The sequence below is a fragment of the Roseburia sp. AF12-17LB genome, from assembly GCF_003479605.1.
Taxonomy (GTDB): Bacteria; Bacillota; Clostridia; order Lachnospirales; family Lachnospiraceae; genus Roseburia_C; species Roseburia_C amylophila.
Genome location: NZ_QUHR01000009.1, coordinates 1 through 57,671, shown reverse-complemented (window position 1 = coordinate 57,671; position 57,671 = coordinate 1). Strand labels below are relative to the sequence as shown.

General features: G+C 42.0%; 52 protein-coding genes, 1 tRNA gene and 1 riboswitch (1 of these 54 running past the window's edge). Of the genes, 11 read left to right on the top strand and 42 right to left on the bottom strand.

Annotated elements, in window-relative coordinates; genetic code table 11:
* Together DWV68_RS11060 and gap are read right to left on the bottom strand one after the other, a co-directional pair.
* On the bottom strand, positions 1-383 hold the 5' portion of the coding sequence (locus tag DWV68_RS11060) for a phosphoglycerate kinase (protein WP_022242404.1). It extends 829 nt beyond the left edge of the window; 383 of the gene's 1,212 nt are visible here — the first part of the coding sequence; its start codon is at positions 381-383; its stop codon lies off the left edge, out of view.
* A 181-nt stretch (positions 384-564) separates the two neighbouring features.
* Positions 565-1,581: a type I glyceraldehyde-3-phosphate dehydrogenase gene (gene gap, locus DWV68_RS11055; protein WP_022242405.1), complete on the bottom strand. Its 1,017-nt coding sequence runs from the start codon at positions 1,579-1,581 to the stop codon at positions 565-567.
* Positions 1,582-2,429: 848 nt separating this feature from the next.
* Here gap and DWV68_RS11050 point away from each other — a divergent pair.
* Complete coding sequence (locus tag DWV68_RS11050) at positions 2,430-3,242, top strand: histidinol-phosphatase HisJ family protein (RefSeq protein ID WP_118056916.1); 813 nt, start codon at positions 2,430-2,432, stop codon at positions 3,240-3,242.
* A gap of 217 nt (positions 3,243-3,459) precedes the next feature.
* Here the strand turns inward: DWV68_RS11050 and DWV68_RS11045 are convergent, their stop codons facing one another.
* The 7 genes from DWV68_RS11045 to DWV68_RS11015 form a co-directional block, all read right to left on the bottom strand.
* On the bottom strand, positions 3,460-4,272 hold the full coding sequence (locus DWV68_RS11045) for an HAD family hydrolase (RefSeq protein ID WP_118056917.1): 813 nt from the start codon (positions 4,270-4,272) through the stop codon (positions 3,460-3,462).
* Positions 4,272-5,885, bottom strand: a complete 1,614-nt coding sequence (ptsP, locus tag DWV68_RS11040; RefSeq protein ID WP_118056952.1) for a phosphoenolpyruvate--protein phosphotransferase — start codon at positions 5,883-5,885, stop codon at positions 4,272-4,274. Before ptsP ends, DWV68_RS11045 begins: the two co-directional genes overlap by 1 nt.
* A 19-nt stretch (positions 5,886-5,904) precedes the next feature.
* Entirely contained in the window at positions 5,905-7,341 is a 1,437-nt protein-coding gene (locus tag DWV68_RS11035) for a glycoside hydrolase family 1 protein (RefSeq protein WP_022242409.1), read from the bottom strand.
* A 173-nt stretch (positions 7,342-7,514) separates the two neighbouring features.
* Complete coding sequence (locus DWV68_RS11030) at positions 7,515-9,455, bottom strand: beta-glucoside-specific PTS transporter subunit IIABC (protein WP_118665799.1); 1,941 nt, start codon at positions 9,453-9,455, stop codon at positions 7,515-7,517.
* 298 nt (positions 9,456-9,753) lie between these two features.
* Positions 9,754-10,590: a BglG family transcription antiterminator LicT gene (gene licT / locus DWV68_RS11025; protein ID WP_118177227.1), complete on the bottom strand. Its 837-nt coding sequence runs from the start codon at positions 10,588-10,590 to the stop codon at positions 9,754-9,756.
* A 230-nt stretch (positions 10,591-10,820) separates the two neighbouring features.
* On the bottom strand, positions 10,821-11,900 hold the full coding sequence (gene mnmA, locus DWV68_RS11020; RefSeq protein WP_118177228.1) for a tRNA 2-thiouridine(34) synthase MnmA: 1,080 nt from the start codon (positions 11,898-11,900) through the stop codon (positions 10,821-10,823).
* Positions 11,901-11,968: 68 nt separating this feature from the next.
* Complete coding sequence (locus tag DWV68_RS11015; protein WP_118177229.1) at positions 11,969-13,135, bottom strand: cysteine desulfurase family protein; 1,167 nt, start codon at positions 13,133-13,135, stop codon at positions 11,969-11,971.
* 84 nt (positions 13,136-13,219) lie between these two features.
* On the opposite strand from DWV68_RS11015, the gene DWV68_RS11010 reads away from it, so the two are divergent.
* Positions 13,220-14,542: a polysaccharide biosynthesis protein gene (locus tag DWV68_RS11010; RefSeq protein ID WP_118665797.1), complete on the top strand. Its 1,323-nt coding sequence runs from the start codon at positions 13,220-13,222 to the stop codon at positions 14,540-14,542.
* Here DWV68_RS11010 and DWV68_RS11005 read toward each other — a convergent pair.
* The 12 genes from DWV68_RS11005 to DWV68_RS10950 all read right to left on the bottom strand — a co-directional run bounded on the left by DWV68_RS11005 (position 14,539) and on the right by DWV68_RS10950 (position 27,224).
* Positions 14,539-17,739 (bottom strand): ABC transporter permease, encoded by a 3,201-nt coding sequence (locus DWV68_RS11005; protein WP_243089540.1) that lies wholly within the window; start codon positions 17,737-17,739, stop codon positions 14,539-14,541. The genes DWV68_RS11010 and DWV68_RS11005 overlap by 4 nt on opposite strands.
* Before the next feature lie 28 nt (positions 17,740-17,767).
* Positions 17,768-18,469, bottom strand: coding sequence for an ABC transporter ATP-binding protein (locus DWV68_RS11000; protein ID WP_117840773.1), 702 nt, complete (start codon positions 18,467-18,469; stop codon positions 17,768-17,770).
* Positions 18,470-19,244: 775 nt separating this feature from the next.
* Positions 19,245-19,643 carry a hypothetical protein gene (locus tag DWV68_RS10995; protein WP_022242417.1) on the bottom strand — a complete coding sequence of 133 codons (399 nt, stop codon included), beginning with the start codon at positions 19,641-19,643 and terminating at the stop codon, positions 19,245-19,247.
* 17 nt (positions 19,644-19,660) lie between these two features.
* On the bottom strand, positions 19,661-19,951 hold the full coding sequence (locus tag DWV68_RS10990) for a hypothetical protein (protein ID WP_118665795.1): 291 nt from the start codon (positions 19,949-19,951) through the stop codon (positions 19,661-19,663).
* 19 nt (positions 19,952-19,970) lie between these two features.
* Entirely contained in the window at positions 19,971-20,204 is a 234-nt protein-coding gene (locus DWV68_RS10985; protein WP_022242419.1) for a helix-turn-helix domain-containing protein, read from the bottom strand.
* A gap of 86 nt (positions 20,205-20,290) precedes the next feature.
* Positions 20,291-21,661 (bottom strand): MATE family efflux transporter, encoded by a 1,371-nt coding sequence (locus tag DWV68_RS10980; protein ID WP_117840772.1) that lies wholly within the window; start codon positions 21,659-21,661, stop codon positions 20,291-20,293.
* A gap of 199 nt (positions 21,662-21,860) precedes the next feature.
* Positions 21,861-21,943 (bottom strand) — tRNA-Leu (locus DWV68_RS10975).
* A gap of 64 nt (positions 21,944-22,007) precedes the next feature.
* Entirely contained in the window at positions 22,008-23,288 is a 1,281-nt protein-coding gene (locus DWV68_RS10970; RefSeq protein ID WP_022242696.1) for a diaminopimelate decarboxylase, read from the bottom strand.
* A gap of 138 nt (positions 23,289-23,426) precedes the next feature.
* Positions 23,427-25,400 carry a sensor histidine kinase gene (locus DWV68_RS10965; RefSeq protein ID WP_118665793.1) on the bottom strand — a complete coding sequence of 658 codons (1,974 nt, stop codon included), beginning with the start codon at positions 25,398-25,400 and terminating at the stop codon, positions 23,427-23,429.
* Positions 25,397-26,095 (bottom strand): response regulator transcription factor, encoded by a 699-nt coding sequence (locus tag DWV68_RS10960; RefSeq protein WP_022242694.1) that lies wholly within the window; start codon positions 26,093-26,095, stop codon positions 25,397-25,399. The genes DWV68_RS10965 and DWV68_RS10960 overlap by 4 nt, the downstream gene beginning before the upstream one ends.
* A gap of 87 nt (positions 26,096-26,182) precedes the next feature.
* Entirely contained in the window at positions 26,183-26,518 is a 336-nt protein-coding gene (locus DWV68_RS10955) for a branched-chain amino acid transporter permease (RefSeq protein WP_118172780.1), read from the bottom strand.
* Positions 26,508-27,224: an AzlC family ABC transporter permease gene (locus tag DWV68_RS10950; protein ID WP_117840770.1), complete on the bottom strand. Its 717-nt coding sequence runs from the start codon at positions 27,222-27,224 to the stop codon at positions 26,508-26,510. Before DWV68_RS10950 ends, DWV68_RS10955 begins: the two co-directional genes overlap by 11 nt.
* 179 nt (positions 27,225-27,403) lie before the next feature.
* Between DWV68_RS10950 and DWV68_RS14905 the strand changes: the two genes are divergently transcribed.
* On the top strand, positions 27,404-28,081 hold the full coding sequence (locus tag DWV68_RS14905; protein ID WP_279222413.1) for a lytic transglycosylase domain-containing protein: 678 nt from the start codon (positions 27,404-27,406) through the stop codon (positions 28,079-28,081).
* Positions 28,082-28,268: 187 nt separating this feature from the next.
* On the opposite strand, the gene DWV68_RS10940 is transcribed toward DWV68_RS14905, so the two are convergent.
* The 7 genes from DWV68_RS10940 to DWV68_RS10910 form a co-directional block, all read right to left on the bottom strand.
* Positions 28,269-28,967 carry a 5'-methylthioadenosine/adenosylhomocysteine nucleosidase gene (locus DWV68_RS10940; RefSeq protein WP_118544492.1) on the bottom strand — a complete coding sequence of 233 codons (699 nt, stop codon included), beginning with the start codon at positions 28,965-28,967 and terminating at the stop codon, positions 28,269-28,271.
* Between the two features lie 90 nt (positions 28,968-29,057).
* Positions 29,058-29,537, bottom strand: a complete 480-nt coding sequence (locus DWV68_RS10935; protein WP_117946762.1) for an S-ribosylhomocysteine lyase — start codon at positions 29,535-29,537, stop codon at positions 29,058-29,060.
* Positions 29,538-29,732: 195 nt separating this feature from the next.
* The gene (locus tag DWV68_RS10930) at positions 29,733-31,190 is read right to left on the bottom strand and encodes a glycoside hydrolase family 1 protein (RefSeq protein WP_118665789.1); all 1,458 of its coding nucleotides are present in this window, start codon (positions 31,188-31,190) and stop codon (positions 29,733-29,735) included.
* A gap of 11 nt (positions 31,191-31,201) precedes the next feature.
* On the bottom strand, positions 31,202-32,053 hold the full coding sequence (locus DWV68_RS10925; protein WP_118665787.1) for an MBL fold metallo-hydrolase: 852 nt from the start codon (positions 32,051-32,053) through the stop codon (positions 31,202-31,204).
* Positions 32,053-33,453: a PTS transporter subunit EIIC gene (locus DWV68_RS10920; RefSeq protein WP_197420853.1), complete on the bottom strand. Its 1,401-nt coding sequence runs from the start codon at positions 33,451-33,453 to the stop codon at positions 32,053-32,055. Before DWV68_RS10920 ends, DWV68_RS10925 begins: the two co-directional genes overlap by 1 nt.
* Positions 33,454-33,565: 112 nt before the next feature.
* Positions 33,566-35,320 (bottom strand): BglG family transcription antiterminator, encoded by a 1,755-nt coding sequence (locus DWV68_RS10915; RefSeq protein WP_118665783.1) that lies wholly within the window; start codon positions 35,318-35,320, stop codon positions 33,566-33,568.
* A gap of 6 nt (positions 35,321-35,326) precedes the next feature.
* Positions 35,327-35,815: a DNA-deoxyinosine glycosylase gene (locus DWV68_RS10910; protein WP_117696752.1), complete on the bottom strand. Its 489-nt coding sequence runs from the start codon at positions 35,813-35,815 to the stop codon at positions 35,327-35,329.
* Between the two features lie 100 nt (positions 35,816-35,915).
* Between DWV68_RS10910 and DWV68_RS10905 the strand changes: the two genes are divergently transcribed.
* Positions 35,916-36,575, top strand: coding sequence for an alpha/beta fold hydrolase (locus DWV68_RS10905; protein ID WP_022242683.1), 660 nt, complete (start codon positions 35,916-35,918; stop codon positions 36,573-36,575).
* A 63-nt stretch (positions 36,576-36,638) separates the two neighbouring features.
* A complete protein-coding gene (gene asnA, locus DWV68_RS10900) occupies positions 36,639-37,649 on the top strand; it encodes an aspartate--ammonia ligase (protein WP_022242682.1) in 1,011 nt (336 codons plus the stop codon).
* A gap of 96 nt (positions 37,650-37,745) precedes the next feature.
* Here asnA and dapB read toward each other — a convergent pair whose 3' ends face one another.
* The 4 genes from dapB to DWV68_RS10880 all read right to left on the bottom strand — a co-directional run bounded on the left by dapB (position 37,746) and on the right by DWV68_RS10880 (position 41,044).
* Positions 37,746-38,507, bottom strand: coding sequence for a 4-hydroxy-tetrahydrodipicolinate reductase (dapB, locus tag DWV68_RS10895; RefSeq protein WP_118665781.1), 762 nt, complete (start codon positions 38,505-38,507; stop codon positions 37,746-37,748).
* 19 nt (positions 38,508-38,526) lie between these two features.
* Entirely contained in the window at positions 38,527-39,417 is an 891-nt protein-coding gene (gene dapA / locus DWV68_RS10890; protein WP_117840761.1) for a 4-hydroxy-tetrahydrodipicolinate synthase, read from the bottom strand.
* Positions 39,418-39,547: 130 nt separating this feature from the next.
* Positions 39,548-39,726, bottom strand: a riboswitch (Lysine riboswitch).
* Between the two features lie 78 nt (positions 39,727-39,804).
* On the bottom strand, positions 39,805-40,290 hold the full coding sequence (locus tag DWV68_RS10885) for a cob(I)yrinic acid a,c-diamide adenosyltransferase (RefSeq protein WP_118172785.1): 486 nt from the start codon (positions 40,288-40,290) through the stop codon (positions 39,805-39,807).
* A gap of 127 nt (positions 40,291-40,417) precedes the next feature.
* A complete protein-coding gene (locus DWV68_RS10880; protein WP_022242678.1) occupies positions 40,418-41,044 on the bottom strand; it encodes a single-stranded DNA-binding protein in 627 nt (208 codons plus the stop codon).
* 387 nt (positions 41,045-41,431) lie between these two features.
* Between DWV68_RS10880 and typA the strand changes: the two genes are divergently transcribed.
* Positions 41,432-43,261: a translational GTPase TypA gene (gene typA, locus DWV68_RS10875; RefSeq protein WP_118665779.1), complete on the top strand. Its 1,830-nt coding sequence runs from the start codon at positions 41,432-41,434 to the stop codon at positions 43,259-43,261.
* Between the two features lie 110 nt (positions 43,262-43,371).
* Here typA and DWV68_RS10870 read toward each other — a convergent pair whose 3' ends face one another.
* Together DWV68_RS10870 and DWV68_RS10865 are read right to left on the bottom strand one after the other, a co-directional pair.
* Positions 43,372-44,277 carry an RsiV family protein gene (locus DWV68_RS10870; protein WP_118665777.1) on the bottom strand — a complete coding sequence of 302 codons (906 nt, stop codon included), beginning with the start codon at positions 44,275-44,277 and terminating at the stop codon, positions 43,372-43,374.
* Positions 44,274-44,759, bottom strand: a complete 486-nt coding sequence (locus tag DWV68_RS10865; protein ID WP_117698937.1) for a sigma-70 family RNA polymerase sigma factor — start codon at positions 44,757-44,759, stop codon at positions 44,274-44,276. Before DWV68_RS10865 ends, DWV68_RS10870 begins: the two co-directional genes overlap by 4 nt.
* A gap of 258 nt (positions 44,760-45,017) precedes the next feature.
* On the opposite strand from DWV68_RS10865, the gene asnB reads away from it, so the two are divergent.
* Positions 45,018-46,871, top strand: a complete 1,854-nt coding sequence (gene asnB, locus DWV68_RS10860) for an asparagine synthase (glutamine-hydrolyzing) (RefSeq protein ID WP_118665775.1) — start codon at positions 45,018-45,020, stop codon at positions 46,869-46,871.
* Here the strand turns inward: asnB and DWV68_RS10855 are convergent.
* The 4 genes from DWV68_RS10855 to DWV68_RS10840 form a co-directional block, all read right to left on the bottom strand.
* Entirely contained in the window at positions 46,862-47,464 is a 603-nt protein-coding gene (locus DWV68_RS10855) for a dipicolinate synthase subunit B (RefSeq protein WP_118541490.1), read from the bottom strand. The two genes, asnB and DWV68_RS10855, sit on opposite strands and share 10 nt — an antisense overlap.
* Positions 47,451-48,254, bottom strand: coding sequence for a hypothetical protein (locus DWV68_RS10850; RefSeq protein WP_158552119.1), 804 nt, complete (start codon positions 48,252-48,254; stop codon positions 47,451-47,453). Before DWV68_RS10850 ends, DWV68_RS10855 begins: the two co-directional genes overlap by 14 nt.
* Positions 48,255-48,392: 138 nt before the next feature.
* Positions 48,393-49,232, bottom strand: a complete 840-nt coding sequence (locus tag DWV68_RS10845; RefSeq protein ID WP_118665772.1) for a DegV family protein — start codon at positions 49,230-49,232, stop codon at positions 48,393-48,395.
* 175 nt (positions 49,233-49,407) lie between these two features.
* Positions 49,408-50,553, bottom strand: a complete 1,146-nt coding sequence (locus DWV68_RS10840) for a transglutaminase domain-containing protein (protein ID WP_197420852.1) — start codon at positions 50,551-50,553, stop codon at positions 49,408-49,410.
* Between the two features lie 101 nt (positions 50,554-50,654).
* Here DWV68_RS10840 and DWV68_RS10835 point away from each other — a divergent pair, with 101 nt between their 5' ends.
* The gene (locus tag DWV68_RS10835; protein WP_118665768.1) at positions 50,655-51,161 is read left to right on the top strand and encodes a DUF5721 family protein; all 507 of its coding nucleotides are present in this window, start codon (positions 50,655-50,657) and stop codon (positions 51,159-51,161) included.
* A gap of 77 nt (positions 51,162-51,238) precedes the next feature.
* On the top strand, positions 51,239-51,439 hold the full coding sequence (locus DWV68_RS10830; protein WP_022242668.1) for a cold-shock protein: 201 nt from the start codon (positions 51,239-51,241) through the stop codon (positions 51,437-51,439).
* Positions 51,440-51,598: 159 nt separating this feature from the next.
* On the opposite strand, the gene DWV68_RS10825 is transcribed toward DWV68_RS10830, so the two are convergent.
* The 4 genes from DWV68_RS10825 to clpX all read right to left on the bottom strand — a co-directional run bounded on the left by DWV68_RS10825 (position 51,599) and on the right by clpX (position 56,310).
* Positions 51,599-52,045: a signal peptidase II gene (locus tag DWV68_RS10825; RefSeq protein WP_117698943.1), complete on the bottom strand. Its 447-nt coding sequence runs from the start codon at positions 52,043-52,045 to the stop codon at positions 51,599-51,601.
* A gap of 72 nt (positions 52,046-52,117) precedes the next feature.
* Positions 52,118-53,077 (bottom strand): L-lactate dehydrogenase, encoded by a 960-nt coding sequence (locus DWV68_RS10820; RefSeq protein WP_022242666.1) that lies wholly within the window; start codon positions 53,075-53,077, stop codon positions 52,118-52,120.
* 72 nt (positions 53,078-53,149) lie between these two features.
* Positions 53,150-54,838 carry a S8 family peptidase gene (locus DWV68_RS10815; RefSeq protein WP_117698945.1) on the bottom strand — a complete coding sequence of 563 codons (1,689 nt, stop codon included), beginning with the start codon at positions 54,836-54,838 and terminating at the stop codon, positions 53,150-53,152.
* Between the two features lie 29 nt (positions 54,839-54,867).
* Positions 54,868-56,310, bottom strand: a complete 1,443-nt coding sequence (clpX, locus tag DWV68_RS10810; protein WP_117698946.1) for an ATP-dependent Clp protease ATP-binding subunit ClpX — start codon at positions 56,308-56,310, stop codon at positions 54,868-54,870.
* Positions 56,311-56,546: 236 nt separating this feature from the next.
* On the opposite strand from clpX, the gene DWV68_RS10805 reads away from it, so the two are divergent.
* Together DWV68_RS10805 and DWV68_RS10800 are read left to right on the top strand one after the other, a co-directional pair.
* On the top strand, positions 56,547-56,798 hold the full coding sequence (locus DWV68_RS10805; protein ID WP_118665766.1) for a hypothetical protein: 252 nt from the start codon (positions 56,547-56,549) through the stop codon (positions 56,796-56,798).
* A gap of 32 nt (positions 56,799-56,830) precedes the next feature.
* The gene (locus DWV68_RS10800; protein WP_118665764.1) at positions 56,831-57,598 is read left to right on the top strand and encodes a prolipoprotein diacylglyceryl transferase; all 768 of its coding nucleotides are present in this window, start codon (positions 56,831-56,833) and stop codon (positions 57,596-57,598) included.
* The last annotated feature ends 73 nt before the right edge of the window (positions 57,599-57,671 follow it).

Genomic DNA, 57,671 nt, shown 5'->3' with positions numbered 1-57,671 from the left:
TCTTCTGGTCTGAAACGTGTATTCTCAAGTAAGATAACATCGCCATCGTTCATAGCTGCTACTGCTGCTCTTACGTTCTCACCAACAACTTCAGGGTCAACAACGAATTTAACTTCCTGTCCTAATAACTCTGTAAGTCTTGCTGCTACTGGTGCAAGAGTTTTGGTCTGTTTGTCTTCTTCTGTTTTTACTTTTCCTAAATGGGAGCAAAGGATAACCTTTCCACCATCAGCGATTAATTTCTTGATTGTAGGAAGCGCTGCAACCAGACGGTTCTCGTCTGTAATCTTTCCTTCTTTTAATGGTACGTTGAAATCACATCTGCAAAGAACGCGAAGTCCTTTTACATTAATATCATCTATAGATTTTTTATTTAATGACATATTAAGTAGTCTCCTTTAAATTTTATTTCTAATAGCAAGAAAGAGCCCGGTCCTAAAAGACCGGACCCTTTTCCTGAGTCTTATCTGCACTCTGGCAGCCTGTCGCTTAAAAAAGTAGTCTACCGTGCAGTGATTGTTCGTTAAACTACGGGAAACACGCTTTGCGGGTTTCTCTCGTAAATTATGCTAACTCGCTGAAGTATTTGATTGTACGAACCATCTGAGATGTGTAGCTGTTCTCGTTATCATACCAAGAAACAACCTGTACTTCGTACAGATCATCAGATACCTGGTTAACCATGGTCTGTGTTGCATCGAACAGAGAACCGAATCTCATTCCAACGATATCAGAAGATACGATTTCGTCTTCGTTGTATCCGAAGGACTCATTAGCTGCTGCTTTCATAGCTGCATTGATATCTTCTTTTGTAACGCCAGCTTTCTTAACAACTGCTGTTAAGATTGTTGTAGATCCTGTAGGGGTTGGAACACGCTGAGCAGATCCGATTAATTTTCCGTTCAGTTCTGGGATAACAAGTCCGATAGCTTTTGCTGCACCAGTGCTGTTTGGAACGATGTTAACTGCTGCTGCACGAGATCTTCTTAAATCACCTTTTCTCTGTGGTCCATCAAGAGTCATCTGATCACCTGTGTAAGCATGGATTGTTACCATGATACCAGACTGGATTGGAGCATATTTATTTAATGCATCAGCCATAGGTGCTAAGCAGTTTGTTGTACAAGAAGCTGCTGAAATGATTGTATCAGATGCTTTTAATGTCTCATGGTTTGTGTTGTATACGATTGTAGGAAGGTCATTACCTGCTGGAGCAGAAATAACAACTTTACGAGCACCTGCATTGATGTGTGCCTGTGCTTTTTCTTTGCTTGTATAGAAACCTGAACACTCTAATACAACGTCAACTTTTAATTCACCCCATGGGCAGTTGTTTGCATCTGGGAATGCATAGATTTTGATTTCTTTTCCACATACGATGATAGAATCATCTGTGCAGGATACTTCATCAGCATGCTCATATTTACCCTGAGAAGAATCATATTTTAACAAGTGTGCTAACATTTTAGGGCTTGTTAAATCGTTGATTGCTACTACTTCGTATCCTTCAGCACCAAACATCTGTCTGAATGCCAGACGACCAATACGGCCGAATCCATTAATTGCTACTCTTACTGCCATTATTAATTCCTCCTAGAAATTTAATATAAAATATCTTTATTTGGGATTGTACCCAATCTGGTATTATTCTAACCAATTTTTGTCGAAAGTTCAAGTAGTTCCCATCACTTTGTTAATTTTTTCACTATTTTTATTTCTTCTTTCTCATTTTCAAACAAATGTTACAATAGCTTTTCCATTTTTCATACTGTCTTTTGACAGATTGTCAAATTTCTATTATAGTATTCTGTGTATTATATACAAAGATTTTACTATACTTGTGAAAATGTAACATTTTTCTTAGTAGAAATGTGTAAACACCGGGTAAGGTTTGTGCAATATGTAGGGGAAAGGAATAGGAAAGCTTCTTCCCGAAAACACTGGAGCGGTTATGATGTGAGAATCCGCAGCACTTCACGGGCAGTATTTTTCTTGAAATCAGGCTGTCTTTCCGGCTGCTTTGACCGGATACTGCTTTTGTCTGCCAGCAGCGGATACCACACTTTGTCTGAAGGGACTCTAAGAATTCCTGCAAAGATATTTGATTTGCGGCAACCGGCACAAATTCATATCCATATTCAGATTGTGCCTCGCTGGTACATCCATGTACCAGCGTTGCCGGGTTGCAAAAGGAATTCTACGAGTCCCTAACAGACGCTGTTCACGGTATCCGCATGCCGGCAGACAAAATGCAGTATACTGTCAAACATTGGAAAGACTGCTTATTATAAAAGAAAGAAAAATACTGCAGGTTGAAGTGCCGGCTTCTTACATACAAACGTTCCGGTGCTTTTGGGAAGAAGCTTTCTCATCCAGTTCCCCACCTGCACAACCTTACCCGCCATACACCCCACAGAAAGGAGTACACTATGCTTTGGGACACACATATGCACACTGCTTTTTCTACCGACAGTGAGACCTCACCAGAATCCATGATTAAAGCCTCTATCGAACTGGGACTTGGCGGAATCTGCATTACCGACCATATGGATTATGATTATCCAAAAGAACATCCGGAGGATGAACCGGAATTTATCTTAGACACTCCGGTCTACTTCCCAACTATCCAGAAGCTGGGCCAGCAATACAAAGATAAAATAAAAGTGCTGACCGGCATTGAGCTTGGATTGCAGCCTCATCTTGCAGCGAAACATCAGGAACTGATAAGCCGATATGACTTTGATTTTGTCATCGGCTCTTCCCATGTAATCCACGGCAAAGACCCTTACTACTCCCGCTTTTTTGAAGGAAAAACCGAACAGCAGGCTTACCAGGAATATTTTGAATCTATCCTGGAAAATCTTGCGGTATTTGATCATTTTGATGTATATGGACATATCGATTATGTGGTACGCTACGGTCCAAACCGGAACCTTGAATATTCTTATCAGAAATATGCCGATGTCATTGATGCGATTTTAGAAAAGCTCATTGATATGGGAAAAGGAATTGAAATCAATACCGGTGGTTTCAAATATGGTCTGGGACATCCGAATCCAACAGAAGATATTATAAAACGTTATCACGAACTAGGCGGTGAAATCATTACCATCGGTGCCGACGCCCACAAACCGGAGCATGTTGCATTTGATTTTGCAAAAGTACCGGACATTTTAAAGGCAGCGGGCTTTCAGTATTTTACTGTATTCGAAAAGAGAAAACCGGCTTTTCTTCCGTTGTAAACTATGGGAATCACGCTTTACGAATTTCTCTTCTTATTGCGGTGTTCACCAAATCTGTATGCAGGCATGCGATTTTTCCTGTGTATGCAAAAGTAACGGCGCGGTTCGTCAACTGCGGAAACAACATAAATACAGTAAAGGGCACTTATCATGTCTCCTAAGTTGACAAACCACGCCGCCTTTTTCTATCATAAGAAAATTGTTTTTACTTCAAATCCTACCCCAGCAGATGCAGCCGTTCGAATGCATGATACAGTCCGTCTTCATCAATCTTATCTGTAACCATATCCGCATACTGTTTTACTGCCGGAATCGCATTTCCCATTGCCACTCCTGTTCCTGCAAATTGCAGCATTTCCACATCATTTGGTCCATCACCAAAAGCAATGGTATCTTCCCTGCCTATCTTTAACTCATCCATAAGCCGCTGCATTCCGGTTGCCTTGTTGACTCCCATCTTCGTCATTTCACCGGACATCTGACGATCCTTGCCAAAGCTTGCTCCGGTTATCTTGATATAATTTCCGACTTCCTTCTGCATCACATCCACCGGAATATCGGCATCAAAATACATTCCACTTTCAAGAGCCGGCATCTGTTCCGGATGTTCAACAAGCGTCAATCCGTTTAGAGCACCGTCAATATCAAGTCCAAGCCGCATACAGCGTTCTCTCATTTTCTTTGCATTCTCTTCATCCACATAACGTCCGTTGATTCCCTGCAGCATAAAGCATGCACCGTGCTCCTTCAGCACCTCTACCATATCCTGCACCTTATCATTTGCCAGAACGCTATGGTAAATCACCTTATCATTTGCAGACACATAAGCACCTGCCGAAGCCACAATGGCATCAAATCCAAACTCTAAAAGCCATGGATACACATTCGTTACAGTTCTTCCGGTACATAACGAAATCAGATGTCCCCGCTTTCTGGCCATGCTTAATGCTTCCCTGGCAGATTCCGGCATGTGCATGGTGAAATCCACCAGGGTTCCGTCTACATCCAAAAAAATCAGTTTACGGCTCATTATTCTGCATCCCGAATCGCTTTTCGAACCGGAAGAACACAGCCAGGAGAAACAGATAATTCATCTACCCCCATCTCTAAGAAACGCTGGGTCAGAGTTGTATCTGCCCCAAGTTCTCCACATATTCCTGCCCAGATGCCCGCCTTGTGTGCATTTTCCACGGTCATCTGAATCAGCCGGAGCACTGCTTCATGATGCGGATTATAGAAGCTGTCAAGCTTTGCATTCTGACGGTCAATTGCCAGTGTATACTGGGTCAGGTCGTTGGTTCCGATACTGAAGAAATCAACCTCTTTTGCCAGTTCATCACTCATTACTGCTGCTGCAGGAGTTTCAATCATGATACCCTGCTCCACATTTCCAAAAGGAATCCCTTCCTTTGTAAGTTCTTCTTTCACTTCTTCTGAAATTGCTTTAATCTTACGCACTTCATCTACCGAAATAATCATCGGATACATAATTGCAATATTTCCGTAATTGCTTGCGCGGAATAAAGCACGAAGCTGGGTCTTAAAAATTTCCGGCTGGGTCAGGCAGATCCGGATGGCACGATATCCCATTGCCGGATTGTCTTCTTTGTCGAGGTTAAAGTAGTCCACCTGCTTATCGGCTCCGATATCCAGGGTACGGATAATAACCTTCTTTCCTGCCATGGTCTCTGCGACCTGCTTATAAGCCGCAAACTGTTCTTCTTCTGTTGGGAAAGTATCTTTTTCAAGATAAAGAAATTCACTACGGAAAAGTCCGATTCCACCGGCATCATTTTTAAGTACTGCCGCTAAGTCAGAGACATTTCCGATGTTGGCATAAAGATTGATTTTCTGACCACTCTTTGTCACATTTTCCTTTCCCTTTAAAGTCAGCAGTAATTCCTTCTGCTTTGCATCCTCTTCTGCTTTTTTCTTATATTCTGCCAAAGCTACTTCATCCGGTTCAATGATAAGAGTTCCGGTATAGCCATCCACAATTGCCTGTTTTCCGTTCCACTCTTCCTTGATTTCCACACCAATCAGTGCCGGGATGCCCATAGTTCTTGCTAAAATTGCAGTATGTGAATTCGTAGAGCCCAGCTGTGTTACAAATGCCAGCAGCTTACTTTTATCCATCTGTACGGTTTCACTCGGAGCTAAATCCTTTGCTACGATAATAACCGGCTCATCTCCAAGGTCGCTTCCCATATCATTTCCACATAATACATTGATGACACGCTCAGAAATATCCTTCATATCAATGGAACGGGCTTTGAAATACTCGTCATCCATATTTGCAAATACTTCTGCAAAGTTATCTCCGGTAACACCTACCGCATACTCTGCATTTACGCTCTGGCTCTCAATAAGATTGTGAACGGAATCATTATAATCTCCATCCTCTAACATCATGGCATGCACATCAAAAATCTGTGCATTTACTTCACCCACTTCTTTTAATGCTTTCTTGTAAAGCTTGTGGAGCTGTTCAATTGCAGTCTGCTTTGCTGCTTCATAGCGGGCAATCTCTGCTGCCGGGTCTTCTATTCTCTTTCTTACCACCTGATTTTCAGCTTTTAAAAGGAGTTTTACCTTTCCAATTGCAATACCGCTGAATACCTTTTTTCCATTAAACTTTTCCATAGTCCATACCTTCTTTCTTTTATAAGTTTTCTCCATTTGAAGCAATTACTTCTTTATACCAGTCGAAGGATTTTTTCTTTCTTCTTGCAAGAGTTCCGGTTCCATCATCATATTTTTCTACATAGATGAAGCCATATCTCTTTGCCATTTCTCCGGTGGATGCACTTACTAAATCAATGCAGCCCCATGGTGTATATCCCATCAGGTCAACGCCATCTTTTACCGCTTCTTTCATCTCTTTGATATGATCCCGCAGATAATCGATACGGTAATCATCCTGAATGCTTCCATCTTCTTCTAATTTGTCATAAGCGCCAAGGCCATTTTCTACTACCATAACCGGAATCTGATAACGGTCATAAATTTCATTTAAGGAATAATGTAAGCCCTGTGGGTCAATCTGCCAGCCCCAGTCGCTTGCCTTAAGATATGGATTCTTAAGACCGGCAATCAGGTTTCCATCCGTCTGCTCGCCATTTGGATCTTTTGATACACAACTGCTCATATAATAGCTGAGGGTATAGAAATCCACACAGCCTTCCCGCAGAATTTCTTCATCGCCCGGTTCCATTTTAACATGAATATTATTTTCTTCAAAATACCGCTCCATATACGCCGGATATTCTCCTCTTACCTGCACATCGGAACAGAACCAGTTCATAATCCGCATTTCCTTCTGTGTTGCTAACACATCCTCCGGATTGCAGGTAAATGGATACTTGGTCATAAAGACATTCATATCACCGATAAGATATTCCGGATATTTTTCATGTGCTAATTTTACTGCTTTTGCGCTGGCAACAAACTGATGATGCAATGCCTGGAAACGAACCTTCGGGTCATCCGGAATCTCAGTAATTTTTCCCTCATAGCCTTTTACAGTTCCAAGGGAAAGCAGGTTGCCAAGCGGTGTGGTTCCACCATTGATTTCATTGAAGGTCAGCCAGTATTTTACTTTGCCCTGATATCTTTCGAAAATTGCCTTGCAGTAATTCAAGAAATAATCAATACATTCTCTGGCTTCCCAGCCATTGTATTTTTCAATCAGTGCATATGGCATTTCATAATGGGAAATGGTTACCAGCGGCTCAATGCCATATTTTAAACATTCATCAAATACTTTATCGTAGAATGCCAGTCCTGCTTCGTTTGGTTCATTCTCCATTCCGGTCGGGAAAATTCTTGTCCATGCAATGGATAAACGGAATACTTTAAATCCCATTTCTGCAAATAATGCAATATCCTCTTTGTAATGATGATAGAAATCAATTGCTTCGTGGCTCGGATAGAGATATTCCGGATGAATGGTTCTTGTTACCTTTTTCGGCTCGGTATGGGAACCATTCGTACACATATCAGAAACAGATGCTCCTTTTCCATCTACATCCCATGCTCCCTCAAACTGATTGGCTGCGGTTGCACCGCCCCAGAGAAAATCTTTACGAAATGTCTTCATTGCTTTTTCCTCCTGCTTCTTATTATTTTTATTTGTAAAAATTTATAATTTCTGTTTTTATATTTTTCTTTTCTCATTCTGCCCTGCAATAAGGCTTCTGATTTTGTTGGATAGAGCACGAGCCCTTTATCAGAGCCCGCACCCTTAGGTATAAAAAACTATGGAAAACTAATTTATAAAACGGTAATCAATGCGTCCAACGCTGCAACTTTCTTTGCATCTGTCGGAACTACATCTGCGTAATCTGCTGTGTTGCTGATGATAACCGGAGTCAGAACAGAATATCCTGCTCCTGTAATCTTTGCAATATCAAATTCCAATAAAAGGTCACCTTTCTTTACTTTGGCTCCCTGCGCTACCTTCGGTGCAAATCCTTCTCCATCTAATTTCACGGTATCCATGCCCACATGAATCAGGATTTCTGCTCCGCCATCGGATACTATTCCAATGGCATGACCGGTTGGGAAGAAGGTTACTACTTCGCCATCACATGGTGCATATAATTTGCCTTCGGACGGGAGAATAGCAACACCCTGACCTAATGCTCCGCTTGAAAATGCTTCATCTTCTACTTCTTCCAAGGCTTTTACTTCTCCGGTAAGAGGAGATGCAATTACCTGGTTTGCTGCGGTTTTTGTGCCTTTCTTTTCTATTTTTGCTTCATCATTCTGTGGAGCATCATCATGATAGGTAATGTAAGTTGCTACGAATGCAACTACCATAGCTACTGCCATACCGATTAATACCCAGATCAAACTGTAAACGCTCTTTGACTCACCATCGATGAATGCCGGAAGTCCGAAGAATCCAAGACCACCCATCATATAAGTTTTAACTCCGGCAAATCCTATGATTCCACCACCAATAGCGGATGCAATACAGGAAATTACGAATGGTTTTTTCTTTGGAAGTGTAATACCATAAATACATGGCTCTGTTACACCAAAGAGTCCTGAGATAAACGCCGGTAATGCAATATTTCTAAGTTTCTTATCTTTTGTCTTTAATACAATTGCCAGTACAACCATGGACTGCGCAAAAGATGCTGCGAAATATGGAGAAAGGATGAAGTCATATCCTAAAGTTCCATAATTAATCATTGCCAGTGGAACAAGTCCCCAATGTAATCCGAAGATTACCAGTACCTGCCAGAATGCTCCGACTAAGATACCTGCTACAAGACCTCCTACAACCGGAAGGTTATAGATTGCTCCGAAAATAATACCGATAATGTTGCAAAGGAAAGTAGATACCGGTCCGATTACCAGATAGGTAAGTGGAACCATTACTGCCAAAGTTACAACCGGAACGATAAATGTTTTAATAACGTCCGGAATTACTTTCTTTAATCTCTTTTCCAGCCAGGCAGCACAAGCCACTGCAATAACAATTGGTACTACTGAAGAAGTATAACCACTGGATGGCATAATAACAGGAATTCCAAAAAAGGTTGTATAATAATTCATTTCAAAGGAAGTTCCTGCAAACAGGGAACCTATCAGTTCTCCTGAAGTCAGATTAACCAGTGCCGGATAGGTAAGTGATATACCAAGTGCCATTCCGATAAATTCATTCATCTTAAATTTCTTTGCTGCAGTGTATCCTAAGATAATCGGCAGGAAATAGAAGAATCCGTCTCCAATGGAATACCAGAGCTGATATGCTCCGCTTGTGGTAACATCAATTCCTGACTGACTTGCGATAAAAGACCACAGCGCCAAAAGACCTTTGATAATACCTGCTGCACAAAGCACACCAAGGAATGGCTGGAATACACCGGAAATCAAATCAATGAGTCTTGCGCCAAGCCCCATCTTCTCTCCGCCGTCTTCTGCATCCTCGGAAACAGCTCCATTTCCGGCCAGATGTGCATGTTCACAAACCACATCATAGACATCCGGTACATGATTTCCGATTACTATCTGATACTGTCCGCCGGATTTCATTACTGTCACAATTCCTTCCGTTGCTTTTAATACTTCGGTGTTAGCCTTGGACTCGTCTTTTAATTTAAAACGAAGTCTGGTAACACAGTGCGCAAGGCTTATGATATTCTCCCTGCCGCCTACGTTCTGGATAATAATTCTTGCCAGTCCATCATACTTACTTGCCATAACAATCCCTCCATTTTTATTTTTTTATAGCATGTTCATTTTTATCTAAAACACTCTTGTGTTTTATTCATTTTGTTAAAAACAACGAATGTGCCTTGGCACATTCTCGCGCCTGCGGCGGTCGCTTGCGACATCTACCTTATACGCCGCAGTGTGCATCCTCGCGGAGCGTTTTTTAATTTACAGGAAAGCAATTTCCTGTAAATTAAAAAAGCCCAAACAAATAAAACTCTTCCTATGAGTCTTATTCGTCTGGGTTTTGCCGTCTTAACGTAACAATCCCTTGCCGAAAGGGTATTTACTTATTCATACTGTGAATCACACGATGAATGTGTACTGCCAGATAGGAAATCTCTACATCCGAGACTTCATAATCAAGCTTCTTCTTCATGTAACTCTTTATCTTCTGTGCACATTCGTAGGAACGCGGGAAACGATCCGCAATCAACTGGTCAAATTCTTCATCATTACGTTCACTGTCTTCCCGACTGATTACCCGCTGTACAAAGAATCTTAAATGCGTTACAAAACGCTCATAGGACAGGCTCTTTTCATCCAATTCCACCTGAAAGGTATATCTGACTATATTGAGTATATCCTTTATCATTGCCGGCATGTTCCTGGACTGGTTCATCTGACCGCCCATCTGTGCATTTACCAGATGCATCGCAATAAATCCAGCTTCATCCTCCGGCAGCTCCACGTCTAATTCCTGTTTTACAATATCTAAGGCTTTCAATCCCACCTGAAATTCTGCATTGTAGAATTTCTTCATCTCCCAGGAAAGCTCATTCGCAACAACGATGCCCTGCCGCTTTCTCTCTATGGCGTATCCCAAGTGGTCTGTTAATGTCACATAAATATTTTTACTTAAATGATAACCTAATGTTTCTCTGGCATATGCGATAACCAGCTCGGCTGTCCGGATATATTCATACGACATGTCCTTTACCACCTGCATGAACTGGCTGGTACTTTCGTCCGGAAGGGAGAATACTTTTTCTATCTTTGTCTCTTCTATTTCTTCTCCGGCTTTCTTTCCGAAGCCTATGCCCTTTCCCATAACAACGATTTCTTTACCTTTATCGTCCTCGGAACTGATCACATTATTGTTAATTACTTTGATAATCTGCATTACGTTTCACCTGTTTATGATATAAAAAAAGCTGCATTACACTCTAAATAATCCGACCTAACAATTATCTTAAAGTGCAATCCAGTCTTGCCTATCTCTAGTAACAATCCGGTTTGCGTCCCTGCTTATTACATTACAAATGTACTATATTTTATCAGAAACGTCAAGTCCGGAATGTAAACTTCGTATATAATATATAATTTTATCACTCTATTTTTGTGCACAATTCACTATTTTCTTATGATAATTCCACCACCTGCGACAAAATCCCCATCATAAAATACCACCGCCTGACCCGGTGTCACAGCACGGACCGGTTCTTCAAAATGACAGCGGATCCTGCCCTCTCCGATATTTTCCACGGTACACATGGCTCCTGCATGTCCATAACGGATTTTACCTAAGAGACGTCTGCCATCAAAATCGGTAAGTCCCATATAATTGACATGGTCTGCAACCAGTGTATCCGTAAATACATCCTCTGGCGAACCTACCACTACTTCATTGGTTTCCGGTCTTATTTCTGTTACAAAAATCCGTTTGCCATATGGTATATTCAAGCCACGGCGCTGTCCTACGGTATAGTGGGTAATTCCTTTGTGCCGTCCGATAATTTCACCATCTTTTGTCACAAAGTTTCCCTCTCCCGGAACTGCATCTCCAACCTCACGGTCAATAAAACCTGCATAGTCATTATCCGGGATAAAGCAGATTTCCTGGCTGTCTCTCTTATGAGCCACCGGAAGTCCCACCTCTTCTGCGATTTTGCGGATTTCATCTTTATGATAAGCACCTACCGGCATCAATGTATGGGATAACTGCTCCTGTGTCAGGTTATATAATGCATAGGTCTGATCCTTGGCTGCTGTTACAGATTTTGCCACTGCGAAACGTCCGTTGTCACATTTTGCAATTCTTGCATAATGTCCGGTTGCAATATAATCTGCTCCGATGCTTAAGCTTCTGGCAAGAAGTGACTCCCATTTCACATAACGGTTACAGGCAATACATGGATTCGGCGTTCTTCCTGCCAAATATTCTGCCACAAAATAATCCATTACATACTGTTTAAATTCCTGCTTAAAGTTCATCACATAATATGGTATTTCCAACCGGTCAGCCACTCTTCTGGCATCATCCACGGCACTTAGGCCACAGCAGCCGCCATTTTCCTGCTGCTGTGTCTCTTCCTCATCCTGCCAGATCTGCATGGTTACACCAATCACATCATAGCCCTGTTCCTTTAAAAGATATGCCGCAACGGAAGAATCCACTCCGCCGGACATTCCAACTACTACTTTTTCCTTCATATATTTAATCCTATCCTACAGGCAAATTTTTAGCTGCACTCACAGTTTACCCACACTGTCAGCATCCGTCAAGTGAATTTTACGGTTTCCTTCTGTCCCCTTAGGATTGTGACATTCTTTTTGATGCAGGCAGTCACATAATCAATCTGCTCTGCCGTAATTTTTTCATTTAAAGTAAGCCGCAATGCTCCCCTTGCAATTTCCGGCGGTACACCGATGGCTGTTAACACATGGGATGGCTCATGTTCTCCGGAAGAACACGCTGAACCTGCCGATGCACAGATTCCATCCATATCCAGCATAACCAAAAGATTCCCACCTTCTAACTCATCAAAACAAAAGTCCACATTATTCGGAAGGCGGTTGTTCCATTCCCCATTCAGCCTTACCTTCGGCACCTGCTTTAATACTGAATAAATCAAGTAATCCCGCATCCTTGTCTCGATTTCCATCCGCTCTTTTAAGCTTTCCATCGCCATGGCTGCCGCTTTTCCCATGCCTACAATTCCCGGCACATTCTCAGTTCCCGCCCGGACACCGCTTTCCTGGCCTCCTCCATGGATAAAAGGAGGTATCCTCTTTTTCTTTCGCACATATAAAAATCCGGTTCCCTTAGGTCCGTTGAATTTATGTGCGCTGGCACTCATCATATCAATATTCATTCTGTTGACATCAATGGGAATATGTCCATATGCCTGTACGGCATCCGTATGAAAACAGATTCCATATCTCCTGGCAAGCATACCGATTCTTGCTATAGGTTCTATGGTGCCAATTTCATTATTTGCCATCATAACAGAAATCAATATGGTATCCGGCCGGATTGCCCGCCGCACCTGCTCCAAGGAAACCGTTCCCTTGTCATCTACCGGAAGGTAAGTAATCTCATAACCATTCTGTTCCAGATATCCGCAGGTTCTTAAAATAGCATGATGCTCTATTTTCGTGGTAATGATATGCCGGCCTCGCATAACCATACTTTCTGCGGTACATTTCAATGCCCAGTTATCAGATTCACTTCCTCCGGCTGTGAAATATATTTCCTCCGGCTGCGCCCCGATGCTCTGCGCAATGATCTGCCGGCTTTCTTCTATGGCATCATGACTTTTTTGCCCCAGATCATACAGGGCAGATGGGTTTCCATAACGACGCTCATAAAAGGGCAGCATTGCTTCGATTACTTCCGGTGCTGTCGGTGTTGTTGCTGCATTATCAAGATAAATCATTTTCTTCATGCTTCTTTCCCTCTGAGAATAGTTCTTTCTGCCTCTGATTTATCATATACTTTTGACAAATCTGGTTTTTCATGGAGGCTCCAATTGAAACCGTTGAAATCCATTTCAAATCCACTGATTACCGGTACTCTCCTGCTTACTGTGACCGGACTTTCCAGCAGAGTAATCGGTTTCTTCTATAGAATATTCCTCTCCCGCATAATTGGTGCAGAAGGTCTTGGAATTTATCAGCTTATTTTTCCGGTTTTTGCCCTCTGTATTGCCTTCAGTGCCTCCGGCATCCAGACCGCTGTCTCCCGCTTTGTTGCTGCAGCCGACCATAAAAATACCGGCATGAGTTACCTCTATGCCGGCCTGGTTCTTTCTGTGGGAATTGCACTCTCACTTACTATTATTCTGATTTCTTATTCTGATTTTATTGCCATTCATATTTTAGATGAAGCCCGTTGTGCTCCACTCCTTGTTATTCTTTCCTACTGCCTGATTCCTGCCAGTGTCCATGCCTGTATCAATGGTTATTATTATGGGAAGAAGAAAACTCTGGTGCCATCCGTAAGCCAGCTTATGGAGCAGGTTGTCCGGGTCTTAAGTGTCTATACACTTTATCTTATCTGCCTGGAAAAAAGTTATCCCATCACGCCATCCATTGCTGTCTGGGGTATTGTCTGCGGTGAACTGGCTTCTTCACTCTTTTCCGTAAGCTGCCTTCATTTCAAAAAGTGCAGCAGGCATATGAAAAGAATTTTTAAGGAGCTTTCCCTCTTTGCACTGCCCCTTACCGCCAATCATGTAACATATCACTTATTTTCCAGTATCGAAGCCATTCTGATTCCCATCTGCTTAAAAAAATATGGCTACAGCAATCAGGATGCCTTGAGCGTCTTCGGCATTTTTACCGGAATGGCAATGCCAATGATTCTTTTTCCCAATGTCCTTGTAAATTCTGTCTCGGTGCTGCTGATGCCTGCTATTTCAGAAGCCTATGCAAGAAAGGATTTTCACTTAATCCGCCGTACTATTAAAAAAACGGTGTTTTATTGTCTGCTTCTTGGCTTTTCCTGTACCTTCGGTTTTCTTCTGACTGGGAAATGGATTGGACAATTCGTTTTCCAGAACACATTAGCCGGCAGTTTCATACTCATATTAAGCTGGATCTGCCCTTTCCTCTATCTGTCCACCACCCTTACTTCCGTTCTTCACGGTCTAGGGAAACCGGGGCGTGCGTTCTACATTAATATGAGCGGCTGCACTTTACGCATTTTCTTTATCTATGCACTGATTCCAACATATGGCATCCGCTGCTACCTCTATGGCATGCTTGCAGGCGAACTGCTGACTACTTTTTTATCCTTTCTTGCGCTCCTTCGGTTTGCCAGAAAAAAATTGCAAAAAAACAGTCTGCTTTAGTCTATTGATTTTAAGGATTCTGCCATGTTGATACGTTCTAATTTGCCTGTCATCATACAGTTTACAATCCATGCAAAGCCCATCGTCAGCAAAACACTAAAGAGATAACTTACTGCATTAATCTGTACATTAAAGGATACCATATCAATCTGTATCTCACCCATTACAAAACGATGGAACCATTTTCCTAAAATCAGTCCCAGTCCGCAGCCGATAGCAGTTAAGACCATATTCTCCCGAAACACATAAGATGCCGTTTCCTTTGGATAGAAGCCCAATACTTTAATGGTAGCTATCTCCCTCACCCGTTCCGTAATATTGATATTATTAAGATTATATAATACGATAAATGCCAGTGCTCCGGCACAGATAATAATGATAATGACAATATAATTCATACAGGACATCATCTGTGAAATCCGGCTTAACATATCGGAATTAACGGTTACTGCCGTCACACCATCTGCTTTCATCAGTGCCGCACTCACTTCATGAATATCTGACGCATCCGGCAGTCTCACATACACGTTTTTAAATACCACATCCCCAATCTGTTTTTCATAGGATTCCGGTGCAATGTATACATAATTATAAATATGATTCTCACAGATTCCGGTGACTTTTAAGTGCATCTCATTGTTGTCACTGTCACGCAGCAGAATCGTATCGCCTTTTTTGACTGCATAGGTTTCTGCTACTTTCTTTGAAAGTACTGCTTCTTCTTCTTTTGGATAAGCAATCGGCTCCTGTTTCTTTGTATGCAGCGAAATAAAGTCTCCTACTTCATCCGGATTTTCCACTGCCACCATATGAATCGACTTAGTTCCTTTATCTGTCACCAGGTCAATGGTCTTTTCCATGGCATACATGCCTGCTGCATTTTCCTTTTCCAATACAGAATCTAAAGATTTAAGGTCAGCCTCTCCCGGCATCTTTCCATCTTTTAATGTAACTCCAATGTCGTAAAGCTGGATTTCTTCATACTGCTGGTCTGCCACTGCCACTACAGAATCCCTTACACCAAAGCCCATCACCAACAATGCCGTACAGCCGCTGATTCCGATTACCATCATAAAGAAACGCTTCTTATAGCGGACAATATTTCTTACGGATACCTTCTGCAAGAATTTAAGTCTCTTCCAGATAAATGGTACATGCTCTAAGAATACACGTTTTCCGGCTTTTGGTGCTTTCGGCCGCATCAAATCTGCCGCCACTTCTTTTAACTCTTTATGGCAGGACAGCCAGGTCGTCCCAACGGAGCAAAGTACTGCAACGGTAAGTGAAACCAGTGCCAGTGGCAGGTCAGACACATAATAAATCCCACCCATTTTATAGACAATTCCATAGGCGGTTATGATGACTAACGGGAAGAAATGGATTCCCAGCACATAGCCGATTAACGTTCCGCTGATGGCTGCAGAGCCGGAATAGAAAAGATATTTTCCCATTATCTTTCCTTCACTAAAACCCAGTGCCTTTAATACTCCAATCTGTGTCCGCTGTTCTTCTACCATACGATTCATGGTCGTCATGCAGATTAACGCTGCCACCAGAAAGAAGAATACCGGAAATACATTGGCAATTCCTTTTACTACACCGGAATCATTTTTCAGGCACACATAACCCACATTGGTATTCCGGTCCAGTACATAAGTCTCTGGTTTCTCGATTTCATCTATCTTACTCTGTGCATCTGCTATCTGGTCATCCGCATCCTGCATCTGCTCATCAAATTCACTCTGATTCTCCTGATACTGCAATAAGCCGTCTGCCAGCTCTGTTTCTGCAGCCTCAAGCTGATCTTCTTTTTCTTCTATCTGTTCTTTTGCTGCCGCAAGCTGCTTCTCCCCATCCGTAAGCTCTGCCTCGGCAGCTGCCAGTGCATTTTTTCCATCTTCTATCTGCTGCTTTGCGGCTGCCAGCTGGCTTTCCGCAGAAGAAAGCTGACCTGCGGCTGCTTCTAATTCCGCATTCTTTGCATTTAATTCTGCTTCTGCACCGGCAACCTCCGTTAAACCGGCCTCAATCTGTGCCAGCATCTCTTCATAGCCCGGAGTATTTTCTGTCAACTGTGCTTTTGCGGTCTCAAGGCTGTTTCTCTGATCTGTCACCTGCTGCTTTGCTGCCAAATAAGCATTCAATCCCTGCTCATACTCTGCCTTTTTTGCTGCCAGTGCACTTTCCTGCCCGGAAATCTGCTGCGATGCGCTCTCTAATTCTGCCGCCTTAGAAGACAATGCATCCTTCCCGGACTGCAGCTCCGATGCTTTAGCAGAAAGCTCGGTCTTTGCAGAAGCAATCTGATTTTTTCCATCGGAGATCTCTGTTTCTCCATCCGTAAGCTGCTGCTTTGCCGATTCTAATTCCGCTTCCGCTTCTGCCCGCTTTTCCTCTAACTCTTCCTTCTTCTCATCCAGTTCGTCCTGTGCGTCTTTTACAATCTTTTCATAACGGATATCTGCCTGTTCCTTTGTATAGGCCTCCCAGTCTGCTTCCTTTGCGTCCATATAGGAATCATACTCATCGGAATAGATGTCATAATCTTCATCAAATTTAATATAGATTTCTGTGTCATAATCTACTGCAAATCCATCTTTTAATATATAGGCAAATCCGCTGATTCTGCCATTTCCAATGGATGTATTGCCACGTTCAAACTGGATATAGCACGGTGACTGTACCAGTCCGGTAATCGTATATTCTTTGTATGCAAATTTATCTAAATCATCTGTTGTATTATTTTCCGAAAGAACCAGCTTGCTTCCAATGGCATCTTCTGAAAAAAGCGCGGAATCTACCACACATTCATCAGCGGACTGCGGCATTTCTCCGGCAACCAGCTTCAGTTTATTGACCTTCTCTGTGATGGAATGCATCTTGATAACGCGCTCATTTTCTCCGGCATCCTTATAAAGAACCTCTGCCGATATGGCACCCTCTGCCGCCCGGACATCTTCTTTTTCTGCCAGTGCTTCTACATTTTCTTCTGTAAAGCCAAGTGTGGATACCAGACGATAATCATAGAATTGCAAATCCTTTAAATAGACATCCGCAGAATGCACCATGACCGACTGGGTAATCTTAAGGCCGGAAAAAAATGCAACACCCAGTGCAATAATGGCAAGGATAGCAAAATATCTTCCAAAGCTTTTCTTTATCTCACGAAATGTATTTCTCTTCATCATGGATTTCATATTTCAAACCCTTTCTTTTCCACATGGACTACCATTCAATCTCATCGACATCCACGATATGTTCATTTTTCTCTATCTTTTGAATGGTTCCGCTCTTTACGGTAATGACACGGTCTGCCATTGCAGTCAGTGCCTGATTATGTGTAATTACAATGACTGTTTTGCCCTGTTTTCTGCAGGTATTCTGCAGCAGTTTTAAAACGGCTTTTCCGGTATTATAATCCAGTGCGCCTGTCGGTTCATCACAAAGCAGCACCTTCGGATTCTTTGCCAGTGCTCTTGCAATTGCCACTCTCTGCTGTTCTCCACCGGATAGCTGTGCAGGGAAATTGGCTTTCCGTTCACTTAAGCCCACCTCATCTAAAACTGTTGCTGCATCTAACGGTTCCTTGCAAATCTGTGCTGCAAGTTCAACATTTTCCAATGCTGTAAGATTCTGCACCAGATTATAAAACTGAAATACAAATCCCACATCATATCTCCGGTAACTGGTAAGCTGCCGCTTATTATATGCTGAGACTTCTTCTCCATCCAGATATACTTTTCCGGTGGTCAGATAATCCATTCCTCCCAATATATTTAATATTGTTGTCTTTCCTGCTCCGGACGCTCCTACGATAACGCAGAATTCTCCCTTTTCTATTTCAAAATTCACATCATGTAATGCTTCTATCGTAACTTCTCCGGTTTTATATACTTTACTTACATTCTGAAAGGATACAAATGCCATTTGATAGCTTCCTCCTTTTATTCTGGTTATTCAAGTGATTGTGCAAACGGGATAGCGAACTTTGTTCCAATTATATTACGCTGATGCGCAGGGGATTATCTTCCGCTATGAAATGCCATGGTTCTAAAATACGTGTTTTCCTTGTTGTTATAAAAACCGTCTTTCCAATGTTTGTCAGAAGAGCTACACGGTTCGTCGAAATACAGATGCCTGATAAGGGCTGTTTAGGGACACTTGGAATTTCGTCTGGCAACAGGCAACGCTAGTGCACGGATGCACCAGCGAGGCACAACTGAACAAGGATGTGAATTTGTGCCGGTTGCCAGATGCGATTACATATAATATCGAAATTCCCAGTGTCCCTTGCAGGCATTATGTGGCATCTGCCTTCGACGGACAGTGCAGCTATTCCGCCAAAGCAACCGGAAAGACAGTTTACAAACAAGAAAAACACGCATTCTAAGAACGATTGGCATTTCATACCGAATAAAGATAATTCCTCTGTGCATCCCGTAATATTTTCAGACCAAAATCTATCTCCTTCATAACCACCTGTTACCTGCTTATTGTAATGGTAGCACAATCTTTTCACTTTTTGAAATTAAATTTTTCTAAAGTCAGGAAGTACGCTTTCCAAATTACACCTACAAAACCTGCCACCAGCATTTTCTTATGAATGCCTGACAACGAAAAAATCCACTTTCTTAGAATCACAGTCAGAATCTGCTATTCTAAAAAAGTGGATTATACATTCAAATATCCGAAAAATTTTTTCTTATAACAACGGAGCTATCACTGCATCAAACATACAATTTAAACTTTCTTCATATATCTCCTGATACGTGCGGTGAAAAGTCTCAGTAATTGCCATTGCCTGCTTTGGTACTTCTTCGTAAAGTCCAAATGCCGCCTCATATACTTCCGGATTCTTATCGTAAAATGCTTCTGTCATGGCATTTTCAAATTCAAATCGTGCGCCCTTGGAAAGATGCTCTTTAAAATCCTCTTTCCGTACATTTTTCACATAATCATCCTGAAATATATTTAATCCTTCTGCCTTGACTAATTCCTCTAAGCCTTCTTTTACATCTTCGTAAGTCATGGTCTTGAAATTCTCTACAAAGAATTTGTCAAATGTCTCCTTATCCGGAAACTGCTTTGTTAAGCTCTCCATCTCTTTTTCCTCCTGTCTTATACCGCATGCAAAATCATGCGTTCCCGATATACCACTTCCATATGGTCTAATACTCTTCTCGCCCGCTGATACTGGTTATAATGTGTGCTGATAACGCAGACTTCCTTCGCCCCATTATAAGCAACTCTCTTATAAAATGGAACTCTCACCCAGTTCTGTGTAAACGGAATCTCATGGCTTACCAGTGTCCGCATCATCTGACTGCTGACTCTGGCATTGGTAGTTCTGCATAATTCCACATCCCGGTCAATATTTTTCCCCATGGTCTTCGGTTTGCTCTTCTTCATAATAATACCCTGTCTCCTTCTATTTGTCCATAATCTGAATCTCTACGGTCTTCCCCAGACAGCCTGCTACCTTCACCAGAAAATCCAGACTTGGATTATATCTTCCGCTCTCCAATCTGGAAATATTGGATTTCTTCGTGCCTGCCCGCTCTGCAAGCACTTCCTGGGTAATATGCTGTTCCTTGCGCACCGCCTTCAACTGACGCACCACATCCGAACGCGTCGACTGCTCCCTGCTCTTATTCTTCTCCATTTCTCACCTCAACAACTGTCTCTATGTTATCATATATGATAACTTATTGTCAACGAAAAAGAGCCTCAAAAAAGGCTCTTTTTGAACTATTCTTCTATCTGACGCAGCACCTTGCGGAACTGGAAATAGAACAGTACAGACGTAAAGCTTACCGCCAGCACATCCGCTACCGGCTCTGCCATATAAACTGCCATTGCCTGATTGCCGGTAAAAATGTGTGGCATAATATAAATAAGCGGCAGTAATAATACGAATTTACGCATGACCGCTACAATAATAGAAGATACTGCTTTTCCCAGTGATGTAAATGCCATCTGACACGCCATCTGGATTCCGAATATCATAATTGCCATAAGATAAATCCGGAGTGCATTTCCAGTATACGCAATCAGTGCCGCATCTGAGGTAAACATGGCTGCAAATGCTCTTGGAAATGCCATCACCAGTGCCCACAAAACAAAGGAAAATCCAACATCAATTTTCAATAATAAGAAATAGGCTTCTTTTACCCTGTCTGCTCTTTTGGCTCCATAATTATAGCTGATAATCGGCTGCGCTCCCTGACCCAATCCCTGTAACGGAAGTAGTGCAAACTGCATGACACTGGTTAATATGGTCATGGCTCCTACTGCCATATCTCCGCCATATCGTAATAACGAAGAATTAAAGCAGACTGAAATCACGCTCTCGCTTGCCTGCATAATAAACATTGCTGTTCCAAGTGCAATACTCGGCCAAATAATATTTGCCTGCAAAACCATATTTTTTCCTTTCAGGCGAAGATGCGTTTTCTTTCCGCATAAGAAAGCCAGCACCCAGATACAGGAACATGCCTGGGAAAGAACCGTTGCCAGCGCTGCTCCTTTTACACCCATTCCAAATCCAAAGATAAATACCGGATCCAGCACAATGTTAATCACTGCACCAATCAGTACCGACAGCATACTGGTTCTGGCAAATCCCTGCGCCGTAATAAATGCATTCATCCCCAGGGTCAACTGCACAAAAATCGTTCCTATAGCATAAATATTCATATAATCAGCAGCAAAAGAAATTGTATTTTCGCTGGCTCCAAATGCCAGAAGAAAGCCTCTGTTTCCAGCCAGCAGAAATGCAGTCAGTATCAGCGATACAATAATCTGGGTGCCAAAACAGTTCCCCAGCGTTTTTTCCGCCTTGTCCTTCTCTCCTTTTCCCATAAATATGGTTGCCCGTGGAGCACCGCCATTGCTAATCAGTGCTGCAAACGCAGATACTACCATAATAAGCGGCATGCATACACCAACTCCGGTCAGTGCCATTGCACCATCCCCCGGAATATGGCCGATGTACATACGGTCTACTATGTTATACATCATATTAATCAACTGGGCTGCAACGGTAGGCAATGCCAGTTTTAATAACAGCTTTCCTACCGGTTCTGTTTCTAAAAATGTTCTGTCATTGGTCTGTTCCATGTAATCCTCCTTACCTTCTACTCGCGTAACTACGGGAAACACGCTTAGCGAGTTTCTCGAGTTATCGCGGTGCTCGCCAAATCTGAACAGAAAAGAAGTTCGCCAAAGCGAGCTTGGCTCCTTCTTTTCTCCCAGATTTTTCTCGCTACTCGCGTAAAAAAAGAACCGACCAGTAGTCGATTCTTTTCCAAAATATTAATGCCGGCAGCGGGACTTGAACCCGCACGTGGTTGCCCACAACAGATTTTGAGTCTGCCTCGTCTGCCATTCCGACACGCCGGCATTTATTCGGTTCAGTCGAACCGAACAAATGAAAGTTTATCATATTTTCTAATAGATTGCAAGTTTATTTTTCCGGGTCTTTCATATTTTTCAAAATATCAAAGCAGTCAAATGTTGCAAAATAATCCTTCGGTGTCTCTGCACGACGGATAAGCTGTACGGAACCATCTTCCTTCAGAAGTAACTCAGCGGATTTTAATTTACCATTGTAGTTATAACCCATGGAATAACCATGTGCTCCGGTATCATGAATTACCAGATAATCGCCCATGTCAATCTTCGGCAGCATACGGTCCACGGCAAATTTATCATTGTTCTCACAAAGAGAACCGGTTACATCATATTTGTGGTCGCATACGCTGTTATCCTTGCCCAGCACGGTAATGTGATGATATGCACCATACATTGCAGGACGCATCAGGTTTACCGCACAGGCATCCACACCAATGTATTCCTTGTGTGTATGTTTCTCATGAATTGCCTGCGTCACAAGGCATCCATAAGGTGCTAACATAAAACGCCCCATCTCAGTATAGATAGCTACATCACCCATACCTGCCGGAACTAAAATTTCATCATAAACCTTGTGTACGCCTTCGCCGATAACACGGATGTCGTTTGGTTCCTGGTCTGGTGTATAGTTCACACCAACTCCACCGGAAAGGTTGATAAAGCTGATATGGCAGCCTACTTCTTCTTTTAATTTAACAGCTACTTCAAAAAGCTGTTTTGCAAGCATCGGATAATACTCGTTGGTTACGGTATTGCTTGCTAAGAATGCATGAATACCAAAATTCTTTGCACCTTTTTCTTTTAAAATCTTAAAGCCTTCAAATAACTGCTCTGTTGTAAATCCGTATTTTGCATCTCCCGGGTTATCCATGATACCGTTGCTCATTTTGAACACTCCGCCCGGATTATATCTGCAGCTGATGGTCTCCGGAATCTTACCGATTGTCTTCTCTAAGAAGTCGATATGGGTAAAGTCATCCAGGTTGATGATTGCGCCAATCTTGTCTGCAAATTTATATTCATATGCAGGGGTATCATTGGAAGAAAACATAATATGCTTTCCGTCAAATCCCTGGGAATCAGCTAACATCAGCTCTGTCTGGGATGCACAGTCGCAGCCGCAGTCATACTCTTTTAAAATATTTAAGATAAATGGGTTCGGGGTTGCTTTTACTGCAAAATACTCACGGAATCCCGGATTCCATGCAAATGCTTCTTTTACTGCCTTTGCATTTTCACGGATGCCTTTTTCATCATAAAGGTGAAACGGTGTCGGATATGTTTTTACAATTTCTTCAATCTGTTCTTTTGTCACAAATGGTTCTTTCTTCATAATAGTTAGTCTCCTTCTCGCCTGCAGGCTTCCCGCCGCAGACCTCTTGCCTCAGCTAAGTAGTATTCTAAAATTCCCATTGTGACTTGTCAACCCGTCATTATCATTTTTATATTGTATCTTAAGACTTTTTCTCAATTATGATTCATTTCCCACATGATGTGGAAATGTCAGCGTCACTTTAAAGAAATCCCCATCGATAAGCAGCCCGAACGTTCCATTCATAAGTTCTGTCAGGCTCCGTGCGATAGATAATCCAAGTCCGCTTCCTTCCGTATTTCTTGAGCTGTCTCCCCGGACAAAGCGTTCCTGTAATTCCTCTCCGCTCATATGCAAAGGATTCTTAGAAACATTACGGAATATGATGGAAACATTTTTCTCATCCTGCTCCAGGTCAAGATATACTCTGGTTCCCGGCTGTGCATATTTATAAATATTATTCAACAGATTATCAAAAACTCTCCACAGATGTCTTCCATCTGCCAGAACAGAAAGTTCTTCTTCGGGATGATGAATCACAAGCTCTAAATTCTTTGCCTGCAGCCGTTCCTCATATTCGCCCGCTGCCTGTGTCAGCAATACCTCCGGTACACATTTCTCCCAGTTCACCTTCAGCACTCCGGATGAAGCTTTGGATGCCTCAATCAGATCTTCAATCAATTTCTTCAGGCGGGCAGACTGTCGTGTCAGCACTTCTAAGTATTCCTGCACCTTCGGATTTTCCACATCCTCTTTAGTCAGCAAATCCACATAATTAATAATAGAAGTAAGCGGTGTTTTAATGTCATGGGATACATTGGTAATCAGCTCTGTTTTAAAATGCTCGCTCTTCATCCGCTCATCCAGTGCTGTCTGCATTCCGCTTCCAATCTGATTCAGATGCTCTGCATAATTTTTAAATTCTCCACGCATATGGCTGGTGTCCATCTGATAATCATAGTCACCCTCTGCAATCTTCTCACCACCCTGCTTCAACTGATTGAGATTTGCCAGTATGATGCAGAATATCAGGAAAAGTGCTGCCTTTTCTACCAGAAATACCAGAAAAATCCACTCCCAGTTGTAACTGTCTTCCAGCATCAGAACACCGATAAATTCTATGAAAGTAATACCCAGTGCAATCACTACACCTTTATAAATAAACGGCATATGCTTTTTAATATAAGACAATGCCTGTTTCAGCCATTTTACAAACCGGCATAACAGCGTGTTGCTCCACAGCGTCTTTGTCTTATGCCTTACTGAGCAGCTCATGAGAAATGCTAAAAGCAGGGTCGCTGTCAATACTGCCAGTATCACAATGGCAGCAAGGGAGCCTATGTTCGTTCCGTAAAATCCCCATATGTTTCCCAAAAATCCTGCCACACAGGCTTCAACAATATAAAGCATCAGTCCATAAAGTTCCAATGGAATCTTATCGATAAAACTTCTCTGTATTCTGCCCTCTTCATCCTTCTTTCCGGCAGTCCGTACCAGCGTAACCAGTAAAATAACTGCTCCAATTGTACTTCCTGCAAGTACCGCAAAGATTGCATAGCGGGTCTTATAAGCAAAATCAATATATTTCATTTTAAAATACAAATCATCATGATAAGTCAAATCCCCCAGCGGGAAGAATGCCACTGCATAAATATCACCTCTTGAAAGATTTGCATCCTGTTCTTCTACTTCCGTAAATATCTGCTCCGGACTGTTTAAAACATCTATGGAAATTCCCGGATAGCAATAACTGTCATAATTTCCCACGATTGCCATGTATTCCGGAATGACGCTTCCCAGATTTCCGTTTTCTATGGTACAGATTCGTTCCACGGAAGTATCTACACTCTTTTTAAATACATAAAAATTAAAGTTCGTCTCATCAGCCAGGCTGTATGCACAAGACCGCGCATCCTCTGTATCATAATTTACAAAGTCTGAAAAAATTTCTGCTGCCAGATAGGAACCAATCTGCTCCTGAAAGTCTGCCGCTGTTTCCTCCTGGCTGTTTCGATAGATCTGGCTGTCTATCATTTCCAGCGTAAATACTGCAGATAAAAATGCAATTGAAGTCAGTAAAATAAATGCAATGACTGCGCTTGCTCTTCTGATGCCTCTTTTTTTCTTTTTCATGGTGTGTTTCCTCTTTCCATCTTATAGCCCTGTCCCCACACCACTTTTAAATATCGTGGATTTGCAGGGTCATACTCTAATTTTTCCCGAAGATGGCGAATATGCACTGCCACTGTACTTTCTGAACCAAACGGCGCATCTTTCCATACTTTGCGATAGATATCCTTTGGAGAAAATACAACTCCGGGCTGTTCCATAAACAGTTTCAAAATATCATACTCTGTAGGGGTAAGACTCACCGCATCTCCGTCCAGCGTCACAACCTTGGCACTGTCATCTAATTCAATGCCACCGATGGCAAGATTCTTCTTTGTCATGTTTCCACCTCCCAGCTGCATATAACGGCGCAGCTGGGATTTTACTCTTGCCTGGACCTCCACCGGATTAAATGGCTTGGTAATATAATCATCTGCTCCCACCATAAGTCCTAAAACCTTATCGTTGTCTTCACTTTTTGCAGTCAGGAAAATCACAGGGACATTGCTGTTCTCACGAATCTTCACCATGGTCTGGATGCCGTCCATTTCCGGCATCATAATATCCATGAGCACAAGATGTATCTCTGTTTTCTGCATCATTTCAATTGCTTCCCGACCGTTATAAGCCTCGTAAATTCCATAGCCATCCGATGCAAGATAGATTTTTAACGCGGACACGATATCCGGTTCATCATCACATATCAATATGTTATACATTTTCTTTTCCCCTTTCCAAGTACACCATTATTGTATCGAATGAACCTTTAAGAACCAAGGCACCAAGTCTTTAAGATTTCTTTAACATCACGCAAATACTGTCTGTATCAACACCATATAAAGCACGGTTCCCACACCGATGCTCAGTAAATTATTTCTTTTCCACACATGTAAAACAACTACTACGAAAATTGCAATAAATTCCGGCAGACCAAAGGGAAACTTCACTACATTTACTGCCTTTAAGCAGTAAATAACAAGCATTCCCACAACTGCAGGCGGCAGCACTTTTCCAAGATATTTTACGATTTCCGGAATTTCTTTTTTCCCGCTGAATAAGACAAACGGAATTGCCCTTGTTGTAAATACAACCAATCCGCAAACCACAATAATTAATAATGACCGTTCCACACTAATCGGCATTTTCCACTACCTCCTTTTCTTCCATCACCTTACGACCGGATAACAGAATTATCATAATACAAATCATGGATGGCAGAATGAAATTATCACTGCCAAAGATAAGCAGGCAGATAAGAGATGCTGCAATTCCGGTCAGCGCCGGCAAATGATTCCTGCTGGTCAGCCACTGCTCCACAAAAATTACGACAAACAATGCTGTCATAGCAAAATCAATACCCGTTGTGTCAAACGGAATCAGCGTTCCGGCAATGGCTCCGATGGCAGAACCAATAATCCAGTAAAGCTGGTCTAACAACGCAATGGAAAACAGGAATTTGTGCTCATCCACGCCCTCCGGCACTTTTGTAATAAAGAATAAGGAATAGGTCTCATCTGTCAGGGAAAAAATCATATATAATTTCTTTTTTCCCATATCACGGAATTTTTCTATTAAAGACAGTCCATAAAAGACATGCCGGATATTTACCATAAATTCTAAGAATATAATCTGCAGGAAGCTGACTCCCGGTGCAAAGAAATTAACAGCCAGATACTGTCCGCTTCCGGCGTACACCAAGATACTCATCAGGATTGCCCAAAGAAAATTGTAGCCTTTTTCCTGATACATCACACCAAATGCAATTCCTATAAAAAGATAACCTGTCAATACCGGTATCGTATACGGAAATGCTGCTTTCACTGCTTTGACATAGCCATTTTGTTTCATTCAGTAATCCTTCTTTCTAATTCGCCCTTTCTACATCAAACACAATAACTCTACAATATGAGACTTCAAAAAACAAGTTTTTTATGCTATACTAGAATAAATTGTAATTTTAATACACAGCCTGGAATTCGCATCTTAATGAGAAAGAAGAATTTCAGATTATGAAAGGAGTTCTATTCATGCAGATTGATCCGATTACCGCTGCGCTTGGAAGTACCACTGCTTCTACAACCTCTGTAAACGGTGTAAATAATTTTGAATCCTATTTAAATAATGCAGGCAACAATTCCCTTGCATCTATTTTTCAGAAAGCCGCCGATACCTATGGTGTCTCTGTTTCTCTTCTGACCGCCATGGCAAAGCAGGAATCCAATTTTCAGGCAAATGCCACTTCCAAATCAGGAGCCATGGGCATCATGCAGCTAATGCCTTCCACTGCTTCTTATTTTGGCTGTACTGACCCTTATGACCCGGAACAAAATATCATGGCAGGTGCCAAATATATCAGCGAGCTTTTAAATAAATACAACGGAGATACCTCCCTTGCTCTTGCTGCCTACAATGCAGGCAGCGGCAACGTAGCAAAATACGGTGGAATTCCTCCATTTAAAGAAACCCAGAATTATGTAGCCAAAATCACCGGCTATATGCAGGAAGGTGTCACTCTTCCGGACGGAACAGCCGTTGCTGCAAGTGCAAACAGCAATGCTGCCTACAATGCAGGCACTGCAGATAATTCCCTTTCTGTCAGCCAGTGGGATTCCCTTGAACAGGATGCCCTGCAGGATATTCTTGACCGCTTCTTTAATTATGATGACTATTTACGGTTTTTGAATATGTTTATGAAATTTATGTAAGATGACTGCAAAAATTCAACCCGGATATTTGTTGCTTCCTAAAAAGCATAGTTTTAGGGGCATTACAAATATCCGGGTTGTATTTTTTTTTGCGGATTCCTGGATGAGCTGGGAATTCTGGCTTCGCTGACTCTTGTCAGGGTAAAAGGCTGGCATTTCTGCGGTTTTTTACCCAATTCAAAGATTCTTACAGCTCCTTCATCATTTCCTGTACTAACTTTGCACAATGCTCTGCTGCTTTCTTTTCAAAAGTTGGATAATCCTCCTGTGCAGAGCCATCTGCTTTATCTGAAATTGCACGAATGACTACATATGGGATGTTATTTAAAGTTGCTGCCTGCGCGATGGAAGCTCCCTCCATTTCCGTGCAGTCCGGATGAAATTCTGCAATCAATGCATCCTTTATCTCTTTGCTGGAAATAAACTGGTCTCCACTTACTACGCGGCCTTCTGTTACATGAATATCCGGATTTACTTTTTTACATACCTCTACAGCAGTCTTACACAACTTTTCATCTGCCACAAAAGCAAGCTGCTCTAATCCCGGAATCTGTCCTTTTGCATAGCCTAATGGTGTCACATCCATGTCATGTTGAATAGCATCCTTAGATACTAAAATATCTCCGATATCCAATGCAGGATTCAAAGAGCCTGCTACACCGGTATTGATAATATGTGTTACATCATATAAATCTGCAAGAATCTGCACGCACATTGCTGCATTTACTTTTCCTACACCGCACTGTACCACTACTACCGGCATTCCTTTTAAATTACCCTCATGAAATTCCATGCCGGCTTTTTTTGTAATCTGGTCTGTATCCATATTTTTCTTTAATGTTGCTACTTCTAATTCCATAGCTCCGATAATTCCGATTTTACTCATGCTTTCTTTCCTCTTTCTGCTGATTTCCTACTTATGCATTACGCAATACATTTTTCATATCTGCTTTAAAACAAATTTTCCAAACATCCTCTACGCCGGATAATTCAGGTGTGCATCATCAATATGATAGAGCACATTATTTAAATAGCGGTCTGCCAGATAGTTTGCCATACCAAGGTTCATATCAAGATAGTTGCCGCAGTCTTTTGGACTTGCGCCCGGTACCTCACCTTTAAAGTCACGGATGAATTCAAACATGCGAATCATCAGTGGCACGATATCTTTGGATGTATAGTCTCCCGCCAGCAATAAATAAAAGCCTGTCCGGCAGCCCATTGGTCCAAAGTATACGGTCTTGCTGGCATACTCTGCGTCATTTCTTAAAAAGGTTGCGCCAAGATGCTCTATGGTATGCACCTCTGCGGTATTCATAACCGGTTCATCATTTGGTGATGTCATTCTTAAATCAAAGGTTGTTACTGTACTGTCTCCTACTGCATCCTTTCTTGATACATAGACACCCGGCTGCAGTTTTATATGGTCGATTGTAAAGCTTGCTATTTTCTCCATGTGTTTCTTCCTTCTTTCTCTTTTTTCAGAGTAAATTTATCATGCATTTTCTTTTGTGTCAAATATTACAGCTGCAGTGTGCATCCCCGCGGAGCGTTTTTTACTTTACAGGAAAGCAATTTCCTGTAAAGTAAAAAAGTAAGATGCATACCCGATACCTGCTGTACGCATCTTACTCTTTATCTCCGCCATCCTTTATGCGGTAATATTTTTTCCATTTTCCTGAATGCACTTTGCATACCAGTAATAGCTGTCTTTTGGGATTCTCTTAAAATCTCCGCTGCCATCATCATGTCTGTCCACATAAATGAGCCCGTAACGTTTCTTCATTTCGCCGGTTCCGGCACTGACAAGATCCATGGCTGACCAGATGGTATAGCCGAACAGGTCTACACCGTCCTCGATTGCCTCGCCCATTGCTGCGATATGGTCATTGAGATAGGAAATACGGTAATCATCGTGGATGCTTCCATCTGCATCGACTTCATCCGGTGCACCAAATCCATTTTCCACCACCATCATCGGAAGATGATAGCGGTCCCAAAGTTCATTTAATGTATAGCGCAGTCCCTTTGGGTCTATCTGCCAGCCCCACTCACTGGCGGTCAGATACGGATTCTTGGCTCCCTCTAAAAGATTTCCATCGGTCTGCTCTGCTGCATCATCTATCGTGGCACAGTTTGTCATATAATAGCTGAAGGTATAGAAGTCCACACAGCCTGCTTTTAAAATTCCATCATCCTCCGGCTCCTTCTGAATCGTAATTTGATGTTCTTTAAAATAACGGTTCATATAAGACGGATAACTGCCGAACACGGCTACATCTCCGGCAAATTTATTTAATAGCCGGTCTTTGTGCTGGCACTCTAACATATCTTCCGGCCGGCAGGTCAGCGGATACTGCGTAATGTGTCCAATCATACAGCCCACTTTTATTTCCGGGCTGATTTTCCTTGCTTCTATCACCGTTTTTGCTCCGGCAACAAACTGGTGATGTAATGCCTGGAATCTTACTTTTTCGTCTACGGTCATGGATTTAAGAGAAATAAATGCTTCCCCACCAAGATATTTTCCATCAAGCAGCCCCAACGACTTATAAGCACCCATTGGCATTACGCCAAAGTTAATCTCGTTAAATAGAAGCCAGTAATGTACCTCCTCTTTAAAATAATTCATTACACAACAGGCATAACGAACAAAATCATCAATTACTTCCCGGTTTGCAAAACCGCCCTTTTCTTTTACCAGATACCATGGCATTTCAAAGTGGCTTAAGGTCACCACTGGCTCTATGCCATGGGATTTGCACAGGGTAAAGATGTTTTTATAAAAAGAAAGTCCTTCCTGATTTGGCTCCTCTTTGCATCCGGTTGGAAAAATTCTTGCCCAGCTGATACTCATGCGATAACATTTGCAGCCCATCTCCGCCAAAAGGCGGATATCTTCCTCATAATGATGATAATGGTCTACCGCATCATGGCTCGGATAGAATGCTCCTTCTTCCATGGTACTGCGAAACATCCGTGGTTTTCCGATTCCGCCACCTTTTATATAGTCCTGTATGGTAAGTCCCTTTCCTCCTTCTAAATATCCTCCTTCGCACTGGTTCGCAGCAGTGGCTACGCCCCATAAGAAATTTTCTTTAAATTCCACTTACACTCCCCCTATCGCTCTATTTTCCTTCCGAGGAATTCACCCAGCCGCTCATCAGAATATATGAGATTTACAGTCTGATAAAAATGCTGATAACCGTCTCCTGCAAAAGAATGGAATGGTGCATCCTTTTTATAATTCTCCTGCAGTTCCCATTCGAAACAGTCTATCAAATCTGTCAGATAATTTTTCTGAATCGGAATAATGTCATGTGCCGGATAAATTTTATAATCCTCTGTTACTTTTAATGCCAGCTCCTTCAAGCTGTGAAGTGTGCTCTGGAAGGGAGCCTGCACATCATTTCCCTGAAAATGCCAGATGTTATGTGCAGATATCTGGTCTCCGGAAAAGAGCCATTTTTTCTCCTCTTCCAGAAGCATAATATGTCCATAGCTGTGTCCCGGCGTATGTAATACCGTAAATTCAATATCTCCCAGCGAAATCTTGTCCCCATGACAGAGAAAATGAGGTTTCGTCCTACTGCTGATTCTCCACTCCGGGAACTCTTCCGGTATCAGTTCTTTTGTCCAGGGCATTTTATTTACCCTGTAATCCATTGCTTTTTTACGCATCTCTGTAGTGTCATTCCAAAGAAGCTTTCCCCAGTCCAGCGGATGTATCCACACTTCATCAAACCATTTGCTTCCAAGACCATGATCCGGGTCACCGTGGCTTAACACCAGCATAACCGGCAAATCTGTAATTGTACGAACCAGTGGCATGATATTTTCATAGCCATAACCAATGTCAAAGAGCATTGCCTTATCACTTCCTATAACAAGATAACAATGCACACTCTCTGTCTCCGTAATCACATAAAGCTGATCCGATATTTTTTCCACTACATTCAGACTTTTTTCCATTAAGCTGCTTCCTCTCCATAAATGCTGTCATCAAATCCTAACACCCAGGTTGATACAAAGCTTACTACAATGGTAATTGCTGCTGCAGCAATTGCAAAATAGAAGTTACTCATCGTTCCATCCGGATTTAAGAAAATCGGCATTGTAAAGAAGGATGGAGCACCGAAGCTGTATACTCTTACGCTGAAGATTGCACAGAAGATTGCGTTTACGATACATGCAATCCAGGTAGCAATCAAAGGTTTCTTCATTCGTACACAGATTCCATAAAGGGTAGGCTCTGTAACTCCTGCCAGGAATGCTGTAATTGCACAGGAAGATGCCAGTGTACGAAGGTTTTTATTTTTAGTTTTTAACATACAAGCTAATGCTACACCGAACTGTGAGAAGTTCATTCCGATAAATGCAACGAATAACATATTATCATATCCTGCTGTTGCAAACATGGACATTACAAGCGGAATCAATGCAAGATGCATTCCGGTTAATACTAAAAGTGGTGCAAGACAGCCAACAATTAATACAGAAGACCAAGGTGCTACGTTATTGATTGCGGTCAGTGCTTTGCATAAAAGGTCTCCACAATAGCTTCCGATTGGTCCGGTAATACATAACATAACTGGAATCATGATAATAACAGACAGTAACGGTTTAAATACAAATTTAACTGCTGCTGGAACAATTTTAACTACCAGCTTCTCTACATAGCTGAAGATCCAGATAGTTAAAATAATCGGAATTACGGTAGAGCTGTAATTTACTGTTTTCACCGGCAGTCCGAAAAGTGATACAAAGCTTCCCTGCTCCGTTAATCCAATCAATGTCGGACTAATCATAATTGCACCAAGGAAAACACTGGTCATAATATCACAGCCGAATTTCTTGGCAGAAGTATATGCCAGTAATACCGGCAGGAAATATAATGCTGCATTTCCAACCATGCTGATGATGGTATAGGTTGTGCCTTCTGTACTCAGTCCGCACTTGGTTAAAATAATCAGTAATGCTGAAATCAATCCACTACACATAATCAGTGGAATTGCCGGTCCTAAAATGGCAGAAAGCACATTGAGAATTTTTGATACAATTCCATTTTTCTCCGGTGCTGCATCTGCTTTTTCAACCTTCTTGCCATCACTGCTGTTTTCAATCTTATGCTTTGCTACAATTGCAGCATAAGCGGATGCTACATCATTTCCAATGATAACCTGAACACCGCCAACACTTTCTACTACGCCCATGACATCCGGCAGCTTCTTGATTCCTTCCAGGTCTACCTTAGACATATCTGCAAGCTGAAAACGAAGTCTTGTAGCACAGTGAAACAGCTTGGTAATATTTTGTTCTCCTCCCAGCCGGGTAATAATTTCATCTCCCAGCTTCTCATAATTTTTTCCCATAAACATTCTCCTTTCATAAATGACCCGCATTTATTTTGTTAAGCTTATTATACCATGCTTTTATGTTTCAGGAAATTTATACTTTTGCGTCATTAATAGCGAAATCCTCTGCCTAGCTCTGTCCACCTAACAGCTCTTTTACATAGTCAAAGAATTCTATCATATCCCCTTCTCCGCCATAATGTGCTGCAATAACTTCTGTAATCTGCTTACCGCCATAAGCAAATGGCTTTTTAAGATAAATACGATAAATCTTATTTCTTCCATCCTGCTCATGGTCAATCATAGAAAGACGGCTGCTTCCGATGGTCTCCTCCGACACCTTCCGTTCCGGATATCCATAGCCGATTCTTTTCTTTAAATCTTCAAAGTCTGCCACTTCTTCTATCAGATACAGACTGTCCTTTGTGCCATATTTTTTCCGGAGCTTTTCTTCCGTTTCCTTCCAGTAGTTATTTTCAAGCTTATCAACATTTCTCCCCAGCCGCATAATCTGCTCATTGTCTGCAAAAAGGTCGAGATAAGTAAAGGAAGCATCCTTTAATACCAGCTCCTTTTCCGATGTAATCCGAAGCTGGTAATTCCGGCAATACCGTTCTTTTCTCTGTTCAAATAAATATTCCGGGATAACTGTTATTTCACTGATTCGCTCCCCTAAGAAGCTTTTTAATTTATTCTGTACATTATAAATGCTGCTGGCACTCTGGTCACTGATAAATAAAATATCCGGCTTTCTTCTGTTACGTTCAATGGCTGATGCAAAATAAAGCACCAGATAGCCCATTTCCGCATCCGGAATCTCTGTATTTAAAACAGGACTTAAACAGGTTCTTAAAAGATGCATTTCCAGCGGATACCGCTTCGCCATTTCTTTGGTATGATTTCCGATATTATTACGACCGTTCTGAATCCGGAGTTCCATTCTTGACACATGGTCTGATAAAACCTCTAAAAGATCCCGCTCCACCTGCAATTTAAGTCCGGTTTCCTCCTGCACCCGCTGGATAAATACTTCTAATTTCTGCAGCATATCCAGTTGAATGTCCGTCTCCTTACAGACCATATTCAATTCCTTTAACCGTGCCTCTACATTCTGCATTTCCATTTCCGGAAAATGATATCCGCAGACTTTCTCTATCTCTTCCACCAGCTCCATTGCCAGTCTGCCCGGACGGTTGATGCTGTCCTCTCCTTCTGTTACTGGAAATCCCATCTGGCTTCGCATCATGCAGACCGCAAGATAACGTGCAAAATCATGATAGGCTTCTCCCGATACGATAAACTGGTTTCTGGTAAATACTTCTGCCAGAACAGCCTGTAACTTTTTCTGATTTTCTGCAAACTGCTCCATCTCTTCTTCCGAAAACAACATATGATAATCCTGTCTGCTCTGCATGGTCTTCATGCACATGATTCTCTTTACATTCTCCGATGCCTGAATCTTAAGTCCATATTGTCCGGATACCAAAAGATCTGCCCCCGGCGTGCGGCTTATAATCCGCTTTACCTGCGGCAGGTCAGAAGTTACAGATGACCGGGAAAGGAATAATCGCTCAGAAATCGTTCCAATACTGGTATACTCCTTTTCAAACAGCAGCAAAGTAATAATCTGCTTGGAATGCACATAGTTCTCCTGTCCGCAACTTTTCTGTTCCTGCTCTAATGCAATCTTATTTTTCAAAAGATACCCCAGCCGGTTATTAGACTGTATCAGAGGCTCTCCTGACTGTTTCTCATTGATTGCCTTAATATCCATCTGCAGTGTCCTGCTGCTCACCCCGATATTTTCCCGCAGAAGGGAACCACTCATCCAGCCATCTGCACTTTTTAAGACCGCTATAATCTTTAACTGTCTGTCTGTATACATTTCATCCTATCTCCTGATTTTCTTCCATTCTTCTATCAGCCGCTCCAGACTCCATGCAGCATTGGCAGGACTGGTGGACGGCAGCTTGCAGATTTCTGCCTTATCCTTACAGGAACAGTATTTCATAAATAATTCGTAGGCTTTTGCGCCATTTAGGAAAACAGCCTCGATGGGAGCCTCCGTTAACAGCCGTTCAATATCATTCGCCACAACATTTGTTATGCTGCTGTCTGAAGATCCTGCTATGTCGCAGGATGCAATAACATCCCAGATAGCAATATGATTTTCAAGAAGAAATGCCTTCTTTTCTTCTATCGTCTCTGGGACCTCACAGCCGCATACTGCCGCCGTTACTTTCCAGAAGCGGTTTCTCGGATGGCCGTAGTAAAACCGGTTCTCTCTCGACTTGACCGACGGGAACGTGCCTAAGATTAATACTCTGGATTTTTTATCGTATACCGGGGCAAAAGTATGCATAACATGTTCTGTCTCCATCTTGTTTTCTCCTTTATAAAATGCTACACTAAAAAAGTTGAATTACCTTTACTATAAAATAGAATGACAAAATAATCAATTTTAAAGGACGATAATCATTATGTATATTCAATTAAATGGTCAGATTCTCTATTATGAAAAATATGGCGAAGGGCAGCCTTTCCTGCTAGTGCATGGAAATGGCGAAACCCACGAAATTTTTGATGTACTGATTCCGGAGCTTGCCGAACATTATACCGTTTATGCCATCGATTCCAGAGGTCACGGTCTTTCTGCTTCTCCAAAAGAACTTCATTACATGGATATGGCAGACGACATGGCAGCTTTTATTGATGCCTTAGAATTAAAGGCCCCTCTCTTTTATGGCTTCAGTGACGGCGGTATCGTCGGACTTCTCTTAGCTTCGAAATACCCGGATAAGCTCTCCAAGCTTATGATCAGCGGTGCAAACCTGACGCCAAAGGACATCAAAGGAAGAGACTACCGCCGCATCCGCAGGGAATGCAAAAAGAATCCGAATCCTTTTTCCACAATGATGCTCAATGAGCCAGATATCCAGCCGGTGGACTTACATAAAATCAAGATTCCAACCCTTGTCTTAGCCGGCGAAAAAGATTTAATCAAGAAAAAGGTTACAAAAAAGATTGCAGAAAATATTGAGCATGCCACTCTGGTTATTGTTCCGGGAGAAGGTCATGGAAGTTATATTGAACACAGTGATAAATTATATCCGCTTCTGTACTCTTTTTTAAACAAATAATCCATTGCAAACTCGAATTGCTGTGCTATAATAATTGCAGACTAAAATGAAAAAGGAGCTATTATGGAACATCTGATTATACCAAAAAATTATCAGTCTCAACTTAACCTGCATGATACACAGATTGCGATTAAAACAGTGAAAGATTTCTTCCAGAATCTGCTTTCCCTGCGTTTAAACCTTTCCCGTGTTTCAGCACCACTTTTCGTTGACCCTGATTCCGGATTAAATGATAACTTAAATGGTGTGGAGCGTCCGGTTACGTTCACCATCAAAGAACAGAATGAGCGTAAAGCAGAAGTTGTTCACTCTCTTGCTAAATGGAAACGTTATGCCTTAAAGCATTATGATTTCAAAGAGGGCGAAGGTCTTTACACCGATATGAATGCTATCCGCCGCGATGAAATCGCAGATAATATCCACTCTATCTTCGTAGACCAGTGGGACTGGGAAAAAGTCATTGCAAAGAAAGACCGCAGCATGGAAACTTTAAAAGATACTGTCCGTACTGTATACAAATGTCTTCGTAAAACAGAAAAATATATGGCTATCCAGTACGATTATATTGAAGAGATTCTTCCGCATGATATCTTCTTCATTACCACTCAGGAATTAGAGGATATGTTCCCTGAAAATACTCCAAAGGAGCGTGAATATTACATAACCAAGGCAAAGGGTGCTGTCTGCATCTTACAGATTGGTGATGTCTTAGAATCCGGCGAGCGTCATGACGGACGTGCCCCGGACTACGATGACTGGTCTTTAAATGCCGACATCTTAGTATACTATCCTGTCCTTGATATTGCACTGGAATTATCTTCCATGGGAATCCGTGTAGACAAGGCTGCACTGCTCTCACAGCTTGATAAAGCAGGCTGCCCGGAACGTGCTAAGCTTCCTTTCCAGAAAGCAATCATTGATGGCAAACTTCCATATACCATCGGTGGAGGAATCGGACAGTCCCGTATCTGTATGTTCTTCCTTCGTAAGGCCCATATCGGAGAAGTCCAGTCTTCTCTCTGGCCGGAAGACATGTGCAAGGCTGCAGCAGATGCAGGTATCCAGTTATTGTAAAACGAACTATGCGTAAATATTAAATCCCCGGTATCATATCTTTTTCGGATATGATACCGGGGATTTCTTATTTTGTAATTATATGCGTGCCCAACTCTACTCTGCACGGATTACATCATGCATATCATACATTCCGGCAGGTTTTCCCTTTAAGAACTTTGCTGCTTCTACAGCTCCTTTCCCAAAGATTGCCTTAGAATATGCCGTATGCTTAAATTCAATCACTTCATCAGTTCCTGCGAAGATTACTTCATGTTCACCAACAATGCTTCCTCCACGGACTGCCTGAATACCGATTTCTTTTGCATCTCTCTTCTTCCGCTCACTGCTCCTGTCTAATTTATAGGAATAGGTATTGTCCATAGCTTCATTCATGGCATCTGCTAATGCAAGAGCAGTTCCACTCGGCGCATCCAGCTTCTGGTTATGATGTTTCTCTACGATTTCCACATCAAAGCCGGCAGGTGCAAGCTTCTTTATAGCAGTCTGCAATAAATCCATTAAGGTATTGATTCCAAGTGACATATTGGCAGATTTTAAAATTGCAGTCTCTTTGCTGGTCTCAGTAACTTTCGCCAGCTGGTCCTCGGATAAACCGGTGGTGCAAAGTACCAGCGGAAGCTTCTTCTCTCCACAGTAATTTAACAGTTCATCAACTGCCTTGGCATTGGAAAAATCAATCACAACATCTGCTGTAATCTGGCATTCCCGGATGGTCTTATATACCGGATAATCATTTTTCTTCTCATCATAGGTATCAATTCCGGCTACAATCTCCACATCTTCGTCCTGTGCAATCAGGCCGGTTATTACCTGACCCATTTTTCCATTACAGCCATGCATGATTACTTTTGTCATCTCTATCATCTCCAGTTTCTTATACTAATTTTAATCCATATGTACGCATTGCCTGAATCAGTCTCTCCTTATTGGCTGGCTCCATCTCGCAAAGCGGGGAACGAAGCGGTCCGACGTTCTTGCCCATAAGATTTAATGCTTCTTTTACCGGAATCGGGTTTACTTCACAGAATAATGCATCAATCAATGGAAGGGCTTCTCTCTGTAACTGATTTGCTGTTGCAAGGTCTCCTTTGAAGAAGCTTTCACACATATTATGCACTTTTGCCGGAGCAAGGTTTGCCCATACGGAAATTACTCCGATTCCGCCAATGGACATAAGTGGTACAACCAGTCCGTCTTCTCCGGAATATAAATCAAGCTTTCCATCGGTTAAGTACATGGTCTTAGATGCCTGTGCAAGGTTACCGGTTGCTTCTTTTAATCCAACAATATTTTCCTGGGTGCGGAATAATTCTGCAACTGTCTCCGGCAGAAGGTTACATCCGGTTCTTCCCGGTACATTATACATGATAATCGGAAGTCTTGTTTCCTGTGCAATCTTAGAATAATGTCCGATTAAACCTTTCTGTGTTGCCTTATTATAATATGGAGTTACGATAAGTGCTCCGTCTGCTCCTGCTTCTTCTGCTTCTTGGGTCAACTGGATTGCTGTCTCCGTTGAGTTAGAACCGGTTCCTGCTACTACCGGAACTCTGTGTTTTGCAAATTCTACTGCTGCACAGATTACTTTGTGATGTTCTTCCATGGATAAGGTAGAACTCTCTCCTGTTGTTCCTGCAATTACGATACAGTCTGTACCTTCAGAAATCTGTTCTTCAATTAATTCTGCTAATTTGTCATAGTTAACTTCTTCATTTGCTTTCATCGGGGTTACAATTGCAACTCCGGAACCTTTGTAAATAGACATGTTCTTTTTCCTCCACTTTATAAGTATCTTATTTATTGTATGAAGATATCGTTTGTTTTGCTTTTATTACCAGCATAAAAAAACCGGCTCACAGGGAGCCGGTTGATATTCCACTTAAATTATTATGGATCATACCGATAGCGCCCCATCTTATTACAAGATGACAGTCATGAACTTCTTCAATCCATGCCCAAGATTATTCTTTGCAGGAAAAATAACCTTTCGGCGTGTTCCCCTTTCCTTATGTCTTCTTCTATGTCTGCCATATCCGACCAAGTACTCTTGTCTCACGCAACCTCTACCTTCATATATTAAATTTCTTACCTCAATATAGCACCGCTGATACTATCTGTCAACGTCCTGTGCGGACATTTTACATTTTCTTCCTTATTTTTCCGCAGTAATCTTATAAATCTCGTCAGCATAGCTGCGAATGGATTCTTCTAATACCCTTCCGGTCATAATAATCTCTGTTTCATCCATCTTTGCTTTTAAAACAGCTTCTAATTCTTCCGAAGATATTACTCCTGCATCAATAAGGCCCAGAACTTCATCCAGAATCAGTACATTGCATTCACCGGTAACCAGCACTTTCTTGGCAAAATTCAGTCCGTTTTTCATATTGAGTTTCTCTTCTGCCTGTCTTTCTTCCGGCAGTTCATCATAATTCTCTTCTGATTTTTCAAAACGGAATACCTTGATTTCCGGCTCTAACTGCTTCATATAAGCAATCTGATCATCTGTTTTTCCTTTTAAAAACTGGATAATAATTACACTCTTATTCTCTCCGGCTGCCCGCAACGCATTGCCCAGTGCAGCATTGGTCTTTCCACGACCTGCACCATAATAAATCTGTACGGAACCCTTTTCCATGACAAACCTCCATGCCAATTCTTACAGGGACTCTTTATCCCAGATTTACTTACGATACCACAATTTCCAATAAAAAGCAATGTCTGTATGTTTCATGCTTTCTCAATTATTCTTTATTTCTACTATTTTATTCCATATATTCAATTTTGCTCACGGATACTTCATAGGCGGTACGCTTCTCTACCTCATCCTCATTTAAGCGTTTGACATACTCCCTGCTCTGGATTCTGCCCCAGATCTGCACATGCACACCCACCTCAAATCTTGCGGCAAATCTTGCATTTCTTCCCCAGCAGATGCATGGGATATAATCAGATTTTCCATAGGAACGGTTTACCGCCACCAACAGGTCTGCAATTTCTCTTCCAAGAGGAGTCTTACGGTAAATCGGGTCTTTACAGATATAGCCATCAAGAAGAATCTGGTTGCTCTTCATCTCCTCTGTCTCTTCTTCAATAAACTCAATCTCCCGGACGAATACGGAGAGAACCAGCCGGTTCTTAAGTTCCTCATGTCTGTTATAGGAACGGAACTGTCCGGTCACATATACCTTCTGTCCTATGTAACTCTGCGAAGTGTCAATCAGACGCTCTGAAATCATCAATGGAATGTAGTCGGAAAAATTACTTAATCTGCTGACCGCTACCTCTACCATATAAAAGCCTTCCCCATACACTTCATGACTGTATTGGAAATCGGAAATAATCTCCCCTACAATGGATACCTGGTTGTTTTCTAAAATCTTATCTGCCATGAATCTTTCTCCTTTATTTAGTGTGTTTTCGAACGTTTTTACAGTATCATTCCAATGAGATGAAACTCATCAAAATCTGTCGATAACATTTTGGATATATTATGCATAAAGCCACTTTTCCATGCATATGTGCTGTGTCCTTGAACAAAGAATGTGCCTTGGCACATTCTTGCGCCTGCGGCGGTCGCTTGCGACATCTACCTTATACACCGCAGTGCGCATCCTCGCGGAGCGTTTTTTCTTTACAGGAAAGCAATTTCCTGTAAAGAAAGAAATACTTGCGTATTTTTCAATATGTGATAGAATAAGAACGCCGGTCATTTACAGACAGGCATTATATATAAGAAGAAACTGAATTTTATACACTGATAGAAGGAAGGATTTTATATGAAAACAACAAGAGACGATATTAGAAACATAGCTATCATCGCCCACGTTGACCACGGTAAAACTACTCTGGTCGATGAGCTGTTGAAACAGAGTGGTGTATTCCGTGCCAATCAGGAAGTCCAGGAACGTGTCATGGATTCCAATGATATTGAGCGTGAACGTGGTATTACCATTCTTTCTAAGAATACCGCTGTATTCTACAAAGATGTAAAAATCAATATCATTGATACTCCTGGCCATGCCGACTTCGGTGGCGAGGTTGAGCGAGTTCTGAAAATGGTAAACGGTGTTATTCTTGTAGTAGATGCATTTGAAGGTGCTATGCCACAGACCAAATTCGTTCTTATGAAAGCACTGGAACTGAATCTGCCGGTTATCGTATGTATCAATAAAATTGACCGTCCAGAAGCAAGACCGGAAGAAGTTATTGATGAAGTATTAGAGCTTTTCATGGATTTAGACGCTTCTGACGAACAGTTAGACTGCCCATTCATCTTCGCTTCTGCAAGAGATGGATACGCCATGAGAGATTTAAATGATGAGCGCAAGGATATGACTCCTTTATTCGAAACCATTATCGACTACATTCCGGCACCTACCGGTGACCCGGATGCAAACACCCAGGTTCTTATCAGTACCATTGATTATAATGAATACGTTGGACGAATCGGTGTTGGTAAAGTAGACAACGGTGTCTTAAAGGTAAATCAGGATGCTATCGTAGTAAACCACCACGAGCCTGACAAACAGAAAAAAGTCAAAATCAGCAAATTATACGAATTTGATGGTCTGAATAAAGTAGAAGTAAAGGAAGCGAAAATCGGTTCTATCGTTGCTATTTCCGGTATTGCAGACATCCATATCGGTGATACCATCTGTGCAACAGACAACCCGGTTGCCATTCCTTTCCAGAAGATTTCCGAGCCTACTCTTTCCATGAATTTCATGGTCAACGACAGCCCGCTTGCAGGACAGGAAGGTAAATTCATTACTTCCCGTCACTTAAGAGACAGACTGTTCCGTGAGTTAAATACCGATGTCAGCCTTCGTGTAGAAGAAACCGACAGTGCAGACTGCTTCAAGGTTTCCGGACGTGGTGAGTTACATCTTTCCGTATTAATCGAAAATATGCGTCGTGAAGGTTATGAATTTGCAGTCAGCAAGGCTGAAGTTCTTTACCACACTGATGAAAACGGCAAGAAATTAGAGCCTATGGAATTAGCTTATGTTGACGTTCCGGATGAATTCACCGGTACTGTTATTGATAAATTAAGCCAGCGTAAAGGTGAGATGGTTGATATGCGTCCAATCAGCGGCGGCTATACCCGTATGGAATTTAACATTCCATCCCGTGGTCTTATCGGTTACCGTGGAGACTTCTTAACTGACACCAAAGGAAATGGTATCATCAATACCATTTTCAATGGCTATGCTCCATACAAGGGAGATATTGCTTATCGTAAACTTGGTTCCCTGATTGCTTTCGAATCCGGCGAATCCGTAACTTACGGTCTGTTCTCCGCTCAGGAGCGTGGTACTCTCTTCATTGGAGCTGGTGTAAAGGTTTACTCCGGTATGGTTATCGGTTCTTCCTCTAAACCGGAAGACATTGAATTAAACGTATGTAAGAAGAAACACTTAACCAATACACGTTCTTCTTCCGCAGACGAAGCGCTGACCCTTGTTCCACCAAAGATACTTTCCTTAGAGCAGGCATTAGACTTTATCGATGTTGACGAGCTCTTAGAGGTTACTCCGGAATCCTTACGTATCCGTAAACGTATTCTTGACCCGACCTTAAGAAAGAGAGCTAACTTCAAGAAATAAAAGTATCTCATGATATAGCATAAGAACTCCCCCGGATATTGAAATTTCTTCCAATATCCGGGGGAGTTTTCGATTACTAGAAATGCCTAGTACGCACCATCTTTGTCATATTATTGCAGATATCCGTCCTTTATAATATCAGAAACCACACTGGTCGGAATCGTAAATTCTACAATTCCCATATAACCCGGTGCTACTTCATATTTATCAAAAACAATGGTCAACTCTCCTTCTTTGTTGACATAGAAATTTACATCATTCTTAATTCCATCAAAGCTGTAGCCATCTACATCCTTGTCTAAGAAGTATTGCAGGTTACTGTCTTTTTCCATATTTTCCTTCATCTGCTTTTCTATTTCCTCTGAAATCCGGTCCAGATAATCGGAATCCTTCTGAAATAAATCATTTAATGTAATGGTATTTCCGGTTTTCTTATCTACATTATAGATTTTCGTATACTGGTTCGATCCTGCCATTACAATGGAAGTATCAATTCTTAAAGCAAACAGCCGGTCGTTATCTGTCACTACCTGATAAGACGAATTCACTGCCTCATTACCATTCTCACCATCTTCAATGGAAGCTACATCAGACTGATAAGACTTAATAATACCACCGGCATACTTTTTCACTTCCTGATTCAGCTCGTCCGTCTCATCCGATAATACTTCCCCATCCTGATTTGTCACTGCCACCTGGGGAATGTCTACATTTGCTTCCATATTCTTATCATCCTGTACATCAGAATATGTAGAAAAGTTCACTACCTTTACAATTGCGCCAAGTAATGGAACCTCTTCCATGGCATGGGCTATTGTCGGGCTTACATTTACCGAAATCACCAGTGCAACCATAGCTGCCGCTACCGTTGCTGCTCCTTTTAAAAAGCGGATACTGCCTTTCTGGGTATCCCTCTTTCCTTTTCTGATTCCGGCTTCCACCTGCGTTTTCAATGCTTCCGGGACTTCTATCTGCTCATATTCCTGCTTCATCCTGTCTATTTTCTCATGGTTCATGCTATTTCCTCCCTGGACATCTTTATCTTTAATTTCTTTAAGCTGCGATACAGGATTGATTTTACGGTGTTTGGATTTTCTTTCAGAAGATCTGCAATATCATCTATTTTCCATTCTTCAAAATATTTTAATATCACAATGGTTCTTTCCCGTTCTTCTAATTCTTCCAACGCTGCCAGCATATCCCAGTCTTTGTATACATCTTCTTTTGCTTCTTCCGGGATAAATACTCCACTTACGATACGCTTCTGTTTCTTGCACATATCCAGTGACGTATTTATAACAATCCGCCAGAGCCAGGTCTTAATATAGGTTTCTTCCTTCACCTGACCGGCATTTTTCATTGCCTTATATGCACTTTCCTGCACTACATCCATTGCGTCCTGTTCGTTCTTTACATAGGTAATTGCCAGCCGGTAAAGCTGCTCATAGGATGCAAGGATTTCCTGCTCCACCGCTTTTGCGATTCCTCTTTTCTTCATTCCTGTTTCCTCTTCTCTTTCCGAAAACCTGCATATGCACAGAAAGCCTTTCAACCTTTGCTTTCTGTAAATTAGACGTTCCAGCCGGAAAAATAGTTTCATCTTTTTTATTATAACCCGCACAACTTACTGCCGGCAACTCCTTACCTGTGCTTTGCACCCAGAAAATGCTTCCTCTCTTTCATAAATCTCTCTTCTTTTTGTACTTTTTATTTAGGGAAATGCATAGATTACTACAAAAATGAATTGAGAATTGCTATGTGCGGTATTTCCGGTTTTTGTAATTTACATACTGATTTTTTAGAAAGGGAGCCTTATTATCGTAACATTCTATCTGATATGAGTGACGCACTTTATCACCGCGGGCCGGACTCCCATGGTATTTATTTAACCTCTCATACAGGGTTTTCCCACACCCGGCTTGCCATTATTGATCCTCATGGTGGACTTCAGCCTATGACCAGACATTATTGTGACGCAGACTTCACCATCGTCTATAATGGAGAACTTTATAATACGAAAGAACTCCGTGAGGAACTGGTTTCCCATGGCATGACCTTTCGTACTCATTCCGATACAGAAGTCATTTTAAATGGATTTCTTTTTGAAGGACCGTCCTTTGTCCGGAAAATGAATGGTATTTTCGCTTTTGCCATTTATGATGAGGCTCATCAGCTTCTCTATCTCTTCCGGGATGCCTTTGGTGTAAAGCCGCTCTTTTACCGGCTTTTTCATGATACACTTATCTTTTCTTCCGAGCCGAAGGGAATCTTCTGTTATCCCGGCTGCATCCCTTCGGTAAATAAAACAGGACTCTCCGAAATCTTTGGTCTTGGTCCTGCCAGGAACCCCGGCAACGCAGTTTATGAGCATATGGCAGAATGTCTGCCGGGACATTACCTCACTTTCAGTGGTTCCGGACTGAAAGATTACTGTTACTTCCGATTAGAAAGCCATCCACATACAGACAGCTATGAAGAAACCGTTGTCCACACAAAAGAGCTGCTGTTACAGTCCATCCGCCGGCAGATGGTTTCCGATGTTCCTATCTGCACCTTTCTTTCCGGCGGGTTGGATTCCAGTCTTGTCTCTTCGGTCTGTGCGGAAGAATTAAGAAAAGAAGGGCAGACTCTTTCTACCTATTCCTTTGACTTTACAGATAATTCCCGTTACTTTAAGGCAAATGATTTTCAGCCCTCCGAAGACCGTCCCTTTGTGGATATTATGAAAAACTATCTTAAGAGTGAGCATCAATATCTGACCTGTGACAACCGCTCCCAGGCTGACTTACTCTTTGCTTCCATGAAAGCCCATGACCTTCCATGTATGGCTGACGTTGACTCATCCCTGCTCTTCTTCTGCCGGGAAGTCAGTAAGCAGCATAAGGTAGTCCTGACCGGAGAATGTGCCGATGAAGTTTTCGGCGGCTATCCGTGGTTTCACCGGAAGAATTTTCTTTCCTGCAACACGTTTCCATGGACACCGGATTTGTCTTTCCGCAAGTCTTTCTTAAAAGACGAAATTGCAGATGCACTGTCCTTAGATTCCTATGTGCAAAGTTCTTATGAAAATGCCATTGCAGAGGTCGATATTCTGCCATCGGACAATGATACGGAATGCAGCCGCCGGCGTATTTCCTATCTTAACATCCGCTACTTTATGCAGACTCTGCTAAACCGCATGGACCGCACCAGTATGTTCTCCGGTCTGGAAGCCCGCGTTCCTTTTGCAGATAAAAACCTGGTTTCCTATGTCTTTAATGTGCCATGGGAAATGAAAGCCAAAGATGGTCTTGTGAAAAACCTTTTGCGGCAGTGTGCGAAAGACTATCTTCCGGACACCATTACTTTCCGCAAGAAAAGTCCTTATCCTAAGTCCTACCATCCTTACTATGAACAGCTCCTGCGTCAGCGTCTGAGTGCACTGCTGACCACCGGGGAAAGTCCCCTTCTTGCACTGATTGATAAAGAAAAGACTATGCAATTCTTAAATCAGGAAGGAGACTATGGCAAACCATGGTATGGCCAGCTTATGGCAGGTCCTCAGATGATTGCTTATCTCCTGCAGATTCATTACTGGCTCAGTGAATATAAGATTGACCTTCATTTATAATCTACCGGCATCGGAGACAGCACCACCGGCTGCAGCTGTTTTTCTTTCATTGCTGCAGCAATAGTCTCCTCTAACCGGTTAAAATCCGCCACCAGAGAATGGGGTTTCTTCTGATAATCATCCTGCCGGAAAGGCACAAAATAGATATGCTTCATATTCATCAGCAGTCCGATATTTCTAAGATTCATGGACAAAGCATCATTGGTAGAAATTGCCAGCACCAACGGTTTTTCATTTCTAAGATGCGCTTTGGCTGCCATAAGCACTGTGGTATCTACAATGCCCTGCTGCAGCTTTGCCATGGTATTTCCGGTACATGGTGCAATTGCCATCACATCAAAAAGTCCTGACGGACCGATGGTTTCTGCCTGCACGATACTTTGAATTCCCCTTTCTCCTGTAATCTCCTGCATTCTGTTTTGAAATACTTCCGCTGTCATAAATCTGGTATCCAAAGTTCCTGCATGTCTGGAGTATACCGGAATAACTTTTATTCCTTTTTGCACCAGTGCTTCTGTCGTCCGGAGTATCTTCCCAAAAGTACAGAAAGAGCCGGTAATTCCAAGTCCTAATGTAAGCTTATACTCTTCCATAATCTGCTGCTCCTCTTTCTATCATCCGTGCAAGAATGATTCCTGCACTTTCTGTCAGTATTCTTCCAGGAACGGCAGTAAGATGTTCCACATGAATACCTTTTTCTTCTAACTCCTCTGCCGGAAGTCCGCCACCAGTTGTAATATCCCATAGATATGTTTTCTCATCGCACCATTTTAAGACTGTGTCTATTGGGCATGGTTTATCTGCCATATGAAAAATCCACTCAAAGTTCTGCTCCTCTGCATTCTCCTGCCACAAGCTACACCCCATTTCCATTGCCACCCGCTGGCAATCTTCCTTTATATCATAAACAGTTACTTCCGCTTCCAAAGATAAAAGCAGCTTTGCCATGGCTCTTCCACAATAACCAAAACCTGCCACCAGACAGTTTCTTCCTTTCACACAGCACCTGCTCTTTGTCATTGCTTCTACAAGGCAGCCTTCTGCTGTCAGTCCGGCATTCTCATTTCTAAAGACTTCATCTTCCATATAATCAACCAGCCGTATCCGCCGCCCTGATGGTCTTCGTGTCAGAACCTCCGGGAAACAACCTCCATAAATAACACTTCTCTCCGCTGCATAGGATAATACCATTCCTATTTTTACCCTGCTTCCTCTGATTCTGCCATCCTCCTCCAGTGCCCGCAACGGTAATACAATAATCTGACTCTGCATCAGTCGCCGGATATTCTGCTCCGTTATTTCTATGATTCCAATTCCTGATTCCGTCAGACAACGTTTCAATGCCGGTGTTCTTTCATCTGCTCCAATGATTGCGATTTGCATTTCATCCCTCCTTGCCTTGCAATCGTCTGTTATTACTATATGCGGATGCTCCATTTTGTTACCGACAGCAAAAGAAAACAGAACCGGTTTGCACCGATTCTGTTTTCCTTTATCTGTTTTCTTTTTATCTGCTATTTTTTAAACTGCTACAATAACACCGCCATTATTGGCATACATGGTGCTGACTCCTGCAGTATTTACAATTCTGATATCTTTAAATTTTGCCAGCTTTTCCAATTTTTCTTTTACCTGTTTTGCACGTTCCGGACAATTGCAATGCGCGATGGATAAAATCTTCTTTTCACACTCTTTCGTTCTCTTTACAATTTCATTAACCATATAGTCCAATGCCTTTGCCATTCCTCTTGCCTGTCCCAGCTGACAGATTGTACCCTCGGGCGTGGCCCCCATTACCGGCTTGATATTTAATGCCCCGGCAACCCAGGCTTTCAGGTTACTGAGTCTGCCGTTTTTACGCAGAGTCTCTAAAGTCTCTAATACAAAGAAGGTCTGCTGGTCTTTAATATATTTTTCTGTCTCAGCAACCACTTCTTCAAAGCTCTTTCCGGCTTCCTCTGATTCCTGTATCTTTTCTGCAATCAGAGTCTCTCCAATGGATGCGGAACAGGAATCAAATACATGAATCTGTTTTGCCATATGTTCTTCTAAATAAAGCTTCTTTGCCAGCTCTGCACTGTTATAAGAACCGCTTAATTTACCGGAAAGTGTTACTACATATACATGCTCTGCTTCTCCTAAATATGCTTCCACATATCTCTGTGGAGATGGGCAGGATGACTTCGGGCTATGCCTGCTTTCCTTTACCCTGCGAATAAACTCCAGTTGATCAAAGGATTCATCATCCACCACATGGTATCCATCTACCTCAAGCTCTAACGGAACAGACTGGAATCTTCCATCTGCTTTCATATCATCAAATAACTCTCCACAGCTGTCTACTATGATTTTGTAGCTCATTTTCTATCCTCCTGATTGCGTAGTCATCTCTCTTATAGTATGTACGCAATGTTTAAAATTATATGTTATGTTTTTCTTTGTAATAACAAGTAGTTTTCATTACTATGTCATATTATCATAAATATTACGTTTTGAAAAGAGGATATTTAAATTTTTATAATATTTCACAAATATTTTATTTTTTCAGGAAAGTAAGTACCCGCATTGTCTCATTTTTCATATAAAATAAGGAACTATCCACGGTATAATAATCCCCGATATGCCCTTCTTCAATGAAAAACTGCTGTGCCTGCCCATAAACTGCCTCATCCTCAAACTTCATCTGTACAGGGTGGCTGTCAAGCTCTGTAAATAATGCTCCGATGTCTTCCGGATACCAGTCCTTAAAATAACAATTTTCCTGCACAAAATAACTGTCATCCAGGCAATTGCATTCCGGCAATGAAAAATTCACATTGGGGCTGTGGGTCTGAAATAACTCTTCTGTAGTTGCAGTAAAAAAGCAATAATCTACCACTTCAGCTACATCTCCGAAGTCATCCGGACTGTTGGAAGTTGGATTACCCCAGGTAGTATCCATATAATAATAGGCTCCATCCAGTTCGATGAGATTCCATGCATGTGGTTCTCCATTGGCAGTTCCTGTCACTATCGTACATGGAATATTTAATAAATCCATCAGATATTTTGTGGCACAGGCATAGCCCTGGCACACCGTTCTTCCCTCTAGAAATACACTGATGATATTCTGATTATTCTCTGCATTAAGGTCATAATTTACCGTACGCACCAGCGTATCAAATATAAACCGCGCTTTCTGGTAATCACTGTCCTCGGATGAAATGCCGCCAAGCAGTACATCGACCTTTTCATCAATTGCCGCCTGTGTCTCCTGTCTTGCAGCTTCATCCATTGTATACTTCGGTGCAAACTTAAGCCCGGTCAGTACACCCGCACGGGAATATTCCGTATAGGAATAGCCATCCACCCAGAAGAGTCCGCCATAGTCTGCCATAATTGCTTCATACATTTTTGCCAGTACGTCTTTATCTAATGTAGCAACTGCCACCTCTTCCCGATGATTTAAAATAGCATCCAGCATCTCATCATAAACAAGCTGTTCTTCTTCCGTAAGCTGGCCATATACATATTTTTCCTCTGAAACAGACTCTACCGGAAGCAAGGTATTATCCGGTATCTGTCCATTGATATCTTCTACTACTTCATCTACCCATTCTTCAACGGATGACGTATTACAGCCGGTAAACAGAAACGCCATAAGTATTCCTGCAATACCGGTTAATAATCTTTGTTTTCTCATATCATTTCCTTTCGATCTGCTTTTTTTCATAGACATTCTACAATACTTTCTCTGTTTTTTCTATCCGGTTTGTGTTACACTTTAAAAATGAGGAGGATACTATGATTGCAATACAACTTTTACAGGTAAAGGATTTTATGAATAAATTACTTCGCACGGATTTATTTGACCACTTCTTATTATCAGAAGCTACCATCCGTGGAAAAGGTTCCTATGAAATCGACGGACATCTTGTACCGGATTTCTACAGTCCGGAAGAACTGGATGAACTGGAACTAACCGGTTTAAGCTGCCTGCCTTTTGGCATGCTGCGTGAAAACTGCTTCGCCCTGATCAAGGGAAAACATACCCCCTCCTATTTCCGCTTTATCTTTCAGCTTTCTCCAAAGAATCTTAAAAATACTCTGGAAGTAAGCAAAAGTGGTCTGACCACCCAGGATTTGAACGGAGTTTTCTTAAACATCAAATTTCAGGATGGTATTCTTTCCTGTACCAATGGCGTATCTTACCGCAGTTTTACCTTAGACCACACCTTCGACCAGGAATGGGATATGCTGATACGCAAATTTTTTGCCGGGCATGATATCCCCTATACCGATATCAACTAATTTTCTTTACTTTTAAAATAAATTATGCTATTCTAAGCATAGCCATATGGCTAGATAATTTTTGTGGAGGTACTATAATGAACGGTACAGTTAAATGGTTTAATAACCAGAAAGGTTACGGATTCATCTCTGATGCAGAAGGTAATGATGTATTCGTACACTACTCAGGACTTAACATGGATGGTTACAAATCCTTAGAAGAAGGCGCAGCAGTAGAATTTGACGTAACAGAAGGCGCCAAGGGTCCTCAGGCAACTAACGTAACAGTAATTAAATAGTTGCAATAATCAAGGTTTTTCAATGTACCTTTCTCAGATATAGAATTTGATTTTTAATAATGATTTTTTATGTTGATTAAGATATAACGAACGAATTTGATTAAGAAAAATGGGATTGCTCCCTTCGGTATTACTACCGTTGGCTGCAATCCCGTTTTCTTACCTGTATGCAAACAACATAGAAACTGCTGCTCCGATAAAAATAAAGAAATCGGAAATATTAAATACAATTCTTGAAAAGCGTTTCCACGGTGTATCAAAGCGGATATAATCCACCACATGCTTCTTATGAATTCTGTCCCAGAGATTGCTTAATCCGCCGCCAACCATCATACTCATACCGGTTTTCAGTCCTGTATTTCCTCTTCTTAATACAAACCCATATATGGTCATCAGTCCTGCCATGCATGCACTGTGTAACCCCAGCATAATTTTCGGTTTCTTCGCCAGAAAGTTCAATGCAGCTCCATTGTTATAATATTTTTCAATTACAACCGGAAGCTTTGGAACTCTTTTTTCTTTTCCCAACGGCTCCTTCTTATCAACCCGCTGCTTGATTCCTTCATCCAGCCCGAAAATGGATGCCACCAGTAATAAATATTTCATGGAAACTCCTCCTTCTTTTGTTCTACCTGATTCCTTCTGTCCTTTTCTTTCTCTCTTTCTGCTCCGCCTGCTCTATAATTCTATGTCAGCAATCACATCCCGCAGTGCTTTTGCTGACGCATGAAGCCTTGCCCGCTCTTCTTCGTCTAATGACACAGGAAGAATCTGCTCCACGCCACCGGCATCCACCACTGCCGGCATGCTCAGCACGATATCAGAAATGCCATATTGCCCATGCATCAGACTGGACACCGGAAGCACCGAATGTTCATCCCTGACAATACATTCACAAATCCGCTTAATCGCCATTGCAATTCCATAATAGGTTGCCTGCTTACGCTCTATAATTTCATAAGCACTGTTCTTTACTTCTTCATATATACGCTTCGTATGACTTTCATATTCCTCATAGCCACGCAGCTTATAAATCTGTTCCAACGGAATGCCGGATACATTGGCAGAACTGAATACCGCCACCTCACTGTCTCCATGCTCTCCTACAATAAATGCATGCACACCACGATTGTCGATGCCAAGCTGTTTTCCCAGCATATTTTTTAACCGGGCAGTATCTAATACTGTTCCGGAACCGATTACCCGGTTTTCCGGAAAACCGGATAATTTCAATGCTGCCAGCGTCAGTATATCCACCGGATTCGATACGATGAGTAATATGCCACGACACCTTCTGTTAGCAATTTCCGGGATAATATTTTTGTAAATGGCTACATTTTTCTTTACCAGCTCAAGCCTTGTTTCTCCCGGTTTCTGGTTTGCTCCCGCCGTAATGATAATAATGTCGGCATCCACAATGTCATCATAACTGCCGGCATATATTTTCATCGGTGCGGCAAATGGCATTCCATGGCTGATATCCATGGCCTCTCCTTCCGCTCTTGCTTTATCCACATCAATTAGAACCAGTTCGGAAAAGAGCTTGCTCTGCATCAGTGTAAATGCAGTGGCAGAGCCGACAAACCCACATCCGATAATGGCTGCCTTTCGTAAATCAATTGCATGTTCCTGCTTCATCTTTACCCTCCTGCTTCGTGTTTTCTATATAGAATCCCACAGAAGCAGTTATTCTATGCAAATAAGAACCTCCTATGTCCGGCGCAACTGTTCGAAGGTCTGATAGAGATTTAAGGTTCCATATCCCCATTCCCGGTTCGGATAAACTCTGCTTTCTAACCGCACCGCACCGCGGATAAAATCATTTTTAATTTCTGCATTTGTAATATCAGTATTATAACCACGCTCTACTGCCCATTCCAGATACAGTGCTGCAGCTCCTGCAGTAATTGCCGCTGCAATGCTGGTACCACTTCTTGCCTCAAAACGGTTGCCCGGTGCCGGTCCAATCACATTGACACCCGGTGCTGCAAAATCCGGCTTTACCAGTCCCGATGCAGTGTATCCTCTGCTGGAATTCAGATAAATACTGTCATTTCCTGCATTGTATCCACCTACTGTCATCGGTGCAGCTGCATTTCCCGGCATGGTAATTGTCGTATCCGGATTAGAACGAATAAAAGAAATATCACCGGCAATCAGTCCGGTAATCGGAAGCCACATGTGATATCTTCCTTCTATACTGTAATCGCCATTTACCTCAATCGTCCAGATGCCTCTGGTGGGCCGGTCAAACCGGATATAAATAAGCTGATCTCCTGTGGCAGTGCCAACAATGTGGTAATCAATGATAACCTGTGTATTTTCAAATACAAAACGGTATACCTCTCTGCCATCCTGCTGCACCCGGACACCTGCCGTCCGCTCTCCCGTTGGCGATATAATCCGCACCGAATAAAGCTCCGGAGCCTTTGCCCACATTTCAATATGGAAACCCGCCACTGCATCTTCCACATCTACTTCTACCACATCACTCTGCTGCCCGAATGCAACTTCTCCGTAATAATGATGTCTGGCAGTAGCTTCATTCCCTGCTGCTACCACAACTGCCGTATTCCGCTTGAAGGAAACATAATTAAGATAATACGAAATCACACTGTTTCCACTGTGATCCCCGGAATTGCTTCCAAGCCCAAGATAAATCACCAGAGGGCGGCGATATCGTTCCGCCAGTCTGGTCAGATATGCCACCCCCGCCATAATATCATTTTCCTGATAAGCCTTTGCACCTTCCGGAATATAATAAAAACGCCTTAAATATTTCTTTGCCGGCTTCAGCTTTACCATGGCAATCTGTGCATAGGGTGCTACTCCGGCAAATTTCTCCGAAAGTTTTTCGCTTCCTGCCGCAAGACCTGCCATAAAGGTACCATGTCCTTCTTCATCCCGGTGAGGTACTACCCGAAGAGGTGCATCTGTTAACAATGCCATATCGATCTGTTCTTTTGTATATTCCGTTCCATAGAGGAATCCCTCTGGTGTATCTTCACTTCGAATGCTCTGATCCCAGATTCTTAATATACGGCTGCTGCCATCGGAATTACGGAATACTTCATTCTGATAATCAATTCCGGTATCCACAAATCCAATCAGAACACCCTGCCCTCTCAAAGCAAGATTTGGCTGACTCTGTACCCTTATGATTCCGCCTGCCTGCAATGCCTCTTCGTCTAATGTGGTAAAACATTTTGGAATTGCCGAATAGGTATACTGGTCAATATCCAGCTTCGGCAAGCCTGCACTCTGCAAATAGACTACATTAAAATCTTTATCAATATTCTGGATACAGCCTCCCGGAAGATATTCATTTTCAAGGCTCAGATAGGAAACCAGAAGGTCGTAATATTCTTCCGAGTATGGTGCGTCTTTACAATCTTCCATATAAGCTCCGGCACTTATTTTCTTTTATTTTATTCGTTTACCGGTAATGCTGCCACTCCACGCATAGTAATAAGCGGTCCGCCCTTTTTTTCAATATAATCTCTTGTAATCGTTACCTGGCCGATGTTTTCGTCCTTTGGAATCTCATACATGATATCTAACATAAATTCTTCGATAATGGAACGAAGTGCTCTTGCTCCGACCTTCTTCTCCTTTGCTTTCTCTGCAATTGCCCGCAGTGCATCCTCTTCAAATACCAGATTGACTTCGTCTAATGCCAGAAGCTTCTGATACTGCCTGATGATAGCATTTTTCGGCTCCTTTAGAATACGGACCAGCATATCAACAGTAAGTGATTCCAGGGTAAAGAGAATCGGAAGTCTTCCGATAAATTCCGGTATCATTCCAAACTTCTTTACATCTTCTACCGTTACTTTCTGTAACAGATTCTCATCATTATCATATTTATCCTTTAAATCTGCCTGGAATCCAATGGATGCCTGCTTATTGAGACGTTCTTTGATAATCTCTTCAATATCCGGGAAAGCTCCGCCACAGATAAAAAGAATATTCTTAGTGTTAACGGTAACCATCGGAACCATGGCATTCTTGCTGCTGGCTCCCACCGGCACTTCCACTTCTGCTCCTTCAAGAAGCTTTAACATTCCCTGCTGTACGGATTCTCCGCTGACATCACGCTGGTTGGTGTTCTTCTTCTTGGCAATTTTATCAATCTCATCAATGAAAATAATGCCATGCTCTGCCCGCTCTACATCATTATCTGCAGCTGCAAGCAATTTACTGACAACGCTTTCGATATCGTCTCCGATATAACCTGCCTCAGTTAAGGAAGTCGCATCTGTAATTGCCAGCGGCACATCCAGAAGTCTTGCCAGTGTCTTCACCAGATAAGTCTTACCACTTCCGGTCGGTCCAATCATTAACATATTGGATTTCTCGATTTCAATATCATCCATCGTATCGGTTGCCACACGTTTATAGTGATTGTAAACTGCCACAGACATTACCTTCTTGGCATATTCCTGTCCAACCACATATTCATCCAGGCTTGCTTTAATCTTATGTGGTGCCGGAATCTTCTTTATATCTAATTTCGGAGCTTCTGCTTTCTCCTCTTTGGTTTTCTTTTTCTTAATCTTCTGGCTCTGCGGCATAAAGCCCTGCAAATCTGAAAGATTAATCATGCTGATATTGGGCATCTGACCATTTGGTATAAAATCACCCATTGGAAATCCAGAGTTATTCATGCTGTCGAAGGTTCTCTGCATACAGTCTTTACAAATGCAGATATTATTCGGAATCTTTATCATCTTACCGGCAACACTTTCCGGTCTGCGGCAGATGTAACAGATTTCTTCGTATTCATCCTTCTTCTCATCTGTGGTCTCTTTCTTTGTCTCTTCTACAGTATCTATATTTTCAAGTTCTCTCTTGTCTTCATTCTCTGTCATATCTGATTCTCCTATTCTCTCAAATCTGTTTTAAGATTCTAAAACATTGCTTTTATTATAATTCAAGCCGGTTTTAATCTCAACCTTCGCAGCCATAATTTTATAAAATCTTCATATATGACAGAACCTGATATTTTTTACTATTTTTCAAAATTTGCAACCAATATTTGACAGTCTCCCTATTAAATGCTAAACTTTCAATGTAATTTATTAGATTTTTATAAACCAAGGAGGACATGAAAAAGGGTGTCGCAGCATTAGTTTTAGGAATTATTTCCATCGTTGTTGACGTAGTTACAGTAGGTGTTTATGGCTGGATCGGAGCAATCTTAGGTCTTATCGGTACTATCTTAGGCGCTGTTGGACATAAGAATCAGGCTAAATGTGCTACAGGTGGTCTTGTATGCTCTATCATCGGATTAGTATTAGGCTTACTGCTTTACATCGCATGTGTTGCATGTGTTGCATCTGTTGCAAGCGCATTCTAATATTTGTTTTTTGAAAGGATACATGGAAAAAGATGGCACTTTATCTGAATATTCTGGGATTTCATATCCCATCTTATGGATTTATGATCACACTTGGAGTGATTACGGCAAATCTTTTTGCCCTGTATCCGCTCAGAAAATATAAGCTTAACTTCGATGATATGCTTATATTAGAAGCTTACACATTACTTGGCGCCTTCTTAGGCGCCAAGCTTTTGTATCTATTCATTTCTTACCGGGACATTGACTGGTCCCGTATGTTAGAACCCCAGTATTTTAATTACATTATGCAGAGTGGCTTTGTATTTTATGGCGGACTGATTGGAGGACTGCTTCTTTTTCTGCTGGCCGGAAAAATACATCATATTGACTGGAAGCCTTTTATCATTCACCTGATTTATCTGATTCCATGGATTCACGGTTTCGGACGCATCGGCTGTTTTCTTGCCGGCTGCTGTTATGGTATTCCATATGACGGTCCCTTTGCCGTACAGTTTCCAGTGGGCTCTCTGGCACCATCGGATACGACACTGTTTCCGGTCCAATTAGCAGAAGCAATCTGTCTTCTGATTCTTGCGATTGTACTTGCAATACTGGATTTAAAGAAATCTTATCCCCATACCATTGCCATTTATTTCATCGTCTATGGTATTCTGCGGTTCCTGTTAGAATATGTGCGCTACGATGCCGTCCGCGGTCATCTCTTTGCCTTATCCACCTCCCAGTGGCTCAGCATTGGATTTGTAGTTGGAACCATATGCTATCTTATCAGAACTTCTGTTTCCAGAAAAAAGGCATAAGTTTGACTTCTCTTTATTGACGAGTTATAGGACAAAATGTGTTGATGAAAACCGCTTTCAAGCCTTGAAAATA

Bases quoted from the DNA above. Each gene is read 5' to 3' on its own strand.
- gap (WP_022242405.1), bottom strand. From the start codon at position 1,581: ATGGCAGTAAGAGTAGCAATTAATGGATTCGGCCGTATTGGTCGTCTG.
- DWV68_RS11050 (WP_118056916.1), top strand. From the start codon at position 2,430: ATGCTTTGGGACACACATATGCACACTGCTTTTTCTACCGACAGTGAG.
- DWV68_RS11045 (WP_118056917.1), bottom strand. From the start codon at position 4,272: ATGAGCCGTAAACTGATTTTTTTGGATGTAGACGGAACCCTGGTGGAT.
- ptsP (WP_118056952.1), bottom strand. From the start codon at position 5,885: ATGGAAAAGTTTAATGGAAAAAAGGTATTCAGCGGTATTGCAATTGGA.
- DWV68_RS11035 (WP_022242409.1), bottom strand. From the start codon at position 7,341: ATGAAGACATTTCGTAAAGATTTTCTCTGGGGCGGTGCAACCGCAGCC.
- DWV68_RS11030 (WP_118665799.1), bottom strand. From the start codon at position 9,455: ATGGCAAGTAAGTATGATGGACTGGCAAGAATTATTATCCAGAACGTA.
- licT (WP_118177227.1), bottom strand. From the start codon at position 10,590: ATGCAGATTATCAAAGTAATTAACAATAATGTGATCAGTTCCGAGGAC.
- mnmA (WP_118177228.1), bottom strand. From the start codon at position 11,900: ATGAAGGAAAAAGTAGTAGTTGGAATGTCCGGCGGAGTGGATTCTTCC.
- DWV68_RS11015 (WP_118177229.1), bottom strand. From the start codon at position 13,135: ATGAAGAAAATGATTTATCTTGATAATGCAGCAACAACACCGACAGCA.
- DWV68_RS11005 (WP_243089540.1), bottom strand. From the start codon at position 17,739: ATGAAATCCATGATGAAGAGAAATACATTTCGTGAGATAAAGAAAAGC.
- DWV68_RS11000 (WP_117840773.1), bottom strand. From the start codon at position 18,469: ATGGCATTTGTATCCTTTCAGAATGTAAGTAAAGTATATAAAACCGGA.
- DWV68_RS10995 (WP_022242417.1), bottom strand. From the start codon at position 19,643: ATGGAGAGCTTAACAAAGCAGTTTCCGGATAAGGAGACATTTGACAAA.
- DWV68_RS10990 (WP_118665795.1), bottom strand. From the start codon at position 19,951: ATGAAGAAGAGCAAACCGAAGACCATGGGGAAAAATATTGACCGGGAT.
- DWV68_RS10985 (WP_022242419.1), bottom strand. From the start codon at position 20,204: ATGGAGAAGAATAAGAGCAGGGAGCAGTCGACGCGTTCGGATGTGGTG.
- DWV68_RS10980 (WP_117840772.1), bottom strand. From the start codon at position 21,661: ATGGAACAGACCAATGACAGAACATTTTTAGAAACAGAACCGGTAGGA.
- DWV68_RS10970 (WP_022242696.1), bottom strand. From the start codon at position 23,288: ATGAAGAAAGAACCATTTGTGACAAAAGAACAGATTGAAGAAATTGTA.
- DWV68_RS10965 (WP_118665793.1), bottom strand. From the start codon at position 25,400: ATGAAAAAGAAAAAAAGAGGCATCAGAAGAGCAAGCGCAGTCATTGCA.
- DWV68_RS10960 (WP_022242694.1), bottom strand. From the start codon at position 26,095: ATGTATAACATATTGATATGTGATGATGAACCGGATATCGTGTCCGCG.
- DWV68_RS10955 (WP_118172780.1), bottom strand. From the start codon at position 26,518: ATGCCGATTAGTGTGGAACGGTCATTATTAATTATTGTGGTTTGCGGA.
- DWV68_RS10950 (WP_117840770.1), bottom strand. From the start codon at position 27,224: ATGAAACAAAATGGCTATGTCAAAGCAGTGAAAGCAGCATTTCCGTAT.
- DWV68_RS14905 (WP_279222413.1), top strand. From the start codon at position 27,404: ATGCAGATTGATCCGATTACCGCTGCGCTTGGAAGTACCACTGCTTCT.
- DWV68_RS10940 (WP_118544492.1), bottom strand. From the start codon at position 28,967: ATGAGTAAAATCGGAATTATCGGAGCTATGGAATTAGAAGTAGCAACA.
- DWV68_RS10935 (WP_117946762.1), bottom strand. From the start codon at position 29,537: ATGGAGAAAATAGCAAGCTTTACAATCGACCATATAAAACTGCAGCCG.
- DWV68_RS10925 (WP_118665787.1), bottom strand. From the start codon at position 32,053: ATGGAAAAAAGTCTGAATGTAGTGGAAAAAATATCGGATCAGCTTTAT.
- DWV68_RS10920 (WP_197420853.1), bottom strand. From the start codon at position 33,453: ATGGGAAAAAATTATGAGAAGCTGGGAGATGAAATTATTACCCGGCTG.
- DWV68_RS10915 (WP_118665783.1), bottom strand. From the start codon at position 35,320: ATGTATACAGACAGACAGTTAAAGATTATAGCGGTCTTAAAAAGTGCA.
- DWV68_RS10910 (WP_117696752.1), bottom strand. From the start codon at position 35,815: ATGGAGACAGAACATGTTATGCATACTTTTGCCCCGGTATACGATAAA.
- DWV68_RS10905 (WP_022242683.1), top strand. From the start codon at position 35,916: ATGTATATTCAATTAAATGGTCAGATTCTCTATTATGAAAAATATGGC.
- asnA (WP_022242682.1), top strand. From the start codon at position 36,639: ATGGAACATCTGATTATACCAAAAAATTATCAGTCTCAACTTAACCTG.
- dapB (WP_118665781.1), bottom strand. From the start codon at position 38,507: ATGACAAAAGTAATCATGCATGGCTGTAATGGAAAAATGGGTCAGGTA.
- dapA (WP_117840761.1), bottom strand. From the start codon at position 39,417: ATGTCTATTTACAAAGGTTCCGGAGTTGCAATTGTAACCCCGATGAAA.
- DWV68_RS10885 (WP_118172785.1), bottom strand. From the start codon at position 40,290: ATGGAAAAGGGTTCCGTACAGATTTATTATGGTGCAGGTCGTGGAAAG.
- DWV68_RS10880 (WP_022242678.1), bottom strand. From the start codon at position 41,044: ATGGCAGATAAGATTTTAGAAAACAACCAGGTATCCATTGTAGGGGAG.
- typA (WP_118665779.1), top strand. From the start codon at position 41,432: ATGAAAACAACAAGAGACGATATTAGAAACATAGCTATCATCGCCCAC.
- DWV68_RS10870 (WP_118665777.1), bottom strand. From the start codon at position 44,277: ATGAACCATGAGAAAATAGACAGGATGAAGCAGGAATATGAGCAGATA.
- DWV68_RS10865 (WP_117698937.1), bottom strand. From the start codon at position 44,759: ATGAAGAAAAGAGGAATCGCAAAAGCGGTGGAGCAGGAAATCCTTGCA.
- asnB (WP_118665775.1), top strand. From the start codon at position 45,018: ATGTGCGGTATTTCCGGTTTTTGTAATTTACATACTGATTTTTTAGAA.
- DWV68_RS10855 (WP_118541490.1), bottom strand. From the start codon at position 47,464: ATGGAAGAGTATAAGCTTACATTAGGACTTGGAATTACCGGCTCTTTC.
- DWV68_RS10850 (WP_158552119.1), bottom strand. From the start codon at position 48,254: ATGCAAATCGCAATCATTGGAGCAGATGAAAGAACACCGGCATTGAAA.
- DWV68_RS10845 (WP_118665772.1), bottom strand. From the start codon at position 49,232: ATGAGCTACAAAATCATAGTAGACAGCTGTGGAGAGTTATTTGATGAT.
- DWV68_RS10840 (WP_197420852.1), bottom strand. From the start codon at position 50,553: ATGAGAAAACAAAGATTATTAACCGGTATTGCAGGAATACTTATGGCG.
- DWV68_RS10835 (WP_118665768.1), top strand. From the start codon at position 50,655: ATGATTGCAATACAACTTTTACAGGTAAAGGATTTTATGAATAAATTA.
- DWV68_RS10830 (WP_022242668.1), top strand. From the start codon at position 51,239: ATGAACGGTACAGTTAAATGGTTTAATAACCAGAAAGGTTACGGATTC.
- DWV68_RS10825 (WP_117698943.1), bottom strand. From the start codon at position 52,045: ATGAAATATTTATTACTGGTGGCATCCATTTTCGGGCTGGATGAAGGA.
- DWV68_RS10820 (WP_022242666.1), bottom strand. From the start codon at position 53,077: ATGAAGCAGGAACATGCAATTGATTTACGAAAGGCAGCCATTATCGGA.
- DWV68_RS10815 (WP_117698945.1), bottom strand. From the start codon at position 54,838: ATGGAAGATTGTAAAGACGCACCATACTCGGAAGAATATTACGACCTT.
- clpX (WP_117698946.1), bottom strand. From the start codon at position 56,310: ATGACAGAGAATGAAGACAAGAGAGAACTTGAAAATATAGATACTGTA.
- DWV68_RS10805 (WP_118665766.1), top strand. From the start codon at position 56,547: ATGAAAAAGGGTGTCGCAGCATTAGTTTTAGGAATTATTTCCATCGTT.
- DWV68_RS10800 (WP_118665764.1), top strand. From the start codon at position 56,831: ATGGCACTTTATCTGAATATTCTGGGATTTCATATCCCATCTTATGGA.